59 protein-coding genes and 1 pseudogene (2 of these 60 running past the window's edge) are annotated in these 57,671 nt (G+C 36.8%); 44 read left to right on the forward strand and 16 right to left on the reverse strand.

Translation table 11 applies throughout. The features are described 5' to 3' along the window. The 6 genes and pseudogenes from BKO01S_RS01730 to BKO01S_RS01750 all read left to right on the forward strand — a co-directional run. Positions 1-202, forward strand: partial view of an MFS transporter gene (locus BKO01S_RS01730; RefSeq protein WP_066047839.1) — the 3' end only. 995 nt of this gene lie to the left of the window's left edge; only the last 202 of its 1,197 coding nucleotides appear in the window; its start codon lies off the left edge, out of view; its stop codon occupies positions 200-202. Positions 203-381: 179 nt separating this feature from the next. Continuing rightward, a pseudogene (locus BKO01S_RS24205) lies at positions 382-549 on the forward strand (YokU family protein); the annotation flags it as partial. A gap of 582 nt (positions 550-1,131) precedes the next feature. Beyond that, positions 1,132-2,178: a TRAP transporter substrate-binding protein gene (locus BKO01S_RS01735; RefSeq protein WP_066047840.1), complete on the forward strand. Its 1,047-nt coding sequence runs from the start codon at positions 1,132-1,134 to the stop codon at positions 2,176-2,178. A gap of 98 nt (positions 2,179-2,276) precedes the next feature. Then, positions 2,277-2,768: a TRAP transporter small permease gene (locus tag BKO01S_RS01740; protein ID WP_066047841.1), complete on the forward strand. Its 492-nt coding sequence runs from the start codon at positions 2,277-2,279 to the stop codon at positions 2,766-2,768. Between the two features lie 50 nt (positions 2,769-2,818). Continuing rightward, on the forward strand, positions 2,819-4,096 hold the full coding sequence (locus BKO01S_RS01745) for a TRAP transporter large permease (protein ID WP_066047842.1): 1,278 nt from the start codon (positions 2,819-2,821) through the stop codon (positions 4,094-4,096). 115 nt (positions 4,097-4,211) lie between these two features. Then, complete coding sequence (locus BKO01S_RS01750) at positions 4,212-5,219, forward strand: LacI family DNA-binding transcriptional regulator (protein ID WP_066047844.1); 1,008 nt, start codon at positions 4,212-4,214, stop codon at positions 5,217-5,219. A 41-nt stretch (positions 5,220-5,260) separates the two neighbouring features. Here the strand turns inward: BKO01S_RS01750 and BKO01S_RS01755 are convergent, their stop codons facing one another. Beyond that, on the reverse strand, positions 5,261-6,175 hold the full coding sequence (locus BKO01S_RS01755; RefSeq protein WP_232311139.1) for a hypothetical protein: 915 nt from the start codon (positions 6,173-6,175) through the stop codon (positions 5,261-5,263). Between the two features lie 741 nt (positions 6,176-6,916). On the opposite strand from BKO01S_RS01755, the gene BKO01S_RS01760 reads away from it, so the two are divergent. The 9 genes from BKO01S_RS01760 to BKO01S_RS01800 all read left to right on the forward strand — a co-directional run bounded on the left by BKO01S_RS01760 (position 6,917) and on the right by BKO01S_RS01800 (position 18,398). Next, complete coding sequence (locus BKO01S_RS01760) at positions 6,917-7,879, forward strand: hydroxymethylglutaryl-CoA lyase (protein WP_066047848.1); 963 nt, start codon at positions 6,917-6,919, stop codon at positions 7,877-7,879. Positions 7,880-7,919: 40 nt separating this feature from the next. Beyond that, a complete protein-coding gene (locus tag BKO01S_RS01765; RefSeq protein ID WP_066047849.1) occupies positions 7,920-8,771 on the forward strand; it encodes a sugar phosphate isomerase/epimerase family protein in 852 nt (283 codons plus the stop codon). A gap of 127 nt (positions 8,772-8,898) precedes the next feature. Further along, positions 8,899-9,894 (forward strand): zinc-dependent alcohol dehydrogenase, encoded by a 996-nt coding sequence (locus BKO01S_RS01770; protein WP_066047851.1) that lies wholly within the window; start codon positions 8,899-8,901, stop codon positions 9,892-9,894. Beyond that, on the forward strand, positions 9,891-11,657 hold the full coding sequence (locus BKO01S_RS01775; RefSeq protein ID WP_066047853.1) for a thiamine pyrophosphate-binding protein: 1,767 nt from the start codon (positions 9,891-9,893) through the stop codon (positions 11,655-11,657). Before BKO01S_RS01770 ends, BKO01S_RS01775 begins: the two co-directional genes overlap by 4 nt. A gap of 74 nt (positions 11,658-11,731) precedes the next feature. Beyond that, positions 11,732-13,165: an aldehyde dehydrogenase family protein gene (locus BKO01S_RS01780; RefSeq protein ID WP_198158748.1), complete on the forward strand. Its 1,434-nt coding sequence runs from the start codon at positions 11,732-11,734 to the stop codon at positions 13,163-13,165. Positions 13,166-13,429: 264 nt separating this feature from the next. After that, on the forward strand, positions 13,430-15,511 hold the full coding sequence (locus BKO01S_RS01785; RefSeq protein WP_066047855.1) for an S-layer homology domain-containing protein: 2,082 nt from the start codon (positions 13,430-13,432) through the stop codon (positions 15,509-15,511). A 73-nt stretch (positions 15,512-15,584) separates the two neighbouring features. Continuing rightward, complete coding sequence (locus BKO01S_RS01790; RefSeq protein WP_066047857.1) at positions 15,585-17,354, forward strand: CE1 family esterase; 1,770 nt, start codon at positions 15,585-15,587, stop codon at positions 17,352-17,354. 186 nt (positions 17,355-17,540) lie between these two features. Then, entirely contained in the window at positions 17,541-17,780 is a 240-nt protein-coding gene (locus tag BKO01S_RS01795; protein ID WP_066047859.1) for a hypothetical protein, read from the forward strand. 66 nt (positions 17,781-17,846) lie between these two features. Continuing rightward, entirely contained in the window at positions 17,847-18,398 is a 552-nt protein-coding gene (locus tag BKO01S_RS01800) for a shikimate kinase (protein WP_066047861.1), read from the forward strand. 260 nt (positions 18,399-18,658) lie between these two features. Here BKO01S_RS01800 and BKO01S_RS01805 read toward each other — a convergent pair whose 3' ends face one another. Then, entirely contained in the window at positions 18,659-19,810 is a 1,152-nt protein-coding gene (locus BKO01S_RS01805; protein WP_066047863.1) for an NADH-dependent flavin oxidoreductase, read from the reverse strand. Between the two features lie 498 nt (positions 19,811-20,308). On the opposite strand from BKO01S_RS01805, the gene BKO01S_RS01810 reads away from it, so the two are divergent. Further along, entirely contained in the window at positions 20,309-21,736 is a 1,428-nt protein-coding gene (locus tag BKO01S_RS01810) for a dipeptidase (protein ID WP_066047866.1), read from the forward strand. Between the two features lie 200 nt (positions 21,737-21,936). Here BKO01S_RS01810 and tatC read toward each other — a convergent pair whose 3' ends face one another. The 3 genes from tatC to BKO01S_RS01825 form a co-directional block, all read right to left on the reverse strand. Further along, on the reverse strand, positions 21,937-22,662 hold the full coding sequence (gene tatC / locus BKO01S_RS01815; RefSeq protein ID WP_066047868.1) for a twin-arginine translocase subunit TatC: 726 nt from the start codon (positions 22,660-22,662) through the stop codon (positions 21,937-21,939). A gap of 69 nt (positions 22,663-22,731) precedes the next feature. Beyond that, on the reverse strand, positions 22,732-22,959 hold the full coding sequence (locus BKO01S_RS01820) for a twin-arginine translocase TatA/TatE family subunit (RefSeq protein WP_066047870.1): 228 nt from the start codon (positions 22,957-22,959) through the stop codon (positions 22,732-22,734). A gap of 26 nt (positions 22,960-22,985) precedes the next feature. Next, the gene (locus tag BKO01S_RS01825; protein WP_066047872.1) at positions 22,986-24,407 is read right to left on the reverse strand and encodes an alkaline phosphatase PhoX; all 1,422 of its coding nucleotides are present in this window, start codon (positions 24,405-24,407) and stop codon (positions 22,986-22,988) included. Between the two features lie 489 nt (positions 24,408-24,896). Here BKO01S_RS01825 and BKO01S_RS01830 point away from each other — a divergent pair, with 489 nt between their 5' ends. Together BKO01S_RS01830 and yodN are read left to right on the forward strand one after the other, a co-directional pair. Continuing rightward, positions 24,897-25,112 carry a YozE family protein gene (locus tag BKO01S_RS01830; protein ID WP_066049486.1) on the forward strand — a complete coding sequence of 72 codons (216 nt, stop codon included), beginning with the start codon at positions 24,897-24,899 and terminating at the stop codon, positions 25,110-25,112. A 123-nt stretch (positions 25,113-25,235) separates the two neighbouring features. Beyond that, positions 25,236-25,931 (forward strand): germination protein YodN, encoded by a 696-nt coding sequence (yodN, locus tag BKO01S_RS01835; RefSeq protein WP_066047874.1) that lies wholly within the window; start codon positions 25,236-25,238, stop codon positions 25,929-25,931. On the opposite strand, the gene BKO01S_RS24545 is transcribed toward yodN, so the two are convergent. Then, on the reverse strand, positions 25,932-26,096 hold the full coding sequence (locus tag BKO01S_RS24545) for a hypothetical protein (RefSeq protein WP_198158749.1): 165 nt from the start codon (positions 26,094-26,096) through the stop codon (positions 25,932-25,934). It lies immediately after the preceding gene. A gap of 171 nt (positions 26,097-26,267) precedes the next feature. Here BKO01S_RS24545 and BKO01S_RS23755 point away from each other — a divergent pair, with 171 nt between their 5' ends. Next, the gene (locus BKO01S_RS23755; protein ID WP_084361903.1) at positions 26,268-26,441 is read left to right on the forward strand and encodes a YozD family protein; all 174 of its coding nucleotides are present in this window, start codon (positions 26,268-26,270) and stop codon (positions 26,439-26,441) included. A 63-nt stretch (positions 26,442-26,504) separates the two neighbouring features. Here the strand turns inward: BKO01S_RS23755 and BKO01S_RS01840 are convergent, their stop codons facing one another. Continuing rightward, positions 26,505-27,638, reverse strand: coding sequence for a DUF2515 family protein (locus BKO01S_RS01840; RefSeq protein ID WP_066047877.1), 1,134 nt, complete (start codon positions 27,636-27,638; stop codon positions 26,505-26,507). A gap of 278 nt (positions 27,639-27,916) precedes the next feature. On the opposite strand from BKO01S_RS01840, the gene BKO01S_RS01850 reads away from it, so the two are divergent. The 8 genes from BKO01S_RS01850 to BKO01S_RS01885 all read left to right on the forward strand — a co-directional run bounded on the left by BKO01S_RS01850 (position 27,917) and on the right by BKO01S_RS01885 (position 35,337). Further along, positions 27,917-28,717, forward strand: coding sequence for a serine/threonine protein kinase (locus BKO01S_RS01850; protein WP_066047881.1), 801 nt, complete (start codon positions 27,917-27,919; stop codon positions 28,715-28,717). Positions 28,718-28,719: 2 nt separating this feature from the next. Further along, a complete protein-coding gene (locus BKO01S_RS01855) occupies positions 28,720-29,490 on the forward strand; it encodes a sporulation protein (RefSeq protein ID WP_066047883.1) in 771 nt (256 codons plus the stop codon). A gap of 125 nt (positions 29,491-29,615) precedes the next feature. Then, positions 29,616-29,924 (forward strand): YodL domain-containing protein, encoded by a 309-nt coding sequence (locus BKO01S_RS01860; protein WP_066047885.1) that lies wholly within the window; start codon positions 29,616-29,618, stop codon positions 29,922-29,924. A 107-nt stretch (positions 29,925-30,031) separates the two neighbouring features. Further along, complete coding sequence (gene deoD, locus BKO01S_RS01865) at positions 30,032-30,733, forward strand: purine-nucleoside phosphorylase (RefSeq protein ID WP_066047887.1); 702 nt, start codon at positions 30,032-30,034, stop codon at positions 30,731-30,733. 127 nt (positions 30,734-30,860) lie between these two features. Beyond that, positions 30,861-31,730: a M15 family metallopeptidase gene (locus BKO01S_RS01870; RefSeq protein ID WP_066047890.1), complete on the forward strand. Its 870-nt coding sequence runs from the start codon at positions 30,861-30,863 to the stop codon at positions 31,728-31,730. An 80-nt stretch (positions 31,731-31,810) separates the two neighbouring features. Then, positions 31,811-33,295, forward strand: coding sequence for a lmo1851 family serine protease (locus BKO01S_RS01875; protein ID WP_066047892.1), 1,485 nt, complete (start codon positions 31,811-31,813; stop codon positions 33,293-33,295). 112 nt (positions 33,296-33,407) lie between these two features. Further along, complete coding sequence (locus BKO01S_RS01880; RefSeq protein ID WP_066047894.1) at positions 33,408-34,343, forward strand: LCP family protein; 936 nt, start codon at positions 33,408-33,410, stop codon at positions 34,341-34,343. A gap of 70 nt (positions 34,344-34,413) precedes the next feature. After that, positions 34,414-35,337: a CobW family GTP-binding protein gene (locus tag BKO01S_RS01885; protein WP_066049489.1), complete on the forward strand. Its 924-nt coding sequence runs from the start codon at positions 34,414-34,416 to the stop codon at positions 35,335-35,337. 36 nt (positions 35,338-35,373) lie between these two features. Here BKO01S_RS01885 and BKO01S_RS01890 read toward each other — a convergent pair whose 3' ends face one another. Beyond that, on the reverse strand, positions 35,374-35,622 hold the full coding sequence (locus BKO01S_RS01890; protein WP_066047896.1) for a DNA alkylation repair protein: 249 nt from the start codon (positions 35,620-35,622) through the stop codon (positions 35,374-35,376). Between the two features lie 101 nt (positions 35,623-35,723). On the opposite strand from BKO01S_RS01890, the gene yoyC reads away from it, so the two are divergent. Beyond that, positions 35,724-35,993, forward strand: coding sequence for a protein YoyC (yoyC, locus tag BKO01S_RS01895; protein WP_066047898.1), 270 nt, complete (start codon positions 35,724-35,726; stop codon positions 35,991-35,993). A gap of 7 nt (positions 35,994-36,000) precedes the next feature. On the opposite strand, the gene trhA is transcribed toward yoyC, so the two are convergent. Beyond that, positions 36,001-36,639: a PAQR family membrane homeostasis protein TrhA gene (gene trhA / locus BKO01S_RS01900; RefSeq protein ID WP_066047900.1), complete on the reverse strand. Its 639-nt coding sequence runs from the start codon at positions 36,637-36,639 to the stop codon at positions 36,001-36,003. Positions 36,640-36,800: 161 nt separating this feature from the next. Here trhA and BKO01S_RS01905 point away from each other — a divergent pair, with 161 nt between their 5' ends. Genes BKO01S_RS01905 through BKO01S_RS01920 form a run of 4 tightly spaced genes read left to right on the forward strand, consistent with a single transcriptional unit; the run spans position 36,801 to position 40,329 of the window. Beyond that, positions 36,801-37,772, forward strand: a complete 972-nt coding sequence (locus tag BKO01S_RS01905) for a YncE family protein (protein WP_157077260.1) — start codon at positions 36,801-36,803, stop codon at positions 37,770-37,772. Continuing rightward, positions 37,772-38,467: a response regulator transcription factor gene (locus tag BKO01S_RS01910; RefSeq protein WP_066047904.1), complete on the forward strand. Its 696-nt coding sequence runs from the start codon at positions 37,772-37,774 to the stop codon at positions 38,465-38,467. Before BKO01S_RS01905 ends, BKO01S_RS01910 begins: the two co-directional genes overlap by 1 nt. Further along, complete coding sequence (locus BKO01S_RS01915; RefSeq protein ID WP_066047906.1) at positions 38,451-39,845, forward strand: sensor histidine kinase; 1,395 nt, start codon at positions 38,451-38,453, stop codon at positions 39,843-39,845. Before BKO01S_RS01910 ends, BKO01S_RS01915 begins: the two co-directional genes overlap by 17 nt. A 34-nt stretch (positions 39,846-39,879) precedes the next feature. After that, positions 39,880-40,329, forward strand: a complete 450-nt coding sequence (locus tag BKO01S_RS01920) for a FixH family protein (protein ID WP_066047908.1) — start codon at positions 39,880-39,882, stop codon at positions 40,327-40,329. Here BKO01S_RS01920 and BKO01S_RS01925 read toward each other — a convergent pair. Both BKO01S_RS01925 and BKO01S_RS01930 read right to left on the reverse strand, forming a co-directional pair. Beyond that, positions 40,326-40,733, reverse strand: a complete 408-nt coding sequence (locus BKO01S_RS01925) for an Hsp20/alpha crystallin family protein (RefSeq protein ID WP_066047910.1) — start codon at positions 40,731-40,733, stop codon at positions 40,326-40,328. The two genes, BKO01S_RS01920 and BKO01S_RS01925, sit on opposite strands and share 4 nt — an antisense overlap. Before the next feature lie 14 nt (positions 40,734-40,747). Continuing rightward, positions 40,748-41,221: an Hsp20/alpha crystallin family protein gene (locus BKO01S_RS01930; protein ID WP_066047913.1), complete on the reverse strand. Its 474-nt coding sequence runs from the start codon at positions 41,219-41,221 to the stop codon at positions 40,748-40,750. A gap of 162 nt (positions 41,222-41,383) precedes the next feature. Here BKO01S_RS01930 and BKO01S_RS01935 point away from each other — a divergent pair, with 162 nt between their 5' ends. From BKO01S_RS01935 to BKO01S_RS01945, 3 genes are all read left to right on the forward strand, one after another. Next, positions 41,384-42,154, forward strand: a complete 771-nt coding sequence (locus BKO01S_RS01935) for an SDR family oxidoreductase (RefSeq protein ID WP_066047914.1) — start codon at positions 41,384-41,386, stop codon at positions 42,152-42,154. A gap of 115 nt (positions 42,155-42,269) precedes the next feature. Then, positions 42,270-43,586, forward strand: coding sequence for a TrkH family potassium uptake protein (locus BKO01S_RS01940; protein WP_066047918.1), 1,317 nt, complete (start codon positions 42,270-42,272; stop codon positions 43,584-43,586). 99 nt (positions 43,587-43,685) lie between these two features. Continuing rightward, positions 43,686-45,194: an HD domain-containing phosphohydrolase gene (locus BKO01S_RS01945; protein WP_066047919.1), complete on the forward strand. Its 1,509-nt coding sequence runs from the start codon at positions 43,686-43,688 to the stop codon at positions 45,192-45,194. Here BKO01S_RS01945 and BKO01S_RS01950 read toward each other — a convergent pair. Next, positions 45,191-46,555, reverse strand: a complete 1,365-nt coding sequence (locus BKO01S_RS01950; protein ID WP_066047920.1) for an MATE family efflux transporter — start codon at positions 46,553-46,555, stop codon at positions 45,191-45,193. The genes BKO01S_RS01945 and BKO01S_RS01950 overlap by 4 nt on opposite strands. A 200-nt stretch (positions 46,556-46,755) precedes the next feature. On the opposite strand from BKO01S_RS01950, the gene BKO01S_RS24550 reads away from it, so the two are divergent. Then, entirely contained in the window at positions 46,756-46,905 is a 150-nt protein-coding gene (locus tag BKO01S_RS24550) for a hypothetical protein (protein ID WP_198158750.1), read from the forward strand. Between the two features lie 54 nt (positions 46,906-46,959). On the opposite strand, the gene BKO01S_RS01955 is transcribed toward BKO01S_RS24550, so the two are convergent. The 3 genes from BKO01S_RS01955 to BKO01S_RS01965 all read right to left on the reverse strand — a co-directional run bounded on the left by BKO01S_RS01955 (position 46,960) and on the right by BKO01S_RS01965 (position 49,839). Continuing rightward, a complete protein-coding gene (locus BKO01S_RS01955) occupies positions 46,960-47,538 on the reverse strand; it encodes a GNAT family N-acetyltransferase (RefSeq protein ID WP_066047922.1) in 579 nt (192 codons plus the stop codon). Positions 47,539-47,837: 299 nt separating this feature from the next. After that, positions 47,838-48,965, reverse strand: a complete 1,128-nt coding sequence (locus tag BKO01S_RS01960) for an amidohydrolase (protein ID WP_066047924.1) — start codon at positions 48,963-48,965, stop codon at positions 47,838-47,840. A 94-nt stretch (positions 48,966-49,059) separates the two neighbouring features. After that, positions 49,060-49,839, reverse strand: coding sequence for an undecaprenyl-diphosphate phosphatase (locus BKO01S_RS01965; protein ID WP_066049492.1), 780 nt, complete (start codon positions 49,837-49,839; stop codon positions 49,060-49,062). Positions 49,840-49,999: 160 nt separating this feature from the next. On the opposite strand from BKO01S_RS01965, the gene BKO01S_RS01970 reads away from it, so the two are divergent. The 8 genes from BKO01S_RS01970 (at position 50,000) to dapF (ending at position 56,924) form a co-directional block, all read left to right on the forward strand. Beyond that, positions 50,000-50,323, forward strand: coding sequence for a DUF4870 domain-containing protein (locus BKO01S_RS01970; RefSeq protein ID WP_066047926.1), 324 nt, complete (start codon positions 50,000-50,002; stop codon positions 50,321-50,323). A 103-nt stretch (positions 50,324-50,426) separates the two neighbouring features. Further along, positions 50,427-51,275, forward strand: a complete 849-nt coding sequence (locus BKO01S_RS01975) for a patatin-like phospholipase family protein (RefSeq protein ID WP_084361905.1) — start codon at positions 50,427-50,429, stop codon at positions 51,273-51,275. Between the two features lie 83 nt (positions 51,276-51,358). Continuing rightward, a complete protein-coding gene (locus BKO01S_RS01980; RefSeq protein ID WP_066047928.1) occupies positions 51,359-51,553 on the forward strand; it encodes a hypothetical protein in 195 nt (64 codons plus the stop codon). A gap of 71 nt (positions 51,554-51,624) precedes the next feature. After that, on the forward strand, positions 51,625-52,398 hold the full coding sequence (locus BKO01S_RS01985) for a hypothetical protein (protein ID WP_066047929.1): 774 nt from the start codon (positions 51,625-51,627) through the stop codon (positions 52,396-52,398). A gap of 83 nt (positions 52,399-52,481) precedes the next feature. Further along, on the forward strand, positions 52,482-53,054 hold the full coding sequence (locus BKO01S_RS01990; RefSeq protein ID WP_066047930.1) for a TlpA disulfide reductase family protein: 573 nt from the start codon (positions 52,482-52,484) through the stop codon (positions 53,052-53,054). 115 nt (positions 53,055-53,169) lie between these two features. Then, positions 53,170-54,465, forward strand: a complete 1,296-nt coding sequence (locus BKO01S_RS01995) for an NCS2 family permease (protein WP_157077294.1) — start codon at positions 53,170-53,172, stop codon at positions 54,463-54,465. Positions 54,466-54,613: 148 nt separating this feature from the next. Then, on the forward strand, positions 54,614-55,861 hold the full coding sequence (locus tag BKO01S_RS02000; protein ID WP_066047934.1) for an EAL and HDOD domain-containing protein: 1,248 nt from the start codon (positions 54,614-54,616) through the stop codon (positions 55,859-55,861). A gap of 88 nt (positions 55,862-55,949) precedes the next feature. Continuing rightward, a complete protein-coding gene (dapF, locus tag BKO01S_RS02005) occupies positions 55,950-56,924 on the forward strand; it encodes a diaminopimelate epimerase (RefSeq protein WP_066047936.1) in 975 nt (324 codons plus the stop codon). 15 nt (positions 56,925-56,939) lie between these two features. Here dapF and BKO01S_RS02010 read toward each other — a convergent pair whose 3' ends face one another. Next, on the reverse strand, positions 56,940-57,671 hold the end of the coding sequence (locus BKO01S_RS02010) for a DNA ligase D (protein WP_066047938.1). Its footprint extends 1,098 nt past the window's final position; the window shows 732 of its 1,830 coding nt (coding positions 1,099-1,830); the start codon falls outside the window, past its right edge — the gene reads right to left on this strand; the stop codon is at positions 56,940-56,942.

Genomic DNA, 57,671 nt, shown 5'->3' on the forward strand with positions numbered 1-57,671 from the left:
TTCATTCTTCAACTTTTTTGATTTAGGTATTGGGGGAGGTTCCTTAGTACTTGGGCTAGTCGCTACTGTTGCATCTTACCAAGCTGTTTATCTTGTTGCGACTATTGTGTTTATTCTATTTTTAGTTATATATGTTGTTTACCATGCTAACAAGGGGCAATCTAATAAATATAGTGATGAGATAAGTAAGCTAGAAAGTTAATCTATGTGTGTGATTATCAAATATAAATATAGAGAATTTTTTCAGTAAAAAGATTCCTTTTATTATATAAAAGGAATAGGTTAGCAACCTTTACTGCTGACCTATTCTTGTTTGTCTTATTTTAAAAGTGATTCATTTAGAAGTAATATACGAATTCTAACGAGTAGGTGGATTTGGATTTGGATAATAAGTGCGAGTGGTGCGAAGGGAAGGCAAGTACAGGTGAAGGCTCTGTATATTGCGAGCTACCGGATGGTTCTAGGGCAATTTAAATTACTAAAACACCGGGCATTATCTGTATGGGATGTGAAATGGTGTATCAGGAAGAAAAAGTGATTAAGGAAATCATATTTCATGCTATGGATCATCTTTGAGAAGATAGGGATAGGGTAATTTGTAATATCACAAGTTTCATTTGTAAATATTGGGTTTGTATTAAAATGAATTATAATCTTTAATCGATAATGTTTAGAATCAATAAATTAGATCGATATAATTAATCGCGGAAAAATTTAACTGTGCCATTGGCAATTTCCCTAAAAAAATTTCAATAAGAAGGGCCCAACAATCCTTCTAGAATAGCATGTGAACGAAAAAATAGATCTAATAATTTTCTAACAATTAAGAATCTTTTTAAAAAATAGTTGTTATACTTAATTTCACTGTTATATACTATAAATACATAGAAATTATGGAAAAAAATTAGATCGATTCAATTTTATCTGATTTTTTTATCAATAAAGGGAGGTGGGCATCTAACTTTCATTATTGTATGGTTTTACAAAATGAAAGCGTATACTTATTATTGCGTTTTTAACAGAGCCAAGAAGATTAGGTTGAATTTTTGCATACTTATGTAAGCGTTATCTACTAAAAAGGCCAAATAATTGTCTCTTAGCCTAAAACTATCAATAAGGAGTGAATGAGAAATGAAAAGAGCTTTATCATTATTGTTCGTCTTATGTTTAATGATTCTAGGTGCGTGTTCACAACAATCCGCAAATAATGAGAGTAATAAGGAACCAGAAAAAGCCAATGGAGCTACCAATGAGAAGTTAATGAAATTAGCCGTTGTAACATCAGAAGATCGATCGCTTACAAAAGGGTTAGTAAAGTTTGGAGAATTAGTAGAAGATAAAACAAATGGATCCATAAAAGTAGAGGTATATCCAAACGGTCAACTAGGTGGGGATCGCGAAGTATTTGAATCGTTACAGTTTGGTTCTATTCAAGGAACAACAATGTCAACAGGTCCAATCGCTCAGTTTGTTCCTAAGTTTAACGTTTTTGACTTGCCGTTCTTATTTCCAAACTCTGAAGTTGCCTATGAAGTATTAGACGGAAAAATTGGAACTGATTTATTAGCAGAGTTAGAGAGTCAGAATGTAGTAGGTTTAAACTATTGGGAGAATGGTTTTAGACATTTAACAAATGGTGTAAAGGAAGTAAAAACACCAGATGATGTAAAAGGATTAAAGATTAGAACTCTTGAAAATGATCTGCATATGGATATTTGGTCTGAATTAGGTGCAAACCCAACTCCTATGGCGTTCACAGAATTATTCGCAGGATTACAACAAGGGGTAGTCGATGGTCAAGAAAATCCAGTCGGGAATGTTACAGCTAATAAATTTTATGAAGTACAAAAATACTTATCGAAGACTGGCCATGTATATAATGCGAGTCCATTCTTAATTAGCAAAGATTTTTGGAATACACTAAGCGATGAGGAAAAAAAGGCAGTACAAGAAGCGGCTGATGAAGCTAGAGATTATCAAAGAGAGTTAAACCAAAAAGAGGATGAAGATGGATATAAATTCCTAACTGAAAATGGTATGACGGTTACTGATATTACTGACGAAGAAAAGGACGCGTTCCTAGAAAAGGTTAAACCAGTTTATGAAAAGTATTCTGCTAGTATTGGAGAGGAATTTGTAGACGAATTATTAGCAGAAATTAATAACTTGAGAAAATAAGCTACACCGAGCTTAAGGGGTCAATCCCCCTTAAGCTTTCATCATATCTTCGTGATACATAAATAAAGTATTCTCCCTTAGAAAGAGGTGAATGGTATATGAAATTATTACACTGGATTGACGAGCATTTTGAAGAGTTATTTATAGCTGCTTTTTCTTTTGTAATGGTAGTTGTTATTTCTATTCAGGTATTTATGAGATATGTTCTGCAGGATTCATTACCTTGGTCAGAGGAATTAGCTAGGTACTGCTTTATTTGGTTAGTGTACTTAGGTATTAGCTATGGAGTGAAAAAGCAAAAACATATGAGTGTGGATGTACTTTATTTAGCCCTAAAAGGGAAATCACAAGCAGCCTTGAGGATAGTAGGAAATTTATTGTTTTTGGCTTTTGCTCTTTTTGGAATAATCTATGGATACCAAATTACAATGAAGCTCCTAACATGGGGGCAGTTGTCACCTGCACTTAGCTTGCCAATTGGTTTTGTTTATCTAGCTGGGCCAATTGGTTTGGGATTAACAGGTATCCGTTTGATTCAACAAATTATTCAGCAGGTAAAAATTATTATCGGGAAAGAAGCTCCACAATAATAACTGCTTTCATAATTATTTTTAAAATGTAATGAAACGGAGGGGAAAAAGTGACAGCAATTGTATTATTTGGAAGTCTTGCTCTTTTTTTATTACTTACCGTGCCGATTGGTATTTCAATAGGATTATCAACATTAGTGACTATTTTTTATACTGGTTCTATGCCGTTAGAATATTTAGCACAGGGATTAATCACTTCAATTGATTCATTCCCGCTATTAGCTGTTCCCTTTTTTATTCTAGCTGGGGAGATTATGGGGAAAGGCGGACTATCTGATCGACTATTTAAAGTTGCTAATACGATTGTTGGAGACAAAACAGGCGGTATTGCTATTGCAGCAATTATTACTTGCATGTTTTTTGCAGCCATTTCTGGCTCAGGCCCAGCAACTGTTGCCGCTGTTGGAGGAATCATGATACCGGCAATGATTAAACAAGGCTATGATAAGAAATTTGCAACAGCAGTTGTCTGTGCGGCTGGTTCTATAGGCGTCATCATTCCTCCAAGTATTCCAATGGTTATGTATGGAGTAGTTGGAAGTCAATCAATAGGGAAATTGTTTATTTCGGGAATCCTACCAGGAATATTAGTAGGTGTAGCCTTAATGATTTGGACGTATATTTATTCTCGAAAACAAGGGTACAAAGGTATTGGAAAAAGCACGTTTAAAGAGTTCTTGAAAGCCACTTGGGATGCAAAATGGGCACTTTTAGTCCCTCTCATTATATTAGGTGGAATTTATGGAGGGATTTTTACCCCTACTGAAGCAGCTGGAGTTGCCGTTGTATACGGGTTTATCGCTGGAGTGTTCTTTTACCGTGAGCTTAAAATTAGAGATTTACCTCGAATGCTGATTGATAGTGGTATAACGACAGCAACGATTATGCTAATCGTTGGAACGGCAACTGCATTCGGTCGAATACTTACGGTGGAACAAATTCCGAGTCAAATTACCGAGGGATTACTCTCTATTTCTAGTAACCCGATTATTATTCTTTTGTTAATCAATATTTTACTTTTAATAGTAGGATGTTTTATGGATACGGTTGCAGCTATTATTATTTTAACTCCACTCTTATTGCCCGTAGCAATGAATATTGGCGTAGACCCTATCCACTTTGGTTTAATTATGGTTGTCAATTTAGCAATAGGTTTTATTACACCTCCACTGGGGGTAAACTTATTTGTAGGATCTAGTGTTTCGGGAATTTCAATAGAATCACTAGCGAAAGCAGTTATGCCATACTTTATTGCTATGGTTATTACACTTCTGATTTTAACTTATATACCACAAGTGTCTTTATTTTTAGTAGAGTTTATGGAATAACAAAGTTGACAGTGATACTTATATACTACATAGTTATAGTATATTAATTGTTTAACTGTAGTATTTAAGTTACTGAATAGAAATTAAATTATTTTTGGTGAGCTGGTGATTAAAGATGACGCATAAAAAAAGAGTAACTCTGCAAGATGTAGCAAATCATGCTGGCGTTTCCCGGGCGACTGCATCATTAATTGTTCGTGGCAGTTCTAAAATTGCAGAAAAGACAAAACAGAAGGTATTGAATTCAATGCATGAGCTGGGCTACGTGTATGACAGAGTTGCTGCCAATATGCGGTCACAGTCTTCTTCTACAGTTGGGTTAATTATTACTGACATTGCGAATCCATTTTACGCGGAACTACTTAGAGGTGTTCATCATTCATTAGAGGAAGCAGGATACACTGTATTCCTTGGCACTACTTTTGACTCGGATATGAAACAGGAACAGCTTATATCGAGAATGCTCGAACATCGGGTTGGTGGAATTATTTTATGTCCTGTTTCAGAAAGCTCAAAAAATAGTATTGAACGGGTGAAGTCGATCGATATCCCACTTGTTTTAGCGGTGAGGGAAATTGAAAACGTTTCCTGTGATTATGTAGGAATTGACTACGAAGTGGGAGCTCAAATGGCTGTAAACCACCTAATTCAAAGAGGCCATAGAAGAGTTGCTTTTCTTGGCGGAACTTCCCATTCAACTGCTTGGAAGGAAAGGCGGAATGGGTATTGTAGTGCGTTAAAACAAGCGGGCTTAGACATCGATGAGACATTAGTTATAGAAAGTCCTGTTACTAGAGAAGGCGGAATGGGAGCAATTCGTAAAGTGTTGTTCCAAGCAAATCCACCAACGGCGGTCTTTTGTTTTAATGACTTAGTTGCACATGGTGTTATGCTTGGATTAAACGATGCGGGATTAAAGCCTGGGCAAGATCTCGCTGTTGTTGGTTTCGATAATAATAATGAGGCACCATTATATAACCCACCATTAACTACCGTTTCTTCTTATGCTAGACTTATAGGCTCACAGGCGGCAATTCTACTTCACCAAAGAATTGTGAATCAGGATCGTGAAAACCAGCGAATTATCTTGCAACCGGAATTGGTAGTTAGAAAATCTTCATAATTGATTCTTGTAACAGAAAGGGAGCCTAGAGGCTCCCTATTTTAAATGATAAAGCTTAGTTGATAGGCAATAAGTATACAAATAACCATAAAAGATATGGCGAACAAAATATTCCATATTCCCATTCGATAAGAATTTAGTTTTAACTGATCAGCTAAAAGTGATACGGATAAGTTAAAAGGACTATACATGACGGATGCTAGGCTGCAAGTGATCAGTACAACGGCCAATGAAACTGATGAAATGCTGGGTAAAAGTGGATGTAGTAGGGTTGCTAAAAGTGTAAGAGACACCAAAGGATGAAAACCAATAAGAGATAAGACAAGAAAATATCCACCAATTACTAAATAAAGCAATAACCTATGATCTGAAGTTTCTACAAATAGAGTTTGCAAATTATAAATGAATGTCGATTTCGAAATCATTCCTACTAAGAACCCTGCGCTTAAAAACATAAAATAATAATTGGAAAGCCCTCTTGTTCTTTCTACCCATAGTGGAACGGCAACTTTCCTATACCTATTCCCTATGCCAATGAAGGATGCCCATAGAAAGGAAATTGGAATGATCACTAATACCATGGAAAAAAGAAAGCCTAAATCAAGGAACCGTTGAACTACCGTAACAACTAATACAAGGAGTAGGAGTAATAGAATTAATTCAATAATTTTTCTATATGTCTTTACTAGATGTATCTGATCTATATATTCGATTTCAATTACCGATCGTGAATGTTTAAAATGAGAAAGAAACCAATCAATCAAAATAAACAATAGAACAATTGAAATGATTATTGGAAAAAATTCGAAATAATCGGTATTAGTAATGTCTAGAGATGTCACAACCATCACTTCAAGTGGATTCCATATAAGACAGAGTGCATATGCACGTAACAGGTTTTGTGTATAAAATTTTTCTTGGCTTTTTTCTGGAATTTGCTGAAGAGTTTTTTTCAAGGAGTTTCTCAGAAGTGGAATGGTAGCAATATTTAAAAATAGTCCTAAAAGATGGCAAACAAGAAAACTTCTCCTATATAGTTTACTTACGTTCTTAATTCCTTTCTGAAGTAATAAATTTAGATTTTTATCGTATTTTCCCACTCGAATAAGAGTATTTATAAAGGGGAGAACCAAAAAAAGGGAGAGCATGCCTAGCATTGAGTCAAAATGCAAAAATAGATGATACCAGGGAAGAGCATTTTTTAAAATGTTGCTGAAATATAAACAACCACCTATAGATAGAAAGACAAATCCAGAATAGAGATACATTCCTGATGCATGAAAAAAAGAGACGATTAATCCAATGATAGCTACCATACCAGTAATAAAAGGGAACACAGGGCTGGATGTGAAGTTGGATGCAATATACAAAATGATTAGTATTGAATATACATAGAATCTCATAGGATTAAACTACTCCTTTACTGTTAGAACGATCTAACTACTTACTTACTTACTTACTAAATAATACTAAACGTCATCATCAACGTCCATTACTTTTTAAATTATTAGGAAAATTCAGTAAATGTGTTTGCAAACAAGCGGAAATCATGTATTATTATGGTAACGCTTTCTTTATTGCTGTTACCATAGTTAAAAGGTGGGGATCTAACCTAACATATTTTTATTAGATCGATATAATAACTATCTTCTGACAGTTTAGGTACAGTAAGAACTATTAAGTAAAGGAGTGAACGTATGAACAATCTAACAGTATTTGATCTACCTTCAAGGGCTTATATTTGCGAAGTTGCTCCTCGCGATGGATTCCAAGCTATAAATGATCAATGGATTCCTACAGAAGAAAAAGTATCAATCATCCGATCGTTAGCAGAAACAGGAGTTACTTCAATCGAGATTACCTCGTTTGTTCATCCAAAGGCTATACCTCAATTAAAAGATGCTACAGAGGTTGTCAAGTCGTGTAACGACTTGAAAAATATTAAATTCAGAGCATTAGTTCCAAACGTAAAAGGAGCAGAAAGGGCCATTGAGGCAGGCATAACAAAGATAAAGCTCATGTTATCTGCCACTGACTCGCATAGTATCTCTAATGCCAATTGCGGAACGGAAGAAGCACAGAATGGTTTTTATCCGATCATTGAATTAGCACAGAAGAAGGGGATAGAGGTAGGAGGGTCTATATCGGTAGCTTTTGGATGCCCGTTTGAGGGGAACGTTCCTCAAGAAAGAATAAATCAGATTGTGTATAGATACGAATCTATGGGTATTAACGAAATTTCATTGGCAGATTCGACTGGTACTGCAAATCCAAAGCAAGTATATGAAATGCTTGGCCATTTACGGAATACTTTTCCCGATATTTTATTTACTTTACACCTCCATAATACAAGAGGTCTTGCTATTGCAAATGCAGTAAGTGCGTTGCAGCAGGGAATTATTCATTTTGATAGTTCAATAGCTGGACTTGGAGGTTGCCCATATTTACCCGGAGCAACAGGAAATGTCGCAACCGAAGATCTAGCTTATGCATTTCATGAAATGGGGATTGAGACGGGAATGGATCTTAAAAAGGTTATCCACACTGCACAGGCTGTAAAACAGAAGCTAGGATGCCGTAGTGAAAGTTATATGTTGAAAGCCGGTCCATCGTCTCTTTTACACACAAAAGTAACAAGTCAACAAAAAATAGAAAAATAACTGGGTAACGAGATTAGCTTGCATGTTGGGGAGGGAAATGATGACAAGACCATTTTCAATTGCGCACCTTACTGCACTTAATTGTACTCCAGCTGAAATCATTCATATTGCTTCTAGAGTGGGTTATGATTTTGTGAGTCTTCGGCCTATTTATATGGGTTTACCAGGAGAGCCTAATTATGATCTTGCAAATAATAAACAGATGATGAGAGATACAAAGGCAGCACTTGCAGACACAGGTTTGAGGTTACTGGATATTGAGTTAGCTAGAATTTTTGATGGAATGGATCCATTAAACTATTTGCCAGCTTTTGAAGTTGCTGCAGAATTAGGTGGACGCCATGTTCTAAGCAGTATTTGGACAGATAACCGGAATTATGCGATTGAGAAATTTGGAGAAGTATGCGATCTTGCTAAACAATTTGATCTTTCAGTTGAACTTGAATTTGTACCCATAGCAAGCGTCAGGACTCTTGCAGATACGCTAGATATTCTTCATTCTGCAAATCGATCTAACGCAGGAATTATGATTGATACGCACCATTTTCACCGTTCAGGAGATCAACTGGAGGAGCTCCAAAAAATTCCTAGTTCGTACTTTCATTATTTCCACCTATGCGATGCTCCTTATCAAGCACCAACGTCGGTTGATGAAATGAAACGGATCCTAAGGGAGGAACGTCTCTATGTTGGCGAAGGGGGAATTGATATTTCAGGTATCGTAAACAGTATACCAGTGAACACACCTTGCTCGATTGAAATGCCAAATATTAAACGAGTAAAAGAGCTAGGCTATGAAGAGTACGCACGACGCTGTTTAGAAACTGCCAAAGATTTTCTTTCTATTCATGCAACCGAAGAGAAATCGTTACGTAAAAAAATTGGTCTTTAGTTTTCTGATTAATTTATATTTTCAGTTATATAGTAAATATTTAATTGCTATTCTTTGGAACAAAAGGTACTATTATGTTAACGCTTTCTTCATTTTAGATCGATCTAATAATTAGGTGGTGGTCATTATGTGGGGATTACATTTGAAAAACCCCGGGGAACTAGAACTAAAAGAATTTCCAGTTGAATCCCCTCTTAGAGAAAACGAAGTTAGAATTAAACTCATTTATGGCGGTATCTGTGGTTCTGATATTGGTGTTTATAAGGGAAAGATTGGCCACGCAAAGTACCCGGTTCGACCTGGTCACGAGTTAGTAGGGAGAGTTATTGAGGTCGGTGAAAAGGTCGAGCTTACCACAGGAACAAAGGTTGTAGTTACACCTAATACTTTTTGTGGAGAATGTGAGAATTGTCAAAGAGGCTATCGTAATATTTGTTCTTTCAAGGAATCTCTTGGAGTCAATGTGGATGGGATTTTTTCAGAAGAGATTACGATTTCATCAAAGTATGTTCTTCCAATTCCTGAGGAATTACAGGATGAAAAAGCAGTTTTAATTGAACCATTCGCTGTTATAACTCATGCTTTTGAAAAAGCTTTTATTACAAAGGGTACAACTGTAGGAATTATTGGTTGTGGAACGGAAGGAATGCTCGCAATCGCTTTAGCCAACTTTCTTGGAGCGAAGGTTACTGCGATAGATATTTACCAATCAAAGCTTGAAAAAGTAAAAGTTGCTTTTGGGGTTCATACGGTTTTAGCTCAAGAAGTGAAGGACGAAAAGTTTGATGTTGTAATTGAAGCAGCTGGGGTAAAACAGGCTGTAGAACAAGCGGTACGAGTGGTTAAACAAGGCGGATCTGTCATTTTAATAGGTCTAACTCCAGAAGCAACTTTGCCAATTGTTCAGATTGTAAGAAATGAAATTACGATTCATGGATCAATAATTTATAATTTTCCGGAGGATTTTTCTAAGTGTGTAAATTATTTACTTAATGATGATTTTGATGTAAAGCCAATTATTTCTAATATTTTCCCTCTTAAAGAGTTTAAAAAGGCATATATTTACGCCATCTCAGGCCAGTGCGGCAAAATATTATTAGATTTTAAAGGAGGCCATATATGAAACAGTTAATATCTTATCAATTGGTAAATTATCTTGAAGAAAGAGGCATTGAACATATTTTTGGACTTTGTGGTCACACAAATATAGCCGTACTTTCCGCTTTAGAAAATAGCAAAATTAAGTTTGTGAATGTTAGACATGAGCAAATCGCCGCACATATGGCTGATGGCTATGCAAGGGTAAAGAAAAAAGCAGCCGTTCTTTTAAGCCACTTAGGTCCAGGACTCACAAACGCGGCAACGGGAGTGGCGAATGCAGCTTTGGATTCAATACCAATGGTTGTTATTGCAGGCGATGTACCAACTCATTACTACGGTAAGCATCCACATCAAGAAGTTAATTTACATGGTGATGCAACTCAATATGAAATCTATCGTCCTTTTGTTAAAAGAGCATGGCGGGTCGATAGCGTACATCTCTTTCCTGAAATTTTAGAAAAAGCCTTTCAATTAGCTGAAAGTGGCAATCCAGGTCCAGTCTTAATCTCGGTACCAATGGACATTTTTTCAAAAGAATTAGAAACCTCTTACTTTGAAAAGCAAAAGCTGAATGCAAAGAATCTTCATAAGCCATCAATTGACAACGAAACAGCAAAGACAATTATACAAACGTTAGCAGAAGCAAAAAGCCCGATCTTTTATGTAGGTGGAGGGATCTTGTTAGCTGATGCAGCAGATCAGCTAAGAGAACTAGTAGATCGGTTGAATATGCCTGTTGCCCATTCCTTAATGGGGAAAGGTGCAGTTTCTGATGACCATCCATTAACTCTAGGTATGACAGGTTTTTGGGGAACTAAATTTATAAATGACAAATGCAAAGCCGCGGATTACGTCTTCGTATTAGGAACTCGCTTTGCCGAGGCAGATAGTAGTTCATGGGAACCGGAGTACACGTTCAACTTCCCCCCAACGAAATTAATACAAATAGACATTGATCCGAGCGAAATTGGACGGAACTACCCAGTAGAAATTGGTGTAGTCGCAGATCTAAAACAGGCCTTAACCGTATTAAATAAAGTAGCTGAAGATATGTTCCCATACGGTGTACAACGTGAATCTCTTGATTCATTAAAAGAAGAAATTGTGAAAAATCGGAACGAGTTCAAGGAAAGCAATCGAAAGTTTATTGAAGATGAATCATTCCCAATGATGCCACAACGAATTGTTGACGAAGTACGTCAAGTCCTCCCAAAAGATGCTCTTATTACGACGGATGTTGGGTGGAACAAAAATGGAGTAGGTCAGCAGTTTCCTATCTATGAGGCTGGGTCCATTCTGACTCCTGGAGGATTCGCCACGATGGGATTTGGAGCACCAGCAGCACTTGGTGCAAAGATTGCGGCACCAAATCGAATTGTTGTCTCACTAGTAGGTGACGGTGGATTTGGCCAAAACCCAGCTGTTTTAGCGACAGCAGCAGAGGAGAATATCCCGGTTGTTTGGGTCATTATGAATAATTTTGCATTTGGTACTATCGCAGGTCTGCAAAAAGCTCATTTTGGTACGACGTTAGGGACTGTTTTCAAAAAGGATGGAGAACCATATTCTCCAGATTATGCAGCAATTGCTAGAGCTTACGGGGTGGAAGGAATTAAGGTTCAGTCTGCAGGAGATTTCAAACCAGCGTTAGAAAAAGCAATCAAAGCAAATAAGCCAGTTGTTATTGATGTAGCTATGCTGAATAACCCAGTACCTACTGATGGACATTGGAACATCATGGATATCTATTCTCCTGGTAAAAGTGTACACCACGTTTCTGTCTAAGACTCAAGGATCAATAATGATTGCTTAAATAAGATCGATCTACTAATCTACCAAATTTGTAGGAGGTAATTTTATTGTCAACCAATGCAGTAAAAAAACCAGTGGAACTTACGGAAGAGCAACAAAAAGAGCTAGATCTCGCGTTCGAGAAAGCGAAAAAGGCAATGGACATAATTGAGTCGTATAGTCAGGAAAAGCTGGATCGCTTATGTCAGGCAGTCGCATGGGCAGTATCCAATAAAAAAACTTTTACTGAATTAGTTGATATGGGTATTGAGGAAAGTAAGCTAGGCGACCGTGTGAGTCGAATGGGAAAACGAATGAAAATTCGAGGGATTTTACGAGATGCCCTCCGACATAAAAGTGTTGGTGCTATTGAGGAAATACCGGAAAAAGGAATTGTTAAATATGCGAAGCCCGTAGGTATTATCGGTTCAATTGTGCCAACAACAAATCCTGATTTAACCCCAGCAGGTACGGCTATTTATGCCATTAAGGCACGAGATGCTGTTATCTTTTCACCGCATCCTCGTTCGAAAAAAACTACTTTTGAAACGGTTAGGCTCATGAGGGAAGCTCTTGAAAAGGAAGGAGCACCAGCTGATCTTCTTCAGTGTTTAACATTAGTTAATATACCAATGACAAAAGCACTCATGTCAAGGGCAGATCTAGTCCTTGCTACGGGTGGGAAAGATATGGTCAAAAGTGCGTATAGTTCAGGGACACCAGCTTACGGTGTAGGAGCTGGTAACTCAACGATGATCATTGATGATACAGCTGATGTGAAAGAAGCAGCACTAAACTCCATGCTTAGTAAAACATCAGACTATGGTTCAGGTTGTTCAGCAGATGGAAATTTAATTATAAGTGACAAAGTATATGAGGCGATGCTAGAAGAATTGGTGAAAGTGGGTGGCTATTTAGCTAATGATGACGAAAAAGCTAGCCTTCGTTCTGTTATGTGGGATGTAGAGGGACATCGCCTTCCTAACACGGTCGCTGTTGCTCCACAACAATTAGCTAAAGAAGCGGGCTTTTCGATTCCTGAAGATCGAAAATTCATCATTGTAAAAGGCGACCAAATCGGAAAAGAATACCCTTTTTCAGGGGAAAAGTTAACCACATTGTTAGCGGTGTATAAATATGAAGGTGAGTTTGAACATGCACTTGATATGATGAGAGCCATTTATGAAGTGGGAGGAAAAGGGCATTCATGTGGTATTTACTCGTTTAACGACGATCATATTCATCGCCTTGGGTTAGCGGCACCAGTGAGCAGGATTATGGTTCGCCAACCTCAGTCAAAAGCAAACGCTGGTTCGTTTACGAATGGTATGCCAATGACATCAAGTCTTGGTTGTGGAACGTGGGGAGGAAATATCATCTCAGAGAACGTGAACCTTAAGCATTATATGAACTATACATGGGTGTCGAAACCGATTCCAGAAGATAAACCTTCAGATGCGGAGTTATTTGGTGAATTTTTTGATCCAGAGTTAGAAAAATAAGATAGATAGATAAAGAGGCAGGCTCGGTAGAAACAATACATTGTGACTTTTGAGTAGCCTCTTTATTTTTATAATACCTCTGCTTGAAATATAAGGAGGTGATGATGAATGTAGAAAGTTTTGAAAGCGTAAACAAATGAACAAGATACAGAAATTATACTTAGCTATCCTATATACACCATCGCAAACATAACAAGGGGTTGCTAGGAAGTAACAGAGACGATTCAGTAATTACCTTAAAAGGTAAACATGAGGAGGAAGATGATGTCTAAACTTAGGAAACAATTTAAGATTTTCTTAGCCTTAATTATGGTCATCATGTTAGTTCCAAGCTCTCCCTTTGCATCTGCAGTGAGTGGAGACCATATAACAAAAGCAGAGTTTATCGGGAAAATTTCTAATTATTTCGCGTGGCCACACCCTAGTGATTATAACGACATTTGGAAAGCACCACTAAAACAGTTCAATGATGTAAAAACGACAGATCCATTTGGGAAGCAGATTGAGGCTGCTTATGAGGAAGGTCTTATTAGCGCGGACGCTTTAGGCAACTTCAATCCAGATAGTGAGATTTCTCGAGAAGATGCGGCTGTGATACTCGTAGATGCATTTAGAATAGCGGAGTCCGAACAACCTGCACCTTTTACAGACTATGAAATGATAAGTTCAGAGGCTAGAGGAAGTGTAAATGCCTTAGTAGAATTAGGTTACATGAATGGTAAAACAGCAAAACTATTTAAGCCAGATGAGCCTATTAAAAGATCTGAGGTAAATCAGATCTTTAACAAAATAATCAGTTCCATGGTAACACCTGTCCAAGCACTACCTAAACAAAACGCTGTTGCTCCAAGACGATACATTAAACTCTATACTCCTACACCTGGTGCTACTATCTACTACACTACGGACGGTTCAACTCCAACTACATCTAGTCAAGTCTATACAGTAGAATCTAAAGGTCACATTAACGAAGCATTGAGTAATAGTCAGTTACCTGAACGAACGGTCGTATATAAAGCCATTGCGGTTAAGGACGGAATGATCACAAGTCCAGTCCAGACTTTCACCTGGAAACTTTATCGTCCCGCTGTCGATGATTTCCAACATGTTCTTATCCAGGAGGGAACAGCCACAAGTCCTGCTGTATATCAACTCTATAATGATTCTGAGTCTGTTCGAGCTATGGCTTACTATATTGAAGGGCAAGAGAGTGGAATTATGTTCGACGCCTTGCAGACCCAGTTTGATGTGAAAAACCTAAAAGAATATATTGATAAAAACATAGCGACAAAGCCTTACTCCATGATCGTTTCCCATACTCATATGGATCATATTATGCAGATTCCTAACTTCTTAAAGGATCATCAGGTTTATATTAATGAGCGTGGCTGGGCAGATATTTCAAGGCAATTGGTTACTAATCCAGAGGATCAAGCAAAAATTAAGAACATTGACGAGGGGGATGTAATTGATATTGGTGGAAGTATTTTAAATGTATATGCCTTACCGGGCCATAGCAATAGCCTAATCATGCTCCAAGATAAAAAGAATGGTCTGTTATTTGCATCTGATATCTATGGGTGTACACGTGCCGGTTCAGCGGATAATGTAAACGTATCAGGTGTACGAGTGGATCTTCTACTTTCACTTGCTCAACAAACATATTCTAATTACCAGAAAGATGGTGGAAAGGCTACAACATTATTTACTGGTCACGATGAGACACCACTTGGTGATAACAATTTAAGATTGTTTGAGGCCGCTTTACAACAAGTAATCGACAAGGGGGAAGCAGGTACATCTCCAACGTTACGTGGAAATAATGATGCTCCCTATAGTCGTACAACAACCATCGGGGATATGTGGAGAGATGGAACAAATTGGATTTCCTTAAAGCTTGCGGGTATTATGGGTGACGATACAGAATATTTAACCTCTAACCCGATCAACTATAACGGAGATAGTGGGTATATGAAGTATTCTGTCCTCTCTAACATTGAATTTGAAGGTGCAGAACTTGTTGGGAAAACTGTACAATTTGCTCCAGATTCTCAACCATTCTCATGGGCTGGTGAAACCATTACGGTTAGTAACTCGTTACCAAATAAATTTGACCCATGGTCTTATAACTATACAGTTAAAGTGCCAGAGGCTAATGATGAAATAACCGTAATTCCTACAACCATGTCTACTAAAGTAAAGTCAATCAGAATTAATGGCAAAAAAGTAGATTATCGTTCAGCTAATAAGGTTTCTGTTGAAGAGGGATCCGTTATTAAAATTGACATAATAGCACCAGACAAAGTAACAACTAGTACCTATACGTTTACAGTAGAAAAATATTAAATAGATTCGTAGGAACCATAGAATACTAAATGCTAATGGTTCCTACGGGTAGTTAAATGAGGGAGTGAAGGTCATGAGTGGTAAAAAAATTATGTTCTTATTTATTGTTTCAATCATGCTACTCAGTATAGTTATGCCTGTTTCTGCTGGATCGATAAATAGTAAGAACGCTGAGCCGTTAAAACTACAGGCTACCTCCTTAGATGGAATGGAAAAACCAGCTATTGATATTACATTAGGTAACAAGTTGCCATTAAACGGGTATTTTACTCGGAATGTTACTGTAGGTGATGAGTCGCGTACGGTAAAAATCTATGTAGCCCCAGAAACGACTGTCCGAGATTACTTTACGGTCATAGCTGCTCCAGATGGTATGACGACAGAAGAGTTTCTTCACAAAAGCGGATGGTTGGATATTGCTGATGAGAAATCAGAAGGGTTATTTATACTAGAGCCTGGAGTGAATGGTTGGGGAAGTGTAGAAGAAGAACTTGCCTATATTAATGAAGCAGTAAAGGTACTAAAAGATACTAAGTATTATAATCCCTTTGGTGTCTTTTACTTAGCCGGATATGGAGACGGAGGAACAGCACTTCAAGCTTGGGCGATGCAAAATCCACTCTTTGTCATTAGCTCCGTTTTTGTAGAAACAGAAGATCTTGATTCAGAATTTATTCAGGAAACAGGAGATAAAACGTTTGCTGAAAATAAAGAGATTTCTTACTCTGAGGTACCGGTCCCAACTTGGTTCGTAAATGATAACCCAAGCTCTGTAGGAAACTTAGTCGAGTACTGGAAAGGTGCTAATGACACAGTTGCATCGGGAGAGAAAGGATCAACAGCGGGATTGATGGGAAGTACCGTTTATACACAAAAGGAAGATTCTGATAGGATTGTTACTTCCTACAGTGATATACGTTCCAAAGTGGCTGTTCTAGATCAAGGTGGAAACGGAGTATATAAGACGGGTTTCACTAAGAAAGTATATGATTTCCTTTCTTATTATACGCGCTATGACAACACAACCATTAATGGCAATGTACTAGGCGTAAGACCTGATTACGAAAAGATGGGTGTGGAAATAAAGGAAATGAATTTGGACGGATATACTCGTGAATATTTAGTATATGTTCCGAATTCAGCACCAGAGGAGAACATTCCAGTAGTTTTCGTACTTGCAGGAAACACGCAAACGGCTCGAGTATTTTTTGATGCCAGTCATTGGTGGGAGGTAGCAGACAAACACGGCTTTATGCTCGTAATGCCAAGTGAACAATACAATACTTCTACGGATGTGACTTGGAATGTAAACTACGCAACCAATAAACAGAATGATTTTGTCTTCCTTGAGGAAGTTGTTAAGCAAATTGACAAAGATTACAATATTGATCCAGGGAAACGCTATCTAACTGGTCAATCTCTCGGCTCTATGTTCACGAACTATGCGAGTGCCGTCATGCCCGAATACTTTGCTGCTTTTGGTTCAACTTCGGGTCCACTTTTAAGACCTGTTGAAGGGAAAAATGATAAAGTACCGTTTTATCTGCTCTTTGGTGAATATGACATTTGGAGTTGGGACCACACGGTACCGGGACCAACCAATACTACTGTACAATACTGGTTGGATCGTAACAATCTAGGCGAACTGGATAATGCCATGGTTACCACAAAGGATAGGTATACCACTTATACCTGGTATGATCAGAATGATAACCCAATGTACAAATATACTCAGACAAAGGATAGAGCCCATAATTTTATCGTGTCTGAAGTGTGGGAATTATGGGAAGAATGGTTTTCACATTGGAATTTGGACGAAGATGGGGTCCGTCACTATTATTAAAAACCCATAAAACTATGAAATATTATTCAGCCAAGCCTTTTGAGAGTTCCTGTCAAGTTTTGTCATAATAAAGAGTGGAATAGCACCTTCTTTTTACTATTTATGAAAGAAAGCCCTTAGAAAAAGATTTTTCTTTGGGCTTTCAAATGTTACTTTGGTGATAATTGTATGATGGGGGGAAACATCATGTCTTTTTACGATAAAATGTTTAGTACTTTGGGATTTAAAACTTTAAATGTATTACTGGGAGTTGATGATGAGACTTTAATTGAAGAAGAAAAGAAGCAATTAACTCACTTAATCCTATTAATGGCAAAGGATGCTGAATTAAAAGCTAAAGTTGATGAAGTGATTAATAGTGATTTGGATGACCAAAACAAGTTGGATAGCTTATTTTTGCTTGAAAAAAAGGCAAGAATCGATTAAATTTTAAGAATGATAAAAAAATTCAAAGAAATCAATGATTTCTGATAGAAAGAGTGCTTTATATATATGAATGGTAGGGAATCAATTAGAGAAAAAAATATAGTTATAATTGGATTCATGGGGGTTGGGAAGACAACAGTTGGAGAATTAGTTGCCAAGCGACTTTACCGCACTTTTATTGACATTGACAAGGTGATTGAAGAAAGATTTGAAGTTCCCATTGTTGAGGTTTTTAAACAGATCGGTGAACCAGCTTTTCGGAAAATAGAAAAAGAAATCATTATTGATTTTTGCACACAAAAACTAAAGGTTATTTCATTAGGTGGGGGTGCTTTCTTACAAGAAGAAATTCGTAAAATAGCATTAGATAACTGTATTGTTATCTTTCTGGATATTACATGGGAACTATGGAAAGAACGTCTAAACATAATTATTAATAGCAGACCGGTTTTGCAGGGACTGACTATGGAAGAAATTGAAGATTTATTCAACAAAAGACAGGGTATTTATACAAATCATCACTCCAGACTTGAAACTGATCATTTAAATGCAACAGAAATTGCTGATTATATTGTGAATTCATTGAAATTAGCCTATGAGCTTTATGATCCTAATTAGAATGCTTCTTTTATTTTGAAAGAAGCATTCTTTGTGTGCACTTATAATTGTTTTATAAAGGGTACAATCATAATTGTGTGAAAAAGGATCCTTATTATCCACGTAGGTTTGTTTACTAGGTTAGTAATAAGATTGGAGTTGTTTCAAACCCACTTCTTCGGATTAGTCCTTTTTGGAGGGATTCAGGGATCTCTGGCTTTGCATCTTTTTGTTAATAAAGCTAAAGAGCTCTTGATATGGTTCAAGAGCTCTTTAGAAGTTTACACACCAGGAAACCATCCAGGACTGTGAATAATAGCATTCCACAAAGGGTCAGGAATAACTAATTCTTTTTGCTTTTCTTTATTAACTTTATTAATTTTTGTTACAATCTCGTTTTCTCTATTTTCAGCGATTTTTTGTACCCAATCAGGATCAATGATTAGTTCCCTTGCTAATGCAAGAAGAGGGACTCCCGTCGCAAACGCTTTACGTGCATCTTCTGCTGTGTAAATGGAACCTACTCCAATTAAAGGAACCCGATTTTTAATTGTTTCAAGTAAATACTCAATTCTGCTTTTAGATAGGTCTTGAACTCCTCTATGTGGTGTAGAAAAGAAATCCATTAGTGATACATGAAGATAATCCAAACCTTTCCCCGCTAATGAATCCACTAAGGTGAGAGTATCTGACATTGTAATACCTGGAGTTTCAGGCTCTTCAGGGGAAAAACGGTAGCCCACTAAAAAGGAACCATCGGCATGCTCACTCACGACACGTTTTACTTCATCCACAACTTCCAAAGGAAAAGTCATTCTATTTTCTAAGCTTCCACCAAATCGGTCTTCCCTTCGATTGGAGTGAGGTGAAAAGAACTGTTGTATTAAATAACCGTTTGCCCCATGAATTTCTACCCCATCAAATCCCGCTGCAATGGCACGACGAGTAGTTTCCCCAAACGCTTTAATCATCTCTTCTACTTCCATTTCAGATAATGGGCGTGGCTTAATATCAGGCTCTTCTGTCGAATTACCTCCTCTTTCTGCTGGGATATCACTCGCACTCACGATTACCCCATTTGGTACAAGCTCAGGAGGACACATTCTTCCACCATGGAAAATTTGAAGAATGGCTTTTGCGCCCTGTTCCTTAATCGCACTCGCAACTCGCTGCAAGCTTGGAATGAATTCATCACGATCTCCACCAAATTCTCCGTGAAATCCTTTCCCATTTGCGGTTACATATGTACATGCTGTGATAACCATACTTACCCCTTTTGAACGTCTAGCGTAATAAGAAACCTCGGCGTCGGTTACGGTGCCATCGGGATTCGAAGAGAAATTAGTCATGGGAGCCATCACAATACGGTTCTTAATTTCTACTCCATTAGCAAAACGAAAGGGAGATAATAGGTCTTCATTTTTTACGGTCATTACGAATTCCTCCTTAATTAGTGTAGAAACGGAGTATTAAACCCCATTTATACACATTTATACTTACCTATCTATGTAATATTATGTTATTTGGAAAAAAAGTGAAAAGGATTTGCATTGGATGTATAAATGGATTTGACACCAAAATAAAACGGGAAGCTCGAGGAAGGCTTGGAGGAACCGGTGGCAAAAAACTTCTAGAAATCAACGTAGCCTGAACGTCTATGTAAATTTCTTAGTTCTGGATATAAGGTCGGAAGGGTGGATAAAAAAAGGTCTTATGTCCTGAATCAATAGATATTTCTTTGTTAACTAATTTAACATAAAAATGAGCAAACTCAGAGACTATTTTACTGAAAATTCCAATAATGGTTGACTTTACAATTATTTCTTAATTAAACTATTCTAGTAAAGATCTTTACTAGAACTGAAAAGCTATGAAAATATAATTATTTAAGTTGGGTAAGGTTGTTTTGAAATGAATCTTAGGAGGTCTGTATGAAAAAAATCTTTAGTATTTTAACGGTTCTACTTATTGGTTTATCTGGCAGCGCTACTCCACAGAGCAATTTGGCATCAGCTAAAGAGGTTAATGCGATGGATCTGCACTTTGGTACAACGGTCGTTGATAGCCATAATGATACGATGATGAAAGTTGTTGATCCAATAACATGGTTGCCAAGTACTGATATTAGAAGTAATACTAATTTTCAAATTGATATCCCTAAACTAGAAGCCGGCGGGTTAAATGTACCGTTTTTTGCTGCTTATACATCCGGTTATTATGGCAATAATCCACGTAGTAATAGTAGAACACTTGCGTTAATTAATGCTCTATATTGGACGGAGGAAAGAAACTCTGATGTTCTTACAATTACTACTTCTTATAAGGAGATACAACAAGCTGTCAAAGATGGAAAGATTGCTGCTGTCCCTACAGTTGAAGGGGCGTATTCCTTAGAAGAACATAATGCAATTGGTTTGTTGCACCAATATTATGACCTAGGTATTAGAGCCCTTGGTTTTACTTGGAATTATTCAAATGCGTTAGGGGAAGGTGCAAACGAGGTATATGGTGATGCCGATCGAACTCCATCAGAAGGTGGTTTAACTGAATTAGGAAAGCAAGTGGCCCTAGAAATGAATAAACTTGGAATGTTGATAGATGTATCACATATGTCAGAGGATACATTCTGGGAGGTTATTAATATTTCTAAAGCACCAATTATGGCTACTCACTCTGGTGCCTCTTCAATAAGAAATCATCAGAGGAATCTAACAGATGATCAACTTAGGGCAATAGCTTCAAATGGTGGGGTCGTAGGGGTAGTTTTCTACCCTCAATTCTTAACAGATCGCTATCCAAATGAACCAGCACTTTTGGATGATTATATAGACCATATTGATCATATTGTGAATTTAATTGGGATTGACCATGTTGCACTAGGCTCTGACTTTGATGGCGGACCATTGCCTGCAGATTTAAAAGACTCCTCAGAGTTATATAAAGTCACGGAAGAATTAATAAGAAGAGGCTATAAAGAAAAGGAAATTAAAAAGCTCCTTGGAGAAAATACATTACGCCTTATGAAAGATGTAGAACAAGCGGCAGAACATTCCCCAAGCAGTGTAGGTCAAGGACTTACGATTACACCTGATTTAAAGATGGGGGAAACTGTACCTAATAACACACCTCTCCTTACCGCTAAAATTAATTGGGATAAAGGGTCTGTTATAGAGGAAAATAGTCTACAAGTGTTAATCGATGGAATTCCATACAAACCTGAATTTAACAAAGAAACTTCCACAGTGTCTCTTCAGGTAAAAGAACCATTAAAAGAAAAGTTCCACGTGGTCACATTTGAAGCAACAAACAAAGCAGGTAAGATTGAAAAAGAGACACGAATTTTCTATATTAATCAGTAATAAACGTTTAGTCCAAATAGATTAAGATAGTACCTCTTAACTCATCTTTTAAGCAGTTATCTTTAAATAGATAATGCTCTTTAATGAATGATTAGAGGTACTTTTTTGTGATTTGAGAAAAAGCAAGCGATAACAAGATAAAACTAGAATAATACTAAGCTCGGGGTTTGGCTTATTAAGTTTTCTGTTTTTCACTCTTCCTATGCGACAGAAGCCTCGGCAGAAACACGTTTTTTATAAACGATTTTGCTAAGAGAAATACTTAATTCATACAGAATGAATAAAGGAATGATGACTAAAACATCTGAAATCAGGTCAGGTGGTGTAATTAATACAGAAACGATAACGAGCAAAAAATAAGCAATCTTTCTTCCTTTTACAAGCTTTTCTGGACTTACAATTCCAAGTCTGGTAAGGAACATTACAACTGCAGGCATTTCAAATAAAAATCCAAATGGGAGTGTTAAGTGAAGCATGAATTGGAAATACTTTTCTGCTGTGAAGAATGTTTCAAATTGATCTCCAGCTATCTCTAATAAAAAGGAGAGAACTAATGGGAAAAGAACAAAATAACCAAATGATATACCTAAAACAAATAGAATGAATAAACCTGGAATAAACATTATAGTTGCTCGTTGTTCTTCAACTGATAATGCTGGTTTTATGAACTTCCAAATTTGGTAGGCAGCTACAGGAATAGTGATAGCAACGGCAAAGACACTCGCGATGACCATATAAACCCATAGGATATCCCCTGGTCCAAGTAAAGCTAATTTTCCTTCTAAACCCCTTACTAAAAATAGATAAAGATCTCCAACAAATAGTAGAGACACAATTAGAGATAATATAAAAATAAGTAACGTAATAATAATTCGTTTACGTAATTCTGCTAAATGGTCAGTGAGTTGCATTACTTCTTTTTCCATTAAGGAACATCCTTTCGTTAGAAAAAATAGATGCAAGTAGGAAAAGGCCTACCTACATCTATCTATCAGTTAGCTTCCAGTTTTCTGATTAGTATGTTCAATTGCATGGAGGGGAGTTTTTTCTTCCGTTTTTGGTTTACTGTCGTCACCATTTACTAATTCACGGGTTGCTTTCTTAAATTCCTTTAAGGTTGTTCCGAAGGCTCGGCCAATTTCAGGTAGCTTAGAAGGACCGAAAATGATAAGTGCCAGGACTAATAATAGAATTAATCCAGGTATTCCAATGTTTTGAAGCATGATTGAACCTCCTTATGATGTGAATGTTATAAGTTTATTCCGTGGCGCTCAAATGCTGCCGCTTCTAGAATGGACATACCTTGCTCCTTAGCAGCCTTAGCCACTTTTTCCGAAACTTGCGGTGCAAGATTTGCTGGAGCAGCAAATGACATCTCCCTTGCGCGCGCAGAGTTTCTGCGTTGGAACGGTCCCCAAATGGCAAAAGTTTTTCCAGGACTTTGAATATTAACAAAAAGTGTGTTTCCATCTGGTGAGAAGATTGGGCCACACAGTTCAGAGCCACTTAGGCGATTAGCGGCAAAAGGATAAACTTGCCCTTCTGGAGTAATTCCCATAATGCGGTCTTGGCCAGAACCATCTTCTGCATACCAAAGATCGCCCCATGGAGTACAGCAAATATTATCCGGATATTCCATGTGCTTTGCGTCATTACCCTCATAGAAAAGCTCTAATGTATTAGTATGAGGAACATAACGATACACACGTCCAAGTTTCTTGTCACCAGCTGAGGTATCATCGAACCAGAAAACACCCTCTTGGAAGAAAGCTCCTTCTAGTCTGTTAAATCGAATGCAGTTATGTTTCTTAGCGTCCTCTACACAATAATGCGGATCTAGTTCCTTCCAAACAATTTTAAATGTTTGCCCAGTTTTAAAGGTGCTTGCTGATGGATCAGTTACTGCTTCAATTGCGGCTGCGAAAAGCTTACCGCCTTTTTGTAACGAACCGGGCTTTTGGCTCAAGTCATTTGGAATAAAACGGTATAAGAAGCTTGGGTTAGCATCTTCGGTTAAGTATACATATCCAGTTGAAGGATCTATGGCACAAGCCTCGTGAGAGAAGCGCCCCATTTCCTTGATTGGAGTTTTAGATAATTCATTTTCTGGTTGCTGTGGATCTACCTCAAATACATATCCGTGAGTTTCGGAACGTGTTTCTTCACAAGTTAACCAAGTACCCCAAGGAGTCGCACCTCCTGCACAATTCCGGATGGTTCCTGAAGAGGTAACATATTCTTTTCTCACTTCACGATTCGGTCCTACAACTAGAGCTGTTGTACCACCTTTAGCGCCAGCATCGTATGGATTCTTTCCGAATGCTGGGCCGCCACTTAATTCATGATTACGAACAAGTACGGTTGTATTGTTGGGGCCTTCAAATGCCGCCATTCCATCAAAAGCTCCAGGTATCGGAGTTCCGTCTGTCATTAGGTCGCCTTCTTTGGAGATGATTTTGTAATGGAAGCCTTCCGGAAGATCAAGAATTCCATTTGGATCAGGAACTAGTGGACCATAGCCACCAAAGCCACTAGTTGGATTATCTGCTTTACCAGCCGCTAAAGCTTGTCCATCTAAAGATAAAACACCTGTTGTACCTAAGGTCAAGGCAAGTGTACTCATTCCACCAACCTTTAAAAAGTCTCTTCTGTTCAAACCGTTCTTTTCCATTTGTTTGCCTCCGTAGCATTTAATAGTTTAGTAGAGATGTGAAAAAATAAAGTAAATCTATTTACTAAGTTAAAAAAAGAAGATTAATTAAGGATTAAAACACTATTAATAAAGTGTAAAATATTAAAAATAGATATAAAGTTTTACTTTTGTGGGAATATTAGGAAGTGGTTTGTCAAATGAGAGGTTTTATTGTACGGATGAAAATAAAATCAGGATGAAGTTATGTAAAAATCCCCAAAAGATAGGTATTAGATAAGGGTAAGGAGAGTGGACGAAATATATTTTTCGTAAAATTCTATTAACTTAAAGTAAATCTTATTTGAAGTCTATTAACTTATCTTCGTATTAGGTTCACAAAAGGGACTGGGGTATAACTGAGTGGAATTACTTTGACTTTACTAGTTACCCTTGTAAAATACTTGCCTTTTCCAAAATACCTATAGTAAGGTAACAGGGAAACCATTTGTGAAAGGCGTGTCTGAATACTTGAGAAAATCATTTTATCATTTTTTAATGAAATACAGGCATCCAGCACCAAAGGATGCCATTAGTCGATTTGCCAATGATGCCTATGTAGATCATAGCTTTCCAAAGACATCGACTGTTTACAGTGAGTTATCCTCCTATTTGGAGTTAAATGGCCATTACTTAGAAAGCATGGCTATTTTCGATGATGCATGGGACTTATATATAAACGACTAGGTCATATACACAAATAGAGTAAAAACAATTGACACGTCTCTTCCATGAAGAGACGTTTTTTTATTGCCTGCATATACTATTGTAATCAAAACTTTAGACAAACATTTGAGGTGAACCATTGACATGAGTGAACGAAAACAACCAAAGTATAAAATCGGTGATACTGTCGTGGTCACTATGTATGGTACGGTTGGCAAAGTAACGAATTTGAAGTGGCTTGATGGAATGTATGTATATGAGATAAATAAGAGTGAAGGATTATACATGGAGTCAAGTCTCCAAATGCTTTCCGATTATGAGGGTGATCCGATTGAAAGAGAAGAAATCGATATAGAGTATAAGTATTTTATTGGTGATCTTGTCCAGGTGAAAGGTTACGGGGCAGATTTGTTCAAAGTAGTTGGTTTCCGAACAGAAATATGGCGGTATAAGGAGGATGCCTGGGAGGATGTAATTTATGAACTCTCACGTATCAGTGATGGGGAATGGCTAGAAGTAAATGAAGATGAGTTAACACTAATTGCCGATGCAGATAGTGCCGATACTTTTATAAAAAAGCTGGGACTACTGTATTCACTAGATAAAAAGAAAAAGACTCTAAAACTGCCTGAACTGAAAAATGTTTATAGGAAAGCTGAAAAAGAAATTCTGAACGAAAAAAAACTAACGAGTGAAATGATTGATGCTTTGTTAGATTTGTATAATGATTATCGTATTTTATATGAGATGTTTCATGATGAAGACTACATTAAAGTCATGAAGCTAGTATTAAAAAAACTCCAGCAATTAAAAACGAACGATGGGAAGAGCAATGTATAGTCACTTTATATAATGAAAGATGAAATAAATAAAAAGTGGAATTCCTGTCCAAAGTGCTCCTTGAAAAAAGAAGGATGTAATCTTCTCGAACGAAATCATTAGTACACTTTCTTCACTATTAATATCCTCACTAAATGACTGAAACAACTTTGAAATGGTTGTCATACGAACTCCTCCTATAAAGCTTTGTTTGTAGTCTATCTTTATGCTTGTCCAACTAAAAACATTCCAAACATTCAAAAAGAAAATTTAAACGTAGGTGTACTGTATTTTTTAGGGAAGTAGCATGAAAAGACTTTAAGCATCATACATTTTGAACAAAAGGGGGGCGAGGCAATGAAGGAGATTGAGGTATTCATCGACACAGATGAAATAGCAGAGTTTTTCTTTCAAGAGCTGATGAAGAGGGGCTATGTTCCCTCAGAAGGCGAAGTGGAAGAACTCGCTGATATTACTTTCGAATACTTAATCGAAAAATGCATTATAGATGAAGAAATCGAAGATGAATAGCTTAAGAAAATCATTGTAAAAACCCCAATAGAAAGGACGAAGCAAATCGGCTTCGTCCTTTCATTATGTTTCGGAAAAGTTGTCTAGGGCAGAATATAAAAGATAATGACGCAGAGCAACAAAGGTTAAATCATAGTCTGTCACCTTAGGAAGTTCATCGAAAAATGATAGAACATCCATATCTTCCGGATGAAACCAGTCCTCTTTATTTGTATAGGAATGCTTAACATCTTCCCAAACACTTTCCAGTACTGGGCTAAAAAGCTTCTCATCGGCATTTTCCATCTTTGAAAATAAGAAATCCCAGTAATCGCTTCTTGAGCCTGTATGTGGTTGGCTGTCAGCAAACTTAGTAGTTTCTGATAGATATCGACCTTCGAATAAAATTTGATAAAGCTCCTTCCCTAGCTCTACCCGCTTTTTCACCTTTTCAAATTCCTTTACCGTCTTTCCACTTAAGCGATACCTGTAATTCTTTGACACTTTGAATGGAATAAAGATGGTTGTAAATCCAAGATTCTCTTGTAGCTTGTATGGGAGCTCATGCAGCAAGGATGCTGAATGATACATTCCCTTGATGATACGTTCCTCTAACATAAATTGTTCATTAATAATCATGGCAACGGTAATCCCCTTTGAATTATTGTTTGAATAAAATTCATTCCAAAAGGGTTTCATAAATGCTGATACATGAAAGGCCGGCAGAAGATGGAACAACGGTTTTCCAGTTCTCTTGCTATGTTCATAGAGAAGCAATTGCGGATAGGCATCTTGAAAGATATAGGCATTAGATCGTTCAAGGAATAAAAAATAACGATTTTTTTGAGGCTCAGACAGGAATTCCTTCAAAAAAGAGCTCTTTAAGTCGGTCATGTAATATCCACCATTACGAGATACGATATGAGCGAGAAACGACCAGTGAATCTCTTTATTTCTAGTGAAAAACTCATAATATGCTTTGGTTCTTGTAATATTGTTTTTGTTGTTTACATTTGTTTCCTTTGTAATAAGTGCAACGATTTCCTTTTCTCTTTGATCCGTAAATAATAAAGGGGAAAGGGAAGTCTTTTCTAATTGTTCGAAAATCCTTGTTTTTTCCTTTAAACTATATATCTCTTTACGTTTAATCGATGGAAGCATCCAATTGGAAAACTTCTCCTGAAGAAGTTCCAATATAGGTACAGAAGAAAAATTCATTTTTAGCCACCTTTCTATGAAACCTTCCATCGGAAGCAACGTATATATCTATATCAACCATTAGGAGGATTAGGTAATGTTAAAAAAAATCCTAAAGTCTATATTAGGAAGTTCTCACCATCGGAAGTATAGTTCTAGTGATCATTACAAACGTCGAAATCTGCATAAACATAGTCATTACGGTCATGGACATTACAAAAGAAAACATAAAAGTAGCTTTTTTAGCTCGAAAAGCTTTTTTAGCAGTTAGTATCATATATGAAAAAAGGTTGTAAAACATGATGCTTTTTAAACCTGTCATCTTGGCCTTCTCTTCACTTATTGATAAAGAATTACCTAAGGGAGAGAAAATCAATAATCGTTACGTGATCGAAGAGTTTCTAGGAATGGGCAGCTATGGCTATAGTTATCTCGTTTATGATTCCTTCTTAGGAAGGAAGGTTGTCTTAAAGATGGTTCGGTTTCACAAAAGGATTACAAAAAAGGGAATTCGTGTTCATCAGTATGAGATTGAGATATTGAAAAGCTTACAACATCCATCCTTTCCTGCCATTTTTGATGAAGGAATGTGGGGAACGGTTCCCTTTTTTACCATGGAATATGTTCATGGAAAAACATTTGAACAACTAATCTTTATAGAGGGACAAAGGTTTACCGAAGAAGAGGCATTGGCGTATGGGTTAAAGCTTCTTGAACGAATGGAGTACCTGCATAATAAAGGAATTGTCCATAGAGACTTAAGAATCCCCAATATCATGCTTGAAGACAATGACGTAAGGGTAATAGACTTTGGATTGGCAAAGTGGTTATCTGATACGGATAATAAAAAAAGAGAACTGAAAAGTGAGATTTCTCCCCAATCTGATTATTTTCAGTTAGGGCACTTTCTCCTGTTTTTGCTTTATTCCAATTATGAGACGAACGGTATGGAAAAGGAACGCCCTTGGGATGAAGAGTTGTCACTGTCATTAAAGACGAATAAGTTGATTAAAAGATTACTTCAAATAGATAAACCTTTTGAAACGATTAATGAACTAAAGCAATGTTATTTAGAAGCTTGTATAAAAAGGGAGGAATAAATATGTCACTATTCAATAAAGTGTTTGCAAGTATTGGGATTGGTTCGGCAACGGTAGATACCAAGCTTGAAAAAGATGTGTTCGTACCAGGAGAGGAAATAAGAGGAATTGTACAGATTAAGGGTGGAAAGCTAGAACAGCAAATTGATGAGATTTATCTGAATCTACATACCAATTATTTAAGAGAGTCAGATGATAAAAAGCATGTTGTGAAAGGGGATATTGAGAGATTTCGTTTGATTCAAGCATTAACGATTGGTTCAAATGAGACAAAAGAAATTCCGTTTGTTATCAGGGTGCCTTTTGATACACCTATCAGCATTGGTCGCACAAAAGTATGGGTTGAAACAGGCTTAGATATTAAAAATGCTGTTGACCCTTCAGACAAGGATTATATTAATGTAGTCCCTAATGGTTTAATGAAAGGTGTATTAGACAAGATCGCAGAACTAGGGTTTCGCTTGAGAGAGGCCGATTGTGAGGAAGTGCCGTACCGCAAAAGAAGAAGATTACCATTTGCCCAGGAATTTGAGTTCGTTGCAACTTCTGGACCTTTCCGAGGAAAACTAGACGAGCTAGAAGTGATATTCTTTCCGCAATCTGATGAGCAAATGGATATTGCTTTGCAGATAGATAGGAAAGCAAGAGGATTAGGTGGTTTCTTAGCGGAGGCTCTTGAAATGGATGAAACGAATATTCAGTTAAGTGTTAATGTTAGCGATCTGCCCCTTTTAAAATCAAAGCTTGAATCCATTATTAAGCAATATTCCTAATCGTTCATACAACACTTTTTTTGTCAAAAGGGGTATCTCGACAAAAAAAGTGTTTTTTTGATGAAGGATTCGACAGTGTCAAAGTCTAATCAAAGAGGGAGTGGAAAAAAAGGGGGGGCTTGAGGTTGTTAAAGGAACGGACCAGGCTTTTAAAAAAAACGTATGAAGTAATGATCTTTCAAACACCCAAATTCAGGCAGTCAAAAGGGTATAAACAAGTGTATCGTATGACTTTATCGGGAAGTTCACATCAGCATATTTTAGAAAATGTGTTTCGCATATTTAATGTAAAAGATAGTATTCCAAATGATTATCAAGGTCGATATATGGGAACAGGGGATATTATTTATATTGATGAGGGGAGACAAGGGACGACTTACTATCAACTTCAGCCGGGTGGTTGGAAGAAAATAAGTCGAATTCATGTGCTTTAACTAGTCTGTGGAGACACTCTCCACAGTTTTTTTATTTTACATGAAAGTATGATATAGTTTATTTGGTGAATATTATATCTGCAAACTAAAACGGGAGTGAAAACCTAATGAGTGTACATATTGGTGCAAAAGAAAATGAAATAGCTGAAACAGTACTTCTACCAGGAGACCCTTTACGGGCAAAATATATCGCAGAAACCTTTTTAGAAGGTGCGACTTGTTATAATGAAGTAAGAGGAATGTTAGGATTTACAGGTACATATAAAGGAAAGAGAGTATCTGTACAAGGAACAGGAATGGGAGTTCCCTCTATCTCTATTTACATAAATGAACTAATGAATAGTTATAATGTTCAAAACCTGATTCGAGTGGGAACTTGTGGAGCGATTCAAAAGGATGTTAAGGTAAGAGACGTTATTTTAGCAATGAGTGCGTCAACAGACTCTCAAATGAATCGACTCACTTTTGGTGGAGTTGATTATGCTCCTACTGCGAACTTTGATTTACTAAAGCGCGCATATGATGTAGGTTTAGTAAAAGGATTAAATTTAAAGGTAGGTAATGTCTTTACTGCGGACATGTTCTATAACGATAATAGCGAATTAGAAAAGTGGGCAAAATACCAAATTCTAGCTATTGAAATGGAAACAGCTGCGCTATATACATTGGCTGCAAAATTTGATCGCAAAGCCTTATCAGTCCTAACAGTAAGTGACCATATCCTTACTGGGGAAGAAACGACATCAGAAGAAAGACAAACGACTTTTAATGACATGATTGTCGTTGCATTAGATGCAGCCATTCAATAATTAGGAAGCAGCTTCTAACTATAGAAGCTGCTTTTTCTATTTCTGTTTTAATCAAAAATGATGCTGCATTTTTTTATTGATGATAAAATAGAAATATTGTATTAGAAAAAGAAGATAGGTGGAAATAATGCGTAAATATTTATTATCTATGGCAGGGATTACCCTTTTATTGTCCGGGTGCGATTTTAGCAAAATCCCATATGTAACTAATAATCAGAAGGAAGAAACATCTCAGACGGACGAACAGAAGGATAACGAACCTATCGTTGACGGGGAAAACAATGGACAAACGGATTCTGCACAAGGAGATGCGGGAGAATCAGCTGAAGATCCGCAAAGCATTCCTGAAGGTCCTACTTTAGAGTCCATTTATTTTAACGCTGTAAAAGAAGTTGATGGAAAACAAGTGATTCAAAATCCATTAAACGTACTTGCTCTTGTAAATAAAATGTTTGCTTTACCTGACAGTTATAATCCGGCTGATCTTGTAAAGCCGAATGTTTCCTTTTCCTTTGGAGACCAAACAATTGAAAAAAGTTTACTAAGGAAGGAAGCAGCATTAGCACTCGAAAAAATGTTTACAGAAGCAAAGGCTAGTGGAATAGAACTTTATGCTGTTTCAGGATATCGCTCCTATGAAAGACAACGAATATTATTTGACGCTGAAGTAAAAAAGAGTGGAGAAGAGAAGGCAGCCCAAGTGGTTGCACTACCTGGAAATAGTGAGCACCAAAGTGGACTTGCAATGGATATTTCATCGAAAAGTGCAAACTTAAGTTTAACGGAAAGCTTCGGTGAGACAAATGAAGGGAAATGGTTGGCTGCGAACGCCCATAAGTATGGATTTATCCTCCGATACCCTAAAGGAAAGGAAACAATAACGGGATATCAATACGAGCCTTGGCATTTTCGATATGTAGGGGTGAACGCTGCACAAACCATTTTTGAGAAAAACATTACTCTCGAAGAGTACTTTGATATCGTTGAAAAAATTTAGTCAATGGCATAAGAATATCAAAATCTTTGTTAAAACAAATGCAAAGATGTTATTCTAAACAGTAGGAACAAGCCTATGGAATGAAAGTGGTGAAGCATTTGGAAAATGAACAACGACCTGAGGAACAACAAACGGCTTCTAGTAAATCAGCCTATATACACATAAAGAAATTTCATTTCGTTATGTTATTGTTTTTAGTGGTATTTTTAGCTGCTGGTATTACTACATTTGCATTAGCATTTGGTGATGAAAAAGTGGTTACTGCTGGAACAGAGAGAAAAGAATTCGAAAAGCTCTATAATGCTTTCGACACCATCCAAGATAATTACTATAAAAAGATCGATGAAAATAAGCTAGTAAATGGGGCCATTGATGGTATGCTCCAAGCGCTGGATGATCCGTATTCAGACTATATGAATGAGGAAGAAGCAGCCAACTTTCATGAGAGTATTTCCTCCTCATTTGAAGGGATTGGCGCCGAAATTCAGGAAAAGGATGGCTATATCCTAATTGTATCTCCTTTAAAAGGGTCGCCTGCCGAAAAAGCGGGTCTTAAGCCAAATGATAAGGTGCTATCAGTAGATGGGAAAAACATTCAGGGAATGAGTTCTACTGAGGCAGTATTACTTATCCGAGGTAAAAAGGGTACTACGGTCAAGCTAGTCGTACAACGTCCGGGTGTTACAGAACCTCTGAATTTTTCAATTGTAAGGGATACAATCCCTATTGAAACAGTATACGGAGACATGGTGACTGACACGATAGCGAAAGTTCAAATAACGACCTTTTCGGAGAATACATCAACTGAGTTAATTACCACTTTAAATGACCTACAATCTAAAGGAATGAAAGCTCTTATTCTGGACTTGAGGCAGAACCCAGGGGGACTTTTAAATCAAGCAGTGAATATTTCTAGCTTGTTTGTTCCCGAAGGAAAAGTACTATTCAAGGTTGAGGACAGGGATGGCAATATCGAGGAAATCAAGTCAGAGCAAAAGGAAAATCCAGATATACCATTGGTCGTTCTAATTGATAAGGGAAGCGCATCTGCTTCAGAAATATTAGCAGGTGCAGTAAGTGAGTCGGCAAATGTTCCATTGGTTGGCGAAAAATCGTTTGGAAAAGGAACCGTACAAAGGGCGCAAGATTTCTCTGATGGTTCGAATATGAAGTACACGACAGAAAAATGGTTAACTCCAGAAGGAAACTGGATTCATGAAAAGGGGATTGTCCCTGACTATGAAGTGGCTCTGCCAGAATATGCAAATATCTCCTTTGTTGATCCTGAGCAGGAATTAAAGCTGTCTGTAGCTTCTACCCAGGTAAAGGCCGCCCAGCAAATGCTAAAAGCGCTTGGATTTGATCCAGGAAGAGAAGACGGTTACTTTGATGAAGCAACCCAAAAAGCGGTCATTGAATTTCAACAACAGAATAATATTGAGACAACAGGTATTCTTAAAGGCGAGTCTACCATATTATTAATGGAGAATTTAAGAAAACTTATTAATGACAATGATCCGCAGGTTCAAAAAGCAGTTGAGCTTCTTCAACAAGAGGTTAAGTAATAAAAAGCTTTCCCATTATTCGGGAAAGCTTTTTTATGTAAAAATGTACAAAACGACAAACACTAAGATCTAAGTGAATAAGAAAATTACGTTTAACAAACGAGGTGATACAATGAGACTTATAATGACCGTTATCCTGATATTCCTATTAGCAGGCTGTGGTTATTACTCCTCAAAAGAGAACAAAGAGGAAAATCAACGTACGACAAAAAACAGTACGATTGAAAAAACTAATGAAGAGATGCCCGCAGTGGAACGGTTTAGTCCATTGCGATCATATAAAAAGGATGTAAATGTCCTTTTACTAGGAGTTGACAGTAGAGGGGAATCATCTTCAAGATCAGACACCATCATGTTAGCGAAATACGAGCCATTAAACAAAACAGTGAAGCTAGTTTCCTTAATGAGAGACAGTTATGTAACAATACCTGGATATAATAAGAGCAAATTAAATCACGCCTATTTCTATGGGGGAGACAAGTTAGTAAAGGACACCATTGAAAGAAATTTTAATATAAAAATTGACCATGTAGCACTGATTGATTTCCAAGGGTTTATTGAAGTAGTGAATTTACTTGCACCGGAAGGACTAAAATTGGATGTCTCAAAACCGATGATGAAAGATTTACACATTTCTGGGGAACCCGGAATGCGTGTGCTTAAAGGGCAACAGCTCTTGGATTATGTTAGATTTAGGCACGATGCAAAAAGTGATTTTGGAAGGGTTGAGAGGCAGCAGGATGTTATGATTTCTTTAAAGGAAGAAGCAGTTGAAACACTTGGATCATTTGAAGGAGTAGTGAAGCTGCCAGAAATTCTGACTGAGGTTTCTAATCATATGGTCACAGACATTATCCTTAAGGATTATCTGACACTTGGAGCTACTTTCATCCTAAATCCTGTATCAAAAGTAGAAACGTTAAGGGTACCAGTTGAAAATAGCTACACAAATAAATATACTAAGCATGCAGGAGAAGTATTAAATATGGATATACAGAGAAATAAGGACGCGATTCATAAGTTCTTATCCAATGAGGGAATCGAATAGAGAAGTTGTATCTGTGCAGCTTCTCTATTCGTATGAAAAATCGAACATGGGTACTGGGGGAAAGCAAGTTATGAAACAAACGGAAGTTTATATATTATCTGGATTTTTAGGAAGTGGAAAAACTACTTTGCTAAAGAGATTATTGCAGTCAGAGAAGGAGTCAGGCAGAAAGGTTGCCGTTTTGATGAATGAACTTGGGAAGATATCCATAGATTCTGACGAAGTGGACGGCGACGTGCCCTTAAAAGAGTTATTAGGTGGATGTATTTGCTGTACCATTCAAGATAAACTAGAAGCCCAGCTACAGGAGCTTTTAATTACACATCAACCTGATTGTATATACATTGAAACAACAGGGGCTGCACATCCAGTAGAAACATTAGATGCTGTATTGTCTCCATTATTTGCTACACAACTAAGTGTGAAAGGAATTCTTTCCGTTGTCGATGGTAGACTTTGGCTTGATCGTCGATCCTACTCACCGCAAATCCAGCAGTTAATATCGGAACAAATTAGACATGCGGATTTAATTGTTATCAATAAAACAGATGAGGTAAGTGAAGGCGAAAAGGTTCTCATTACTACAGGTATTCAATCTCTCAATGAAAAAGCGAATGTGATTTTAACTACTTATTCTAATGTTTCAATGAAACAAGTCCAGTCTTTATCTTATCAAAAGAAATCTCATTTAACGAAAAGTCATGTAGAAAATGATTTAAAGCTGAGTACATTTGTCTATACATTTTCTCATGCAGTTGATTTAGATCAGTTTGAGACTTTTTTACAATCAATGCCAGATACAATTTATCGAATAAAAGGTTATGTAAAATTCTCATCTTCCTCACTTCCTTATTTATTCCAGTTTTCGTATGGAATGCCGGTCTACATGAAAGAAGAGATGAATATGCCGTTAAATTTAGTATTTATTGGGGAAAACATACAATGGGACGAGATTTCAAGTAAGCTTCAGGAGTTGGAAAAAACAAAGCTTTAGAAGAGAAGTTGTAAAGCTTGAACATGATGCTCAAGCTTAGTTGTTTTGATTTTGTCCAAATTTGACAAACGTTCTTTCATCTTCAATAAGTCCACAAGCTGCACATTGAACTCTGTAAGAGGGACCTTTATAAGACATATGAAATGGAGAAAGCTGTTCATGTGAGTATTCCTCCATCACATCACCTGTTTGTGGGTTAAGTTTTACAGCTTGTGGTTCTTGCTTAATAAGATTAAAGCGGCTTCGATTCGTTTTGCAATTTGGACAACGGTAAGGCTCAGTCATTGGGACTTCTCCTTTCATTGTGATAATATTGTATATTCTTTCCTTTTATTTAATCAAATATGTAATTACTAATAACAATATAGAATGGTTGTGGAATTTAAATGAAGAAATTAATCGAGGGTTATCGATCCCTATGGAATAATCGCCTGCTTAATGAGGGGAAAGATGAGGATGTACTTAGAGAGGCGATATCACGTGAACTAAAGGATGAGTTTTCCCATCCTCGAGTTCGAAAACAGCCACATGAAAAATATTACTTAGCAACTAAAAGGGTAATTGATTCCGCTTTGGAACCAGATTTAAAGCTTTCCTTGCTTGCCATCCATATTGAAGAATTGGAGAAAATTTTGTCCGTAACTAAAGACAGATAGATTTTTGTTATGGAAGTAAAGTAAGGACTGAAAAGAAGTGAAGAATGGTTCCTGCAATGACAAAAAGATGCCAAATGGCATGATGAAACTTAAATCCTCTCCAAACATAAAATACAGAACCAAAGGTATATAACAATCCTCCGATGACTAGTAGATACCAGCCAGTTGGCTCCATCCCATTGGAAATCGGCTTATAGGCAAAAACAATTAACCAACCCATTACTACGTAGAGAGCAGTGGAGAAGAATAAAAATTTCTTTACATAAAAGGCCTTAAAAACAGTTCCTCCAATCGCTAACCCCCAAACGATTCCAAATAAGGTCCAGCCTAGTGCACCTTTGACTAGTAAAAATAAAAATGGAGTATAGGTACCAGCGATAAAAAAGTAGATAGAAGAATGGTCGAATATTTCAAATAGGTCCTTTATCCTTCCTTGTGGAAAGCTGTGAACCAATGTGGAAGAGATATATAAAATGACCATTGTTGAGCCATATAATGTAAAGCTAACAATATGCCATACATTCCCGTAAAGAGATGAAAAGACGATCAGCAGAACGAGAGCAGTGATACTTAGTATGGCTCCAATACCATGTGTAATTGAATTTGCTATCTCTTCTCCTTTTGTAAAAACATGAGTTTCAGCCAAGATCATCACTCCATTTCGCTATATTCATAATCATGTACTTACTTTACTAAAAATTGACCAACAAATAAAACAATTTAAATTATATTTTGGGATTTCACACATATTTCACATACAAGTCGTATAATGAGCGGTGATCGAACTATATGGGGAGTAATATGAAAATGAAAGTAAAAATAGTGATGCTAGCTTCTATCTGTGCTCTTCTACTTATCGTTTCGGGTTGCTCAAAAGAACAGCCAATTATTCCGGAAGATAAATCACTAGCGATTACAGTCAATATTAAAGATATGACCATTTCTTTTATTGATCTTGAAGAAAAAAGAGTAATGGAAACTTGGGCAATGGACAAGCCTTATACAGGAGGTGTTATATTACCTGATGGTGATTCCCTTCTATTATATGGAAAACAGGTCGAAACAGCAGATATGTATTCCTTACGAACAGGAAAGAAGATTGAAAGCTGGACGACAGGAAAGGGAATTGTCGAAGGAGTACTGTTATCTGATAGTGAGGAAATTGCTTTATCGGATCAAGAAAGACTGTCTGTCAGATTCTTTCGTTTTGACGGCAAGGAAACGAAAGAGGTTTCTAATACGGGAAACCCATTAGCACTGATTCCTACTACCTCTCAGTTGTACGTTATAAGTTATAACTCTAAAAAACTTACCATAATTGATATTCAAAGGAAAGAAATCATCAATCAATTTTCCATTCATTCGTCAGCCACTGGGGCGATAGTTCAGGAAGAAAAGGATGAAATTTGGATAGGGGGCCATGGGCTTGGCTCAGAGCTCGAAAGTGATATTCATGTTTATGATAGTAAGACAGGTGAGTTGAAAAGGAACGTGTCAGCGCCGATTATGCCAATTAATCTACTACATAATAATGACGGTATATTTGCTTTAAGTCATGGTTCGAATAGTCTTTATAAACTTTCAGCTGAAGGTGCAATACAAGAAAAGATCGTTGTGGGGGCAAATCCATTCGAGTTATCAGAGTATAAAAATCAGCTAATTGTAGCGGGGTATGATAGTAATGACATTCACTTCATAACGAAAAAAGATTTAACAATAGAGAAATCATTAAACGTTGGAAAAGGCCCCTTTCAAATAATCATTAGGGAGATTGACTAATGGAAAATCGAATCCAAGTTCTCATCGTCGATGATGAAGAAGATATGAGGCAATTATTAAAGATGTATCTTGAGAATGCTGGTATGACTTGTTCACTAGCCGGAAGTGGGGAGGAGGCATATAGACATGCTACCAGCAATCACTTTGACATTATTCTACTGGATATTATGATGCCAGGGGATGATGGATTTATTGTTTGTGAGAAGCTTCGTCATGTATCGAACACGCCCATCATTTTTCTGTCTGCAAAAGGGGAGGAATGGGATAAAGTAAAGGGGCTTAAGCTTGGAGCGGATGACTATATGGTAAAACCGTTCAGTCCCGGTGAACTTGTTGCTAGAATACAAGCAGTACTTAGAAGAAGTCATACCTATAAGGATGAAAATGAAATCGTTAAAGCTGGATTCATCTTTGTTGATAAGAAAGCCCGTAAAGTAGTGATTGACAACGAACATATCATTCTTACACTAAAGGAATATGAAGTACTTCTTTCTTTAATCGAGCACCATGGTCAAGCACTGAGTAGAGAACAACTTCTAGAACATGTGTGGGGATTAGGATATAGCGGAAGTCTTCGCACCGTTGATACACATATTAAAACCTTGCGTATGAAGCTTGGAAAAGCTGATTATATTGATACTGTTTGGGGAATTGGTTACAAGTTTGAGGTACCTACTAATGACATTTCTTCCTAATACTCTTTCAAAGAAACTATGGGTTTTTGTAACAACTACTATCATTCTTACGATTGGCTTTTCTTTTTTGTTATCTAATTATTTTTATGAAAAATTATATGTGGGAAAGATAAGATCAGGGTTACTAGAGGAAGGTACAAGGATTTCTGCTGACTATGAAGGTGGACCGTTATCGAATGAATTAATCGAGAAAGTAGAATGGTACAATACAAAGAATGAGTCAGAGGTTTTTATTGTAAGTAACCCAAAGGAGTTAAGTGCTTGCTTACCCTATGAAATCGATTACGATACTATCATTGGGCCCGAAGAGAGAGAGAAATTACTCAATGGGCATTCGGTTGAAAAAACGGGGTATGAAGAACGGTTTGACCGAGACGTTATGGCAGTAATCGTGCCATTAATTGATTCGAATAGGCTAGAGGGGATCATATATTTATATGTTCCATTAGCAAAAATTACTGAGTTAACAAACGATTTTTCGATTGTTGGAGTAGTAGTTGGTTTACTCTTTGTAATTTTGTCTGTATACATAGGAACAATCTTTGTAAGAAAAATGACAAAACCTTTAGAAATCATGAAGAATGCAGCTGAAAAAGTAACAGCAGGGGATTATTCTGCTAGAGTACCAATCTTTTCTAAGGATGAAATCGGCCAATTAGGTACTGCATTTAACCTCATGTCGGCATCCATACAAAAAGAAGACGAGAGAAAAAAGGAATTCCTAGCAGATGTATCGCATGAGCTCCGGACCCCCATTAGTTATGTGAAGGGTTACAGTGAGGCTCTGATAGCTGGTCTTGTAAAGTCTTATCAGGATCAAGAACGGTACTTGAAAATAATTCATAGAGAAGCTAGTCGAATGGAAAGGCTTGTTGGAGATTTACTAGACCTATCGAGGCTTGACTCAGAGGATTTTCGATTGGAATTACGTCCATTACCGTTAGCTCAGCTAGTTGAAGATTGTTTGGACAAATACATACCAAAACTTCAAGAAAAGGGTTTGGTCTTACGTTCGGACCTAGATCCGGATATTATCATAAGTGCGGATGAGGGAAGAATAGAACAAGTGATACAGAATATCGTAGATAATGCAATCAATTATACCGATAAGGGTCAAATTACGGTACTTCTTTCAAAGCATGAAAAAGGGTGTCAGCTGTCCATAAAGGATACAGGTATTGGCATTCCTAGTGAAGATATCCAAAGAGTAACTCAGCGATTTTTCCGGGTAAATAAGGCAAGAACAAGAAGTGATGGTGGTACGGGTCTTGGATTAGCCATATCTAACAGATTAATTCAACTACATAGTGGGGAGCTTGAAATAGAGAGTGGCTCTGGTGAAGGGACCTGCATCACTATTATTCTTCCGGTTATATAAAAAAGGGTGATAGATAGAAAGGAGGAATAGGTAAATGAAAAAAGGATTACTGGTTACCGTATTCACAGTATTGATTATGAGTTTAACAGCTTGTGTTCAAGAAGAAGAGGAGGCTCCTCAGTTTTTAGATGTAAAGCTGTCGATTACTCCTGAACATGCTGAAAAAGGAGAAACAGTTTTATTTGAATCAAAAGTAACCTATGGGGAAGAAAATGTTACGGATGCAGATGAGGTGGCCTTTGAAATATGGCGTTCAAATGATGAAAATCATGAAAAAATAGAGGTAGAGCATAAAGAAAATGGGGTATACTCCCTGGAAAAAACGTTTGATGTGGATGGAACGTATTATGTTTACGCACATGTTACAGCAAGAAGCATGCACAATATGCCAAAAAAAGAGTTCGTTGTTGGAACAGCTAGTGATAAAGAAGAGGGCTCTTCTTCCTCAATGATGGATGAAGAAGAGGACCATAGCGGTCATTAATCCTCTCTTTGAATTAATATAACTACTTCCTCGTTTTCTTTTGGTAGTTGAATGGTTAATAAACCATCAGTAAGAGAATAACGTATTCCTTCTCTGTCTATTGGAGATGGAATCGTTATTTTTTTTTCAAATAAAAGATGAGGTCTTTCTTTTAGATAATAACGCATCCCTTCTTTCAATGTTCTGCATGTACCGGTTAGAACACAAAGATTATTTTCAAATCGAACATGAATATCACTTAATTTAATTCCAGGTATTTCAGCCTCTAGAATAAAAGCCTTATCCACTTCATATAAATCACATCGAGGAAAACTTTTTTGTTGAAGCTCCATTGTCTGTTTCATTACCATTTCTGCTTCCTTCCTCCAGGAAGATTCTTGGTTAAAGTCATAATTGAAATACATCACTAGGTCACCCTTTAAAAAATTTCTTTTACATCAATTTCTGAATATTGTAAATCTGTATTCTTAGGAATTTTCACTTCAAGTAGGCCATCCTTATACGTTGCAGCCCCACCTTTTTTTCTGACTGTTGCTGGTAAGGTATACACTTGTCGTTCAGCTTCAAGTGGGTAATTTTCAATAATAAGTTGATTAGAAGTATGACATACCTTTAGTATCTTAAGACAGTCTTCATCCTTAATGGGAATCATAGCAAAAACGTAATCATGTGTTTCAAATATATGAGCAGAATGAAGATCCTTTTTTAAAGGACTCGAATCTTGGTTTGTCTGTGAGTTTGTAGATAAGTCAGGAAATCCTGCTCCATTTATTCCTTGGTTGAAAACTTTACTCATTGTCTCCTGAACATATTTCTCAATATCCTGAGGTTTCATTCCTTGAAAACTGCCCTTCATATCTTTTCCGAAGGGGAACATATTCCATGGAAACATTCCTACCACCCCTAATTATAAAAAATCTCTACTACATCTTATGCAAGAATATGGGTATGGTTAAATACGATGATTATGACACTTTATATTTGCATTCAATCGAACTTCTTTTTAGTATATTGATTAGAGAAAACAAATTTTAGTTATTGTGAGGTTAGTGATTTGAATTCAAAAACAGCTTTGATTACAGGGGGAGCGACGGGTATAGGAAAGAAAATAGCCGAGGAGCTTGCTCAAAGAGGAATAAATCTCGTTGTTAACTATCGAAGCAGTGAAAATGAAGCGATTAACCTTGCAAAGGGCTTAATTGCGGAATATGGCATAAAGATTGAACTCATACAGGCTGATGTTGCTAGTCAGCAGGATTGTATCAAAATATGTGAACATATAAAACAAAAGAACATATCCATAGACATTCTCATACATAATGCAGGCCCGTATATTCATGAAAGGAAACGACTTACCGATTACACGTTTGATGAGTGGAATTATTTAATTAATGGCAATTTAAATGCTGTGTTTTATTTAACAAAGGAAATACTTCCTAACATGCGTGAACAGAAGTGGGGAAGAGTCATAACCATTGGATTTGATCGTGTAGAAACAGCCCCAGGCTGGGTTTTTCGTTCAGCCTTCGCAGCTGCAAAAACCGGTTTAGCTAGTTTAACTAGAACGATTTCACTTGAAGAGGCCAAAAATGGCATTACAGCAAATATGGTATGTCCAGGTGATATCACTGGCCATTGGAAAGAGACAAATATTTCAGAGGCAACATTGCAGGTCATATCAAATATTCCGGTAGGTAGACCAGGGACGGGGGAAGATATCTCCAGAGTTGTTGCTTTCTTGATTGATGAGCAATCTAGTTTTATAACTGGTGGCATCATACCAGTTACTGGAGGAATGGATGTTCTAGGGAAAGTTCATAAGTAAATGACTCTTTACAGGATTCATGAAGAGGTATAATATATAATATTATTTACGAATATCATTGGAATAGTCTTCCAATGTTTTTTTCGTGATTCATTTTATCTAAAGAAGGGTCATTATGAATAAAACCATAAAATTAACACCTGCCCAATTATTAATTATCGTTTTTATTTTTTTTATCTTTATAGGTACTATTCTCTTGTTATTACCGTTTTCAACTAATAAACCGATCACATTCATTGATGCATTCTTTACGACTGTTTCAGCGATGACCGTAACAGGATTGGGGGTAGTTGACACAGGGACATATTTTACATACGTAGGACAATTCATTATTGCATTGCTCATACAACTTGGTGGATTGGGTATCATGACTTTTTCGGTATTTATTTTTATCGTTTTAGGAAAGAAGATCGGTTTTAAACATCGACTTATCATGCAACATGCTCTTAACCAAGTAAATATTGGCGGGGTTATCAAGCTTGTAAAGAATTTATTCTTTTTTTCTATCACCATTGAGTTTATTGCCATGATTTTTCTAGCGCTTCGTCTTGTTCCCGAATTCGGATGGAAAAAAGGACTGTTTTCAAGTTTTTTCCACTCTATTTCCGCATTCAATAATGCGGGTTTTGCCCTGTGGCCAGATAATCTGATTCAGTTTGTTGGTGACCCTATCATCAATATTGTTATAAGTTCCCTATTTATAATTGGAGGGATTGGCTTTACTGTTTTAATTGATTTAAAGGAAAAGAACTCTTTTTCAAAGCTAAGCTTACACAGTAAGATGATGATCGTAGGAACTCTTGTGATTAATATTGTATCCATTCTACTTATTTTTGCATTAGAGTTTAGAAACCCTCAAACCCTGGGCGGATTAACAATGGTTGAAAAGCTTTGGGCATCTTATTTTCAAGGGGTGTCACCGAGAACAGCAGGTTTTAACACCATTGATATTGGTTTGATGAATGATCCAACAATTTTTTACATAACCATTTTAATGTTTATTGGTGCGGGTAGCGCGTCTACAGGCGGCGGTATTAAGTTAACTACCTTTATGGTTATCCTGTTATCGACCTTTTTTTACTTGAAAGGAAGAGATGATATCCAAATTTATAGGAGGAACATTCCCTCTGGATATATTGCAAGAGTGACAGCAATAGCAATGACAAGTGTTCTTGTAGTGGTATTAGCCGTGTTACTGATTAATATCATTGAGCCTATTCCTTTTTTACCATTATTGTTTGAAGTAGTTTCTGCCTTTGGTACAGTTGGGTTATCCATGGGAATTACTGCTAGCTTGACTGTCCTCGGAAAGCTAATCATTATAATTGTGATGTTTATCGGTAAAATTGGCCCGTTAACTTTGATGTTTATGCTGGCAAGACCACAAAAATCGAATTTCAAATATCCTGATGAAGAAATATTAACTGGGTGAGTAAAAGAGGGGTCATTAGATCCTTCTTTTTTATTAAATTCATTTATAGTAAAATAGTAGGTGATGGTGAAAAATGGGGAAAGCACTAGGTGAAGGAAAATGAAAACGTACAAACAATTTATAAGACAACTAATCACCAATTATATAATAGGTTCCTTATTAGCCGTTTTCGGTGTAGGTGGAACACTCATGTTTTCTACTATAGATATTACTGCTAATGACCAGTTTTATTTACTATTAATCATGATTCTTTCGGTCTTGTGCATGTTTATTTGTGAAGCTATTACCTTTTATTATCATATAAAACCTATTAGGGCTGTTTTTAATACTGAATATGTAAAAGAAGAAGAAGTAAGAAAGGGTCTTAAACAGTTATATCAGTTTCCTAAACTTACGGTAAAACGAATCATGCTACCACATTTCTTAGGATTATCCATCCCTGCAACCACGTTAGCAGCAATCTTTATAATTATGGAGAAACTTCATGTTCCCATGATGTATATCTTCTATTCAACTATCGCAGCCATTTTTGTAGCCATCCTGCATGCGTTAACTGAGTTTTATTTAACATTACGCGCTATTCAACCAATATCGTTAGCGATGAAGGACATGCTTCGTTTAGGTGAAAACTCTTTATTTTTTGAGAATGATATGGTCGTACCCATTCAGAAGAAATTTCAATCCACTGTATTAATAATAGGAGTTCTCCCTGTACTCCTATTCCTTTTAGCAGCACAAATCAAATGGTCGCAAATTACGGGAATGGAAATGCAAGTCTATTGGCAATGGGCGGGTTTAATCATTGTATTTACTGTCATTTATTCGATTTTAGTTTCTAGATTCATGACTAGAGATATTGAAAGTCCTCTTCGTCAACTACAGGAATTAATGGAAAATGTCAAAAATGAAAACTATAATTTTATTAAATCCAACGTATATACGGATGAATTCTCAAAAGTATTTATCGGCTTTAATCATATGGTAAATGCCATTAATGAACGTGAGTCAACCAATAAAAAGCTATTAGAAAGTTTTATGATATCACTTTCGGCAACACTTGATGCGAGAGATCCATACACGTCAGGTCATTCTTCACGTGTAGCTAAGTTCTCCCTAGAAATTGGTCATGTACTTGGATTAGAAAAGGATGACTTAGAGTTGCTCTATCAGACGGCATTATTACATGACATTGGGAAAATAGGTGTTCCTGATTATGTGCTATTAAAAGAAGGAAAGTTAACGGAAGAGGAGTTTGCCCATATTAAAGCTCATCCTGTGATAGGAGAACATATTTTAAAGCAAGTACAACCAGCAAGTAAAGTTGCCCGAATGCTTCCTGGTATTAGACATCACCATGAACGAATGGATGGAAAAGGGTATCCGGACGGGCTAAAAGACCAGGAAATTCCTCTTTATGGTCGAATTATTGCTGTTGCGGATAGCTTTGATGCGATGACGTCAGACCGTCCTTATCGAAAAGGGATGGTAGAAGAAAAAGCACTAAATATCCTTCTAGCCGGAAAAGATACCCAATGGGATAGTGCTATTGTTGATTTGTTTATTTCAATCAGGAAAAGTAAACAGAACGAAAAAAGGCCAGCTCTTTAGTGAGAGTTGGTCTTTGTACTATACATTTTCCTTTGTACATAGATAAGTCGACTTGATAAACATACCGCGCCAACGGCTAATCCTGTAATTAGCCCAATCCAGTAACCAAAAGCTCCCCAATTGGTGTAATTAGCTAAATAGTACCCAAATGGAAGTCCGACTACCCAATAAGAAACAAGTGACATGATAAAGGTAATGTTAACATCCTTGTAGCCTCTTAGGGCGCCTTGAACAGGTGCTTGAATCGCATCTGAGAGTTGGAAAAACAGTGCGTACAATAAGAAATGTGCCGTTAATTGTAATACTTCATAATCCTTTGTATAGATAGAAGCAATTTCAGCTCGTAATAGTCCTAAAATAACCCCACATACCAGAGCCATGCCAACAGCTAACGATAATCCAATCCAGCTATAAGCTTGTGCATCACGATATCTTTTTGCTCCTACTTCAAAGCCAACAACGATTGTTAACGCCATAGAGATGCTTAGTGGAATCATATAAAGAAAAGAAGCAAAGTTTAATGCTGCTTGATGGGAAGCAATTGTAATGGTATTAAAGGTACTCATTAGTAGCGTAACAGCTGCAAAAATACTCGTTTCAAAAAATATTGCTAAGCCAATAGGGATTCCAATGATCAAAATTTCTTTCCACGCTTTTAATGCTAATGGATACACTTTACTAAACACATGAAAAGTTGAGAAAGATTCCTTTGAAACAATAATCCAAATTGCTATAGCTGTAACTATCCAATACGTTATAGCTGTTGCATAACCCGCCCCAACTCCACCGAGCTCAGGGAACCCTAATTTCCCATAGATAAGTATATAGTTAAAAATGATATTAATAGGAAGAGAGGCAAGTGCAATAAACATCGTCACTCTAGTTTTTCCAAGGGCATCAATAAATGAGCGCAATACCTGATACACAAATAGGGGAATAATGCCAAAACTAAGAGCTACTAAGTAGTCATGAGCGATCTCTTCGACAGCTGGTTCAAGACTCATTGACTGAAGAATGATGTTTAATGTAATGGCACCAATGATAAGAACCACTATTGCTAGTGTAATTGATAGATAAACTCCTTGAATGACCTGATAGGGTATGTCCTTATGCTTTTTGGCTCCAATTAATTGTGATACAACCGGGGTTATTGCTAGCAATATTCCACTTAGACCTGTAAATACTGGAGTCCAAATGCTCGAACCTATTGCAACACCTGCTAGATCAACTGGACTGTAATGACCTGACATGGTTGTATCAAAAAAATTCATTGAAAAAAGAGCAAGTTGAGTAACGAGAATGGGTAACAGGATGTATAAAAGCTGTTTGATTTTTTCTTTTTTCGTGTGTGTTTGATTCATTTTTTATCCTCAGTTTCTATTCAGTTAACGAAAGAAATTATAACATATTACGACTACCTGCCGAACAAATTTTTGACACAAATATTCCACTTAAATGTCATATTATTTTTAAAATTTTGTGAACAGTTTGATAGGAGTGAATGAAATAGGTTTCTTTTGTGAAAAATGATTACAACATCTTTTGAAAGGAAGTGGTTACCATGAGTTTCAACATTAATCGAATTAATCCAAATCAAACTCAAGTACTATATACTGATGGACGTTTTGAAACACTAACCAATGAGGAACTTAATGAGCTACTTGCTACAGAGCATTTTTATGTTGAAGAAGTCCCTCAACAGTCACAATAAAGAAAACGCTCCTTTTATAAAGAGCGTTTCTTTCTTTTATATAGAATAGTTTCATTATGCTTCTAGTAACTGTGTAGACTCTTGGTGCAGTGGTTGTTGCGACTGTTGGTGGCTTTCACGCTTAACATGTAATGTGTACAAATCTTTTGGTATTTCGTATAAGTTATAAAGATCCTCATCTTTGTTTAATTGGTCAAGTAGTGCTTTTCTCGTTTCATTCGCACAAATAACATACGGCAATTTCTCTGCTGCTTTTTGGGAGCGTATGTTCACCTTTCTGATTCGCATAAAAATAGTTTCAATTCCTAACTCATAAAAAAGCTCCTCAAAAAAGGCTTCTTTTGCAATTTGATTATAACCTTTTCCATGGTAGGGTTTTCCTAGCCATGTGCCAAGAAAGCCAGCATTGTCCTCAATATCAAACAAATTAATCGTTCCTATTGGAGAACCCCATTCATCAAGGATCGTACGTGAGATTATCTCTCCACGTTCTTCTGCTTCAATTGTTTGTTTAGTTATAAATAGATATTCGTCATAACAACGTGTCTTTTGACGCACAAATGGGAAGACTTCTGGATGCGTCATTAAATCGTAAAGTGCATGGCAGTCGTGAAGCTCGCGCTTCTTGATCATGTGTATCCCTCCAATATGAGGACAGTCCGACTCCATGACAAATAGAGTCTCCGATCCTACCCTCGAAATTTTTTGTAGTGCTAAAAAATTTCGGGGTGGGAATCGAACCCACTAGAACCAGATACCTGGTGGCGCACCATTTGCCTTCCCTAGTCTTGCTATATTTTTATTCTAATAAAATAACTACATATTACTCACTAAAGTATCATACTAAAATTTATTACCGATTGGAATAGGAAAATGCATAGAAAAACATCTATTTTTATCGTCAATTTTTGACAGACAAAATCCTACAAATATCAGGCTTGACTATAGACAATCGTACCTTTGATCATTGTCCATTTTGGTTTTGATAAAAAGTGGAAAGGATGATGACTCCAAAGAACGAGGTCGGCTTCTTTTCCAACCTCGATACTTCCAATTTGATCATCAAGGCGTAAATTTCGTGCTGGTAATATAGTAATTCCTTCTAATGCTTTTTGTTCTGGCAATCCTTCTCGAGTAGCAATGGCTGCACAAACATTTAAATATTGGATGGGGGTGTATGGATGATCCGTTGTAATGGAGACTTCCACTCCGTGGTCAGTTAATTCCTGATAAGTCTTCCAGCTTTTATTTTTAAGTTCTATCTTTGAACGCCTAGTTAGAGTTGGACCTACTGAAACCTTCAGTCCTAGTCCCTGCAATTCTTCTGCAACAAGATGGCCCTCGGTACAATGCTCTATTCGTAAGTCTAGGTTGAATTCTTCAGCAAATCGAACGGCCGAAATGATATCATCTGCACGATGTGCATGAATTCGAACAGGTATCTCTCGCTTCAAAGCCATAACAATCGGGGCAATACGTAGCAAATCTGGATTGTCACAATACTGAACTTCTCTAAACTTCTCTCGAAGCATTCCCATTATTCCCATTCGTGTAATGGAATCATTATTCCCTTGACTATGGATTCTTTTTGGATTTTCTCCTAAAGCAATTTTTAAGCCCGCTGTTTCTTGTTCTATCATCTTTTCAATATTTTTTCCAAATGTTTTAATCACGGAAGTGGTTCCACCAATAACGTTTGCACTTCCTGGCATGACATGAGCGGTGGTGATCCCATGCTTGATGGCATCAGAAAAGGCAGGGTCGAGAGGATACACACCATCAATGGCACGAACATGAGGACTCATTGGATCTATTGTTTCGTTTGCATCGTTACCAGCCCATCCAGTTCCTTCATCATAAAGACCTAAATGAGTATGAGTATCAATAAACCCAGGAAGTAAATAATAGCCGTTGCAATCAATTATCTTTGTTGTGCCGTCTGACGCGATTTTGGAACTAATTTTACTTATTTTCCCTTGCTCGATTAAAATATCACCGCAATGAATCGGTTTAGAAGTAATAGGGTAAATATGAGCGTTTTTTAATAAAAGTTTGTTCATTTTTTCTACCTAACTTTCATTTATAATCTCTCTATATATTACATGCTATTTATCTCCTATTAGAATCAAAAAAACTCACCAAAAGGTGAGTTAATTAAAAAATTCTCATCAACTGTAAGATAATAATAATTAGTCCTAATATCCATACATAAACAGCAAAAAAACGTAACGAATGCTTCTTAAGAAAGTTAATCATCCAAACTACTGCAATATAGCCAAACAAAGCGGATGCAAGCGTGGCAACAAGAAGACTGCTAAAACTGATACTTTCAACTTGTCCGGATGCTAATTCCCCAAATTGTAATACCACTCCACCAGCAATTGCTGGAATGGAAAGGAGAAATGAGAAGTATGCAGCCGTTTCGCGATCGAGCTTTCTAAACAAACCAGCCGCGATGGTTAATCCTGACCGTGAGACAGCAGGGAAGATGGCAGCAGCCTGGAAGGTTCCAATAAATAAAGCATCTCCGTATGTAATGCAATGTAACGTTTTTCCGCCACGGCGAACCCCCTCTGCAATCCATAAAACCATCCCGGTAATAATAAACTCCCAGCCAATCGTGACTCCCGTTTTCGAAATGGAATCAAATAAATCACTTAATAAAAGCCCAACAACTACGGCAGGAATGGTACCAATGATAACAAGTTTTGAAAGCCTTCCAAAAGGATTTTTTATAATCGTGATAAGTTCATTTTTATAAATAACCAAAACGGCTAATAGCGTACCGATATGAAGCATTGTATCTAAAAAAATACCTGCTTCGTCAAGGCCAAACAAATGCCTTCCCAAATATAGATGACCCGTACTAGAGATAGGTATAAATTCGGTTAAGCCCTGGATAATCCCTAGTATAAATGCCTCGATTTTCGACATCATTTGCTGCTTCACCTCTCTATAAGTTGACTACTATATATGTATGGTTGCATGTCCCAAACAAGAACTATTCAAGCCAATATATTTGTACATAAAGTCCTGAAACCTTTCATAATTTCAACCGTAGATAATACTATAGGATAAAAAGGAGTGAAATATCATGCCAACAAATGAGGAAAGAACCTTGGCAGCTGCGATTTATGTGATAAGCTTTTTTACGGTGTTTATTGGGCCTTTATTAATTTGGCTTATCAAAAAAGATTCGTCGTCATACATTGATTACCATGGGAAAGAGTACTTGAACTTTTTGATATCTTACACAGTCTATGCATTTGTAAGTGTTATATTGATGATGGTCTTAATCGGTTTCCTAACCATTTGGGTAGTAGGGGTGGCCGGATTTATCTTTACAATTATTGGAGCTGTTAAAGCCTACGAAGGTACATCTTATCGAATTCCGCTCATTTTCCGACTTATTCGATAATGATTAGTTAAAGGCCTAGAAGATTCTGGGCTTTTTTGTATGTAAGAATTTTGATATTTGTTATAATATGTAAATGAAGGGTATGTAGAAAGGAAGTAATCAAGTGTTAGTAGATGGAACAGGTCTTGTATTAGAAGGCGGTGGAATGCGCGGAGTATATACAGCAGGAGTGTTAGAGAGCTTCCTAGAAAATGGGTTAACATTCCAATATGTTATTGGAGTTTCTGCCGGTGCTTGTAATGCTGCGTCGTATTTATCCCAGCAAAAAGGGAGAAATAAAAGGGTGAATATCGAGTATATATCAGATCCTCGTTATCTCTCTTTACAAAATTATTTTAAAAAAAGAGAGTTATTTGGAATGGATTTTATCTTTCATGAAATCCCTTCTAAGCTGATCCCGTTTGACTTTAAAGCCTTTTATGAAAACCAGTCAGAATTTGTAATTGGAACAACTGACTGTGCATCGGGTAATCCTGTGTATTTTAATAAAAACGATTACGGCCAAGAGATGCTAACCGTATTAAAAGCATCAAGTTCTCTGCCGTTTGTTTCACAAGAAATACGTTTTAAAGATAGATACCTATTAGATGGAGGAATAAGTGACTCCATCCCTTTAAAAAAAGCACAGAGTGATGGATTTGGGAAAAACGTGGTAGTGTTAACCCGAAACGAAGGATACTTGAAAAAACCATCGCGATTCAGCTTTCTTGTAAAGAAGATGTATCCCCATTATCCGGGTCTACAAAGAGCGATAATGAATCGATATAAAATGTACAATCATACAATAAACGAAATTATCCAGGAGGAACAAAAGGGAAATGTACTGGTGATTCGGCCTTCAAGGCCGATTAGGGTTGGCCGAATCGAGAGAAATGCCATAAAACTAGAAGAGCTATATCAACTAGGATATGAGGATGGGCTAACTAGTATTAAAGCTATTATGCAGCTTTAAACTGATAAATAAGCAAAAGACTAGTTTCATAGGGAGAATTTCTTTTGATAGGCTGTAAATACATTTACAGGGAGGAAATTATTGTGACGATATGGGTATTACTTGCGATCACACCTTTTATTACTCTCTTGTTTCTTGAAGAGGTTATTCAATTTTTTTATCTGCGCTATCTATATGGAGCCGGGAAAGTCGAGAAGAAAATAACATCTATTATTGGATCGGGTTGGAGAAAAACAAAGAATATTATTCAACGAACAAAAGTAAGGATGGAAGGATAATAAGAATTATCATGAATAGAGAAACAGTTTCATAGAATGAATAAGGGAAATCTTTCTAAGGAGACTGTATTATGAAAATTTATACTTATTATCATGACGCAGCAATGACGAGTTTGCATGCTAGCATTGTTGCACTCATACCACCATTTCTCTTAATATGTGTCGGCATAATTCTGAATCAACACCATATTATTCTCCTGCTTACTTTACCTTTTATTTTGTACAGTTTTATATCTTATCAAATATATCTAGTCAATAAACATAGAATGGAAGATTCGAAAGAGCCAGTTGTGGAAAAATTGGAAGAGTCTATCGTTAGTTCTTCTATGGCAATTCAGTTTCTACCAGCACCCTCTTTAAGGATGCTACTTTTTAGACAAGATGGGCAACTTAGTGGTGAAATAAAGGATATTTATCAACATAAACTCCGATGGTTCATCCCTTATTTTTTAGATCAATTTTTTCCAAAAGCATATGCTTTTTCTATGTTTAATGAAGAAATATACACCTTTATACTGAAAGGAAAGAATGTTTCCATAAACGATGGAAATAAATGTGTTGCGACTGTTCAAAGGAAATCATCTAAAAGGTATGTGATTGATTCCAAAATGTCTACAAAAGAGGTATTCGTACAATCTTCTTCCTTATTTACAGACGTTAAATTATGTAATGATCGAGGAGAACTATTGGCGAGAGTAAGGCGTGGGTATCTTCCTCGTGACTGGGACAAGCATATCAAGGATGTTAATACACCCATACTTACAGTAAGTGACCAAGTAACGGATATAGAAAAGGTAATTCTCCTTGCCATTCTAACGAAAATCTATCGCTACAGAAACCATTGAGCAGTGAGATAGAATAATTCAGATAGTTATAGTATGATGAAACCAACTTCAACCTGAGGTTGGTTTTTTGTGGAGGAGTAATAATGAAAAAATTTTTTATTATCATTTCATTGATTGTCGTACTTCTGTTTGTCGTAGACAAATTTTTATTACAGGAGAAGGGGTTAATAAGCAAAGTAGACGAAAATAAATATGAAGTCATTAAGGATGCTGATAGCCTTCCAGTAGGTATTAAACTGGAGAATCAATCCCCGAACTTTCAAGTGATGGATTTAAATGGGAACATAGCGAACCTTTCCGATTATCGAGGAAAGAAGGTTCTCTTAAATTTTTGGGCAAGTTGGTGTCCACCATGTAAAGCTGAAATGCCACATATGGAAGAGTTATATAAAGAACATGTGGATGAAGGGATTGTTATTTTAGCGTTGAATATGACAAACACGGAAAATAGTCTAGAGGATGTCAGAAACTTTGTCGAGGACCAAAAGTTAACCTTCCCTATATTACTAGACGAAGAGGGAGAAGTCTCGGCTAAGTATGAAATTTTGGCATATCCAACAAGTTATTTTATTGATTCAACAGGAGTGATAAGAAATAAAGTGACTGGCGCCCTGGATAAAGAAAATTTGTATAAAGAATTGATGAGACTACCTTAACTAGGAATTGGCAGGGAATTCATAATGTGATAATATATATGATTGTGGCTGACTCTTGTTTATAGAGTGAAAGCGGGTAGGGAGAGGGCTAATTAAATAGATTGGAATCAATATGATAAGTGCTTGGTTACATCGTTTTTTTAGAATTGAAGCGCATGAATCATCTATTCAAAAGGAGCTAGCAGCCGGAACAATCGGATTTTTCACGATTGTTTATATAGTGGCAGTTAATTCGCTTATCTTATCTGAAGCAGGTATTCCGCTTGAAGGAGCCATAATCGCCACAATTCTTACATCAGTTGTCGGTTGTCTTCTAATGGGCTTGTGGGCCAATGCACCGATTATTCTTGTACCTGGAATGGGGATTAATGCACTGTTTTCTTATACTATCGTGCAAACAATGGGTCTCTCATGGCAGGAAGCGTTAGCGGTTGTGTTTGTATCAGGAGTCGTTTTTATGGTAGTTGCCTTTACTAGCTTATCTGCTAAGCTTAGTCGTGCGATACCGCAATCATTAAAGGAAGCGATAACGGTTGGTTTGGGGCTATTCCTCATGTTTATTGGTCTCGAAAAAGCTGGTTTAGTTGTAAAGGGAACTAATAGTTTAATAGCACTTGGTGCGTTAAACGAACCTAGTGTATTGGCTTCTATCATCACATTTGTAATCGCGGTGATATTGTTTTTAAGGGGAGTTCCAGGAAACTTTCTCATTACGGTTGCCATTGGAACACTAATTGCTTGGGTTTTTGGGACGATTCATGTGTCTGGGGACAGTCAAGCAAGTTTCGCATTCAGCGAATACGTGGAAGTTTTTGGGGCTATGTCGTTTGCTAAAGTGTTTACTTTTTCCTTTTGGGTTGCGGTTTTCTCATTATCTATGGTTCTTATATTTGAGAATGTCGGATTGGTTCATGGTCATGCTCAATTTATCAATCGACCAGAAAAGTTTTCCAAAGGTTTACAAGCGAATTCTGTTTCTGCTTTTGTATCAGCTATTTTCGGAACTAGTCCAACTGTCTCTACAGTTGAAAGTGTATCCAGTATGGCTGCAGGTGGGAAGACAGGATTATCCTCTGTAACAACAGGTCTGCTATTTGCCGTATCAGCATTTTTTATCCCGGTTTTTAAGTGGATACCTAACTCGGCAATCGCACCAATCCTCATTATTATCGGTGGATTAATGCTACAGAATATACGTAACCTTGATATGAAGGATTTAAGCGAGACCTTTCCGGCTTTAATTATGATTGTGATGATCCCATTTACCTATAGTATTGCTGATGGGATAGCAATTGGATTTATTTTATATCCGCTCGTAAAGATAGCAATAGGAAAGGCGAAAGACGTTTCTGTTCCTCTTTATGTGATAGCTTTTTTATTTCTTGTAAATTTCTTTACACATTATATATGAACGGCAGGGGTATCTCTTTTTTGAGATACTCCTTATTTTTTTATGGCAATAAAATTCTCTCTGGTTACAAACTTCGACAGTATCCATGCTTTGCCTCCGATAAAATATATATATTCGCCAAAGAAGAGCCATGGTCGGAGGGAGTAAGATGGAAGTTTTTGTTGCAAGGCAACCGATATTTAATCAGCAAGAAGGGATTTTTGCTTACGAGTTGCTTTATCGAAATACGAATATAAATGAATTTCCTAATATAGATGGGGACCGTGCTACAACTGAGTTGATTATTAATAGCTTTCTAAATATAGGGATAGATGCCCTTTCTGAAGGAAGGCCTTGTTTTATTAATTTTACTGAGAAGCTTTTAGATATGAGGTTGCCTTCTTATGTTTGTTCGAAAAAAGTAGTTGTAGAGCTAGTAGAAACTACACGTCCTAGTAGAAACTTATTAGAAATCATCAAAGAAATGAAGAAAAATCATTATAGAATTGCAATAAATTCTCATATGATGGAGGAACTGAATCCTTTTGTAGAGGAGATATTAGGACAAGTTGATTATATGAAGGTGGATTTCCAAAAAACAGATGAGAACCTTCGGGACATAATAAATAAAAGGGCGCTAGCTTCTAATACCACTTTGATTGCAGAAAAGATAGAAACGAATGAAGAATATCTGGAAGCAAAATCAAATGGGTATAGTCTGTTTCAGGGATATTACTTTTCAAAGCCTGCCATTTTCTCAACATTTGAGATCCCAGCTTGTTTTACCTCTTATATTGAAATGAGTTCATTTATTTCAAAGGAAAAAACCACTGTTAATGATATTATCGAATTTCTTGAAAGAGATCCATCTTTATCATACAAAATTCTAAAATTAATTAATTCTCCTGCGTATAAAGTAAAAGAAAAAATTTATCATATTCGTCAAGCGGTCGAACAGTTTGGGCCGTTTGAAATAGAGAATTGGATATATGTATTAGCTGCTAGAGAAGAATTAACTCAAACCTCCCATCTCTCCTTAGATGTGGCAAAACTGTGCTTAACAAGAGGAAGGTTGTGTGAGGGAATTGGGAGATTACGAAATGGTCAATCCGAAAAAATAGCGGGATACTTTATGTCGGGTATTCTTTCTTTTATGAATTCGGTAAAAACGATCCCATTAGACAAAATGATTGATTCCCTTCCGCTAAACGAGGAAATGGTAAAAGCATTAATGGGGGAGCAGAACGAGTATAAAGATGTATTGGATCTTGCTGTTGCCGTTGAAAAAGCACAGTGGAAAATGATTGGTGATTTATGCAAAAAGCTTAAGATTATGGAAACAGATTTATTCAAACTATATGCAGAAGCAATCAACTGGTCAAACCGAGTGTTTCTTGAAGATATTTGTTACCTATAAGATATAAACATACTGCTCTACACCATTACTTTATTGTACAATAGAGGAAATGTAAAATATCAATATGTTTTTTTACGGGGGTTTGAATGTGGTTATAGAATTATTAAAATGTCATGGGTCAAATAATGACTTCCTCATTATTGATGAAATGGAAAATCCTTTATTTACTGAAGAGCAGCGATCCGAGCTAGCGTTGCTTCTTTGTAACAGAGAAAAGGGTATTGGGGCAGATGGAATATTATTTGTTTTAAACAGTGATCATTCAGATGCTAAAATGAGGGTGTTTAATGCTGATGGCTCAGAGGCGTCTATGTGTGGAAACGGATTACGCTGTGTGGCCCGTTATGTGTGCGAAAAACTTTCCATCCAGAGTGCGATTATCGAAACGATGAAAGCAAATCTTGAAGTGAAAGAGCGAGAAAGTATTCTCGATGAAATTCCAACATATCAGGTCGAAATCTCTCCTGTTTCGTTTGAGCTTAAAGATCTTCCATTACATCTTGATCAAAAAACATTAATCAATGAAAAAATACAGGGTCTTTCAGAAATCTCGTATACAGCTGTAGCTGTACCTAACCCTCATCTGATTGGAATTGTAACGAAAGAACAAATTCAATCAAATATACAAAAAGATATAAGTGAGAAGGTAAACAACCCCAATGAGTTATTTCCAGATGGAGTTAACGTGAGCTTCGTAAAGCCTCTTTCGGAAGGAAGTATCTTTGTTCGTACCTTTGAAAGAGGAGTGGGCTTTACCAATGCATGCGGAACGGCAATGTCTGCTTCCACGCTTGTCACTTGTTTGCTTGGTATAAATGAGTTTGAGCAACCGGTAGAGGTGTACAACCCAGGCGGGAAGGTACGCTGTGTGGCACATAAAGTAGATGAATCTTACAAAATTGACTTGATCGGGAATGCGACCTTTACACACCGACTTCAAGTAGAAATTCAGTTGGAGCAACAAATATTTTCTTATGTGAAGAAAGAAGAAATAACAAAAGAAATCAGTCAGTATAAGAGCTTGGAAGAACATTCTAAACAGGTGTTAAACGAATGGTTGTAGGCCGGGAAATCCCGGCTATTTTTTTTGTTTTAAAAATTCGAGAATTGGTGAAAAATTTTGTTTTTTCTTCGTCTCGAAATATGATTGAAATGGATCACCTTTTTCATTTATACGTTTCATCATGTTTAGAATAGTAAAATCCTCCATACGAAGATCGTCATTTACCTCATCCCAAAATAGCGGTGTAGCTAGAGCTGCCGTTTCATTTCCCCGAGCAGAATAAGGAGCCACTATGGTTTTCCCTGCTGCATGCTGAATATAGTCAACATATAATTTATTCTGCCGGTTTCTCTTTAAGCGCTCGATTGTAAAGGATTCCGGTGCTTTTGAAATTAGATATTCTGCTATAAATTCTGTAAAAAGCCTTGTATCATCATAAGAATATTCATTTTCGGGAAGTGGGATATAAATTTGTAGTCCTTTATTTCCTGATGTTTTTACAAACCCTATAAGATGAAGTTGATCAAGCACTTCCTTGATCATTTGAGCAGCTTTAATGGCTAGTTTAAACTCCTTTCGTGAAGGCGGGTCCAAGTCTAATACAATTTCACTTGGTCCTTTACTAGAAAGAGTTTGAAAGGGAATGTGGAACTCAAAGGCTAGCTGGTTTCCTAACCATAATAAGGTTTTTAAATTGTTACAAACAATATAATTAATCCCTTCATGTAATGATGTTTGAACAAAATCAGGTGCATAATCTGGGCAATTCTTTTGATAAAAGGCTTCACCAAACATTCCGTGTGGATA

The organism is Robertmurraya korlensis NBRC 107688 (genome assembly GCF_001591645.1).
GTDB lineage: Bacteria > Bacillota > Bacilli > Bacillales > Cytobacillaceae > Robertmurraya_A.

What these genes read in the sequence shown, in the direction of transcription:
- BKO01S_RS01735 (WP_066047840.1), top strand. Translation starts at nt 1,132, where the DNA reads ATGAAAAGAGCTTTATCATTATTGTTCGTCTTATGTTTAATGATTCTA.
- BKO01S_RS01740 (WP_066047841.1), top strand. Translation starts at nt 2,277, where the DNA reads ATGAAATTATTACACTGGATTGACGAGCATTTTGAAGAGTTATTTATA.
- BKO01S_RS01750 (WP_066047844.1), top strand. Translation starts at nt 4,212, where the DNA reads ATGACGCATAAAAAAAGAGTAACTCTGCAAGATGTAGCAAATCATGCT.
- BKO01S_RS01760 (WP_066047848.1), top strand. Translation starts at nt 6,917, where the DNA reads ATGAACAATCTAACAGTATTTGATCTACCTTCAAGGGCTTATATTTGC.
- BKO01S_RS01765 (WP_066047849.1), top strand. Translation starts at nt 7,920, where the DNA reads ATGACAAGACCATTTTCAATTGCGCACCTTACTGCACTTAATTGTACT.
- BKO01S_RS01770 (WP_066047851.1), top strand. Translation starts at nt 8,899, where the DNA reads ATGTGGGGATTACATTTGAAAAACCCCGGGGAACTAGAACTAAAAGAA.
- BKO01S_RS01775 (WP_066047853.1), top strand. Translation starts at nt 9,891, where the DNA reads ATGAAACAGTTAATATCTTATCAATTGGTAAATTATCTTGAAGAAAGA.
- BKO01S_RS01785 (WP_066047855.1), top strand. Translation starts at nt 13,430, where the DNA reads ATGTCTAAACTTAGGAAACAATTTAAGATTTTCTTAGCCTTAATTATG.
- BKO01S_RS01790 (WP_066047857.1), top strand. Translation starts at nt 15,585, where the DNA reads ATGAGTGGTAAAAAAATTATGTTCTTATTTATTGTTTCAATCATGCTA.
- BKO01S_RS01795 (WP_066047859.1), top strand. Translation starts at nt 17,541, where the DNA reads ATGTCTTTTTACGATAAAATGTTTAGTACTTTGGGATTTAAAACTTTA.
- BKO01S_RS01800 (WP_066047861.1), top strand. Translation starts at nt 17,847, where the DNA reads ATGAATGGTAGGGAATCAATTAGAGAAAAAAATATAGTTATAATTGGA.
- BKO01S_RS01805 (WP_066047863.1), bottom strand. Translation starts at nt 19,810, where the DNA reads ATGACCGTAAAAAATGAAGACCTATTATCTCCCTTTCGTTTTGCTAAT.
- BKO01S_RS01810 (WP_066047866.1), top strand. Translation starts at nt 20,309, where the DNA reads ATGAAAAAAATCTTTAGTATTTTAACGGTTCTACTTATTGGTTTATCT.
- tatC (WP_066047868.1), bottom strand. Translation starts at nt 22,662, where the DNA reads ATGGAAAAAGAAGTAATGCAACTCACTGACCATTTAGCAGAATTACGT.
- BKO01S_RS01820 (WP_066047870.1), bottom strand. Translation starts at nt 22,959, where the DNA reads ATGCTTCAAAACATTGGAATACCTGGATTAATTCTATTATTAGTCCTG.
- BKO01S_RS01825 (WP_066047872.1), bottom strand. Translation starts at nt 24,407, where the DNA reads ATGGAAAAGAACGGTTTGAACAGAAGAGACTTTTTAAAGGTTGGTGGA.
- yodN (WP_066047874.1), top strand. Translation starts at nt 25,236, where the DNA reads ATGAGTGAACGAAAACAACCAAAGTATAAAATCGGTGATACTGTCGTG.
- BKO01S_RS24545 (WP_198158749.1), bottom strand. Translation starts at nt 26,096, where the DNA reads ATGACAACCATTTCAAAGTTGTTTCAGTCATTTAGTGAGGATATTAAT.
- BKO01S_RS23755 (WP_084361903.1), top strand. Translation starts at nt 26,268, where the DNA reads ATGAAGGAGATTGAGGTATTCATCGACACAGATGAAATAGCAGAGTTT.
- BKO01S_RS01840 (WP_066047877.1), bottom strand. Translation starts at nt 27,638, where the DNA reads ATGAATTTTTCTTCTGTACCTATATTGGAACTTCTTCAGGAGAAGTTT.
- BKO01S_RS01850 (WP_066047881.1), top strand. Translation starts at nt 27,917, where the DNA reads ATGATGCTTTTTAAACCTGTCATCTTGGCCTTCTCTTCACTTATTGAT.
- BKO01S_RS01855 (WP_066047883.1), top strand. Translation starts at nt 28,720, where the DNA reads ATGTCACTATTCAATAAAGTGTTTGCAAGTATTGGGATTGGTTCGGCA.
- deoD (WP_066047887.1), top strand. Translation starts at nt 30,032, where the DNA reads ATGAGTGTACATATTGGTGCAAAAGAAAATGAAATAGCTGAAACAGTA.
- BKO01S_RS01870 (WP_066047890.1), top strand. Translation starts at nt 30,861, where the DNA reads ATGCGTAAATATTTATTATCTATGGCAGGGATTACCCTTTTATTGTCC.
- BKO01S_RS01875 (WP_066047892.1), top strand. Translation starts at nt 31,811, where the DNA reads ATGAAAGTGGTGAAGCATTTGGAAAATGAACAACGACCTGAGGAACAA.
- BKO01S_RS01880 (WP_066047894.1), top strand. Translation starts at nt 33,408, where the DNA reads ATGAGACTTATAATGACCGTTATCCTGATATTCCTATTAGCAGGCTGT.
- BKO01S_RS01885 (WP_066049489.1), top strand. Translation starts at nt 34,414, where the DNA reads ATGAAACAAACGGAAGTTTATATATTATCTGGATTTTTAGGAAGTGGA.
- BKO01S_RS01890 (WP_066047896.1), bottom strand. Translation starts at nt 35,622, where the DNA reads ATGACTGAGCCTTACCGTTGTCCAAATTGCAAAACGAATCGAAGCCGC.
- yoyC (WP_066047898.1), top strand. Translation starts at nt 35,724, where the DNA reads ATGAAGAAATTAATCGAGGGTTATCGATCCCTATGGAATAATCGCCTG.
- BKO01S_RS01905 (WP_157077260.1), top strand. Translation starts at nt 36,801, where the DNA reads ATGAAAGTAAAAATAGTGATGCTAGCTTCTATCTGTGCTCTTCTACTT.
- BKO01S_RS01910 (WP_066047904.1), top strand. Translation starts at nt 37,772, where the DNA reads ATGGAAAATCGAATCCAAGTTCTCATCGTCGATGATGAAGAAGATATG.
- BKO01S_RS01915 (WP_066047906.1), top strand. Translation starts at nt 38,451, where the DNA reads ATGACATTTCTTCCTAATACTCTTTCAAAGAAACTATGGGTTTTTGTA.
- BKO01S_RS01920 (WP_066047908.1), top strand. Translation starts at nt 39,880, where the DNA reads ATGAAAAAAGGATTACTGGTTACCGTATTCACAGTATTGATTATGAGT.
- BKO01S_RS01925 (WP_066047910.1), bottom strand. Translation starts at nt 40,733, where the DNA reads ATGTATTTCAATTATGACTTTAACCAAGAATCTTCCTGGAGGAAGGAA.
- BKO01S_RS01930 (WP_066047913.1), bottom strand. Translation starts at nt 41,221, where the DNA reads ATGTTTCCATGGAATATGTTCCCCTTCGGAAAAGATATGAAGGGCAGT.
- BKO01S_RS01940 (WP_066047918.1), top strand. Translation starts at nt 42,270, where the DNA reads ATGAATAAAACCATAAAATTAACACCTGCCCAATTATTAATTATCGTT.
- BKO01S_RS01945 (WP_066047919.1), top strand. Translation starts at nt 43,686, where the DNA reads ATGAAAACGTACAAACAATTTATAAGACAACTAATCACCAATTATATA.
- BKO01S_RS01950 (WP_066047920.1), bottom strand. Translation starts at nt 46,555, where the DNA reads ATGAATCAAACACACACGAAAAAAGAAAAAATCAAACAGCTTTTATAC.
- BKO01S_RS24550 (WP_198158750.1), top strand. Translation starts at nt 46,756, where the DNA reads ATGAGTTTCAACATTAATCGAATTAATCCAAATCAAACTCAAGTACTA.
- BKO01S_RS01955 (WP_066047922.1), bottom strand. Translation starts at nt 47,538, where the DNA reads ATGATCAAGAAGCGCGAGCTTCACGACTGCCATGCACTTTACGATTTA.
- BKO01S_RS01960 (WP_066047924.1), bottom strand. Translation starts at nt 48,965, where the DNA reads ATGAACAAACTTTTATTAAAAAACGCTCATATTTACCCTATTACTTCT.
- BKO01S_RS01965 (WP_066049492.1), bottom strand. Translation starts at nt 49,839, where the DNA reads ATGTCGAAAATCGAGGCATTTATACTAGGGATTATCCAGGGCTTAACC.
- BKO01S_RS01970 (WP_066047926.1), top strand. Translation starts at nt 50,000, where the DNA reads ATGCCAACAAATGAGGAAAGAACCTTGGCAGCTGCGATTTATGTGATA.
- BKO01S_RS01985 (WP_066047929.1), top strand. Translation starts at nt 51,625, where the DNA reads ATGAAAATTTATACTTATTATCATGACGCAGCAATGACGAGTTTGCAT.
- BKO01S_RS01990 (WP_066047930.1), top strand. Translation starts at nt 52,482, where the DNA reads ATGAAAAAATTTTTTATTATCATTTCATTGATTGTCGTACTTCTGTTT.
- BKO01S_RS02000 (WP_066047934.1), top strand. Translation starts at nt 54,614, where the DNA reads ATGGAAGTTTTTGTTGCAAGGCAACCGATATTTAATCAGCAAGAAGGG.